This window comes from Acinetobacter sp. EKM10A, from assembly GCF_011075215.1.
Classification (GTDB): domain Bacteria; phylum Pseudomonadota; class Gammaproteobacteria; order Pseudomonadales; family Moraxellaceae; genus Acinetobacter; species Acinetobacter baumannii.
Map to the genome: position 1 here is coordinate 1 of NZ_JAALLK010000009.1, position 57,671 is coordinate 57,671.

Below are 57,671 nucleotides of genomic sequence, written 5' to 3' on the forward strand. Positions count from 1 at the left end.
AAATAAGGTAGCTTAACTAGAGCAGAGTATCACTTATAAATAAGCTTTTAGTTGTTCAAACATGTGGGACCACCTCTGATCATGTTGCATCTTTTGTATAAAGCTACAATCAACTTTTAAGCAATCAATTGGATAGTCTCTTATATGTGTTAATGAAGAGAAACCTGTTCCGAAGTCATCTAAGGCAATGCGTACCCCATACTGTTTTAGTTTATTGAGTGCGCGAATAACATATTCAGAACCACGGTCACCCAGCATATGTTCAGTAACTTCTATTTCAATTAAATGGGTAGGAATTTCAAGTTGATTAATCTTTTTTAATAAACGTTCAGCATAGTTATCTCTTAAGAACTCAACCGGTGCGGCATTTAGAGAAACAGGAAGCGGCTCAAAACCTAATTTTATCCATTTAGCAATATCATGCAAAACTTGTTGTTGCATGATTTCACCAATTTTACTGGCTAAATCGTAGTCTTTAAAAGCTTCAACAATCTGAGAAGGCAAACCTCTTTGGGCCGAAGTCGTATGCCAGCGGAGTAATGCTTCAAAGCCCACTACAGCATGAGTTTTTAGATCGACTTTGGGTTGATAGTAGGGCTGAATGGTATGATGACGAATAAGCTGGCGAGCAATGTTGAGTTGAGAGGCGATTGCCTCGGTTAACTGCATCATACTTGGGTTATACATACGTATGCCGCCACGACCACGGGCTTTTAAGTCATGTAATGCCATATCGGCACAACTTAATAAGCTCGATTGATCAACTGCATCTTGAGGGTAAATGGCGCAGCCGATGCTCATGCCGCCGTTGAGCACATTCCCAGCATATGTAATGGGTTGATTGAGTTGTTGAAGCAATACTTCTGCAAGTTCACGAACATCATTCTCATTTTCTAAATGGCTAACAATAACTGCAAACTCATCACCACCTAATCTGGCAACTGAACATCTTTCAGGATCTACGCACTGATTAAAACGTTTAGAAAGTATTTTTAATAAGTGGTCACCAGCACTATGACCTATAGTGTCATTAATATGCTTGAAATGATCTAGATCAATTAAAAGTAGCCCTACACTAGTTTGGGTTTCTCTTGAGTAGGCTAGGGTGCGTTTTAGTTGTAGCTTAAATGAACGTCTATTAAATAATCCTGTGAGTTCATCTCTCTCGCTAATATCTCTTAGACGGTTTTCAGTAAGATACTGTTGAGTGACATTTCGCGAAACACACAATATCTGAATAATTTCGCCGTTTGTATGTTGAATTGGGGTGAGCATGTTATCCCAATATTCTGGATCATGATTTGGTAAACAACTCATGCCGGCGAATCGGGCTACTTTACCTTGCAGGGCTTTTTTTAAAGCAACTCTTCCACGTTTACGAATATGAGGAGGTAAAAGATCTAACCATCGCATACCGAATTTTTTTTCATCTACAGGTATACCTAATGCAAGGCATCCTGATTTATTCATATGAGATACAGTACCATCTGTATTTAAAACCTTAATACAATCGACACTGATATCGAGCATTTGATTTTGTATATCGATATCTTTTCGTAAGCTTTGCTGCTCTTGTATATCTTGGTCAATATCTAGGAAACTAATAAACCATTCATTTTCTTGAGAAGATTCATGGTATTTCGACAATTGAATAGAAATTTTACACCATCGATAATAATGGGTTTTATGCAAAAGACGGCATTTAAATTCAATTCTTGATCGGAGTCGTATCGCATCTAACCATTTGTTTTTAACTTCTTCTAAATCGGCAGGGTACACGAAATCTAGCCATTGTTGAAACAATGGAGGAGAAGTATCGCGCCAGTACTTTGTACACTCCGTATTGCAGTATAAAATTAAGCCTTTTTCATCACTGACCCAAGTCGGTAAAGGAAACTGCTCAACAATAAAGTGCTTTTGGGTAGTGTTCGACATTGAAGTCATAACATGCCTAAAACTGCTGAAGAGTTAAACTATTTATAAACTGTATTGTAATAGTTGTGTCGTCACCACAAAAGCTATAAAAAATTAATATTTGATTTTTTTTTCGTCTCGAATAAAGGTTTTTTTAAATAAAAATTTTATTAATCATCTATGTATATGTTATTTATTAACTTTTAATTTCCTAAAGATTATGAAATGTAGAATTTTAACTTGAAAAAATTATGCGTATTTTTGTAAAAAACTTGTTAAAACAGTTGTTTATAAAATTCAAATAGAGTTTTTATAAAAAACTCATACATCAAAAACATTTTAACTCGTGAAGAGTTAATTAATTTAAATATGTATGAGAAAAAATTTATAAAGAAAAAGCATTTATGTTATTAGGGGTTAATACAATAAATACTATTAACTTTACAAAAGTAATATAAAATAAGGTCTTATATTATCGTAGAATTCTTTTCATCAAAAAGGATATATATAATTCCTTTTTGTGCATTTTATAGCCTACATTTTCCCCAAGATGTAGGTTTTTTTTATGTCAAAATTTTTATTATTTTACTTTTATTTAACTTATTAAATTATAAATAAAAAAAGCCTTGGAGGCTTTTTATACGGTTTCCGGTTTTTTCAACTGTTGTTGAATGTAGAGGTTCATATAATACTGCTCTATATAATCGTCAGCATAATTGTTAGCTAATGTCTTAGTAGCTACCTGTTCATGCTTGCTGTAACAGTTAGTTTCTAAATCTTTTTCAAGTACCCACCATTGACGGTTAATACGACGTACTTGAAACTTATCACTTTTATATTTTCTTTTAGCCATTTTTTCCTAAAATTACGTTAGAGATATTAAGAGAGAGTTTCTACTGGAGTTGAAGAAACAAGTCAACAAGCATAGTGTTTAATTGATTACTTTATGAAGTCTATATTCCTATAAGCATAAAAGAAAATAATAAAAAAGCTCTCATGAGAGAGCTTGAGAATTAATCGTTTTAAAATGTTAAAAACAACAATTATCGAGAAAGATTTTTTAAAAGCAATTTTAGGCTTTCCATCATTTTTTCTAGTTGAAGAGGGGTGATACCTTCGAATGATTGTTCAAGTACTACACTCGTTAGATCATTAATTTTATTAATCATTTCTGTACCACGTTCGGTAAGATATACACGTGTAATACGACCATCTGATTGACAAGAATAGGTTTCAACTAAGCCTTCATCTTTTAAGCGATAAACAATTTTAGTGGTAGTCGACATTTTTGAAATAATCATATCAGATAGTTCTGATACGCTAGCGTGAGGTTTACTACTTAGCGCAAGCATAATACGTCGACGTGAATTATCTAGGCCATATTTTTTGAGGGCATTATCAATATTTTGAACATATTGAGCATGGACCTGAGTAATCCAATAATATGGAAAATCTTCAAGAGTGAAAGATTCTGTTGTAGGTAAAAAACGCGCATACTTCTTTGTCATTGACTTTTCCCCATACCTTGGTGGATCGCATTTTATGAAACTTATTTTAATAGTGGAAAAATATAGTTTCACTAAGCAAGTTATATCAGGACTTTAAGTCATGAGCAAAATTTATATTGTTTGATTAACAAGGACAAACTATAAATTTTCCTCTTCTGATAAAACTTATTCCTTACCGTTTATTTGAACTTGGCTACTCGCTTGGTCGTAAAATGAACGATATTTGTTAGCATGAGAATCGTAGAAAAAAAAACTCGTTTTGAACGTGACATTTCTATCAAAATTTTTTGTCTACAAAGTCATAACTTAAAAAAATAAATCCATTCAATAGGTAAATATTTAAATTAATCATATGCTTAATTGATTGTTTGGAGATGAAAATTTACCATACATTTAACATGATTGATCAAATATTAGAGAAAATTAACTAATAAATGGATTTATATTATTGAATTTACTAAATTTTTAAATATTAATTTTACTATTCAAAAGAATCATGATTTACGAATGTATTTTAATTAAGGAGTTGTTTAATTGTTAATCTTTTGAATTGTATGTTAATTGTTATTTTTTGTTTATTTTAATATAGTGCGTTTTCAAATAATGATAGATAAATTCTTCTGGATTAATGATGAAAAAATTACTAATTACTTCTATGGTAGCTTTAACGATAGGGTTAAATGGCTGTGCAAGCATCATTACAGGTTCTTCACAAACACTTACTTTTACAAGTGTGCCTGAGTCAGCAACTATTGAGATTAAAAATCGTAATGGGGTAAAAGTCCATACGGGGCAAACACCTGCTACCGTTAGCTTAAAAAAAGGTGCCGGTTATTTTAAACCAGAAAGTTATCAAGTATCTTTCAGTAAACCTGGTTATCAAACTAAAACGGTAGAAGTTACAGGTACTCTTAGTGGCTGGTATTTAGGTAATATTATTTTTGGTGGTTTAATTGGGCTTTTAATTGTGGATCCAGCTACTGGAGCAATGTATAAGTTGGCACCAAAAGATATAAATACAGTATTAGAAGCTCAAAATTTAGTAGGAGAAGCTAAACGAAAGCCCACGCTAACAGTGATGCTGGCTCAAGATATTCCTGAGCAAATGATGGCCCGTGCAGTACAAATTAATAAATAAAAAATAGTAATAAAAAAGGGAGAATTTATATTCTCCCTTTTTAAATTATGAGTTTGTTAATAATTTTTCTTCTTGATTCTTTTTAATGATGGCATAACTTACTCCCGTTACGATACTTCCAGCCGCAATTGCTGCAAGATACAACCACGCATGATTGATTGCATTCGGAATCAGTAGTACAAATACACCGCCGTGTGGAGTCACAAGCTCACAGTGAAATAAAGCAACTAATGCACCAGTTACTGCGCCACCTAGAATACAGGTTGGAATAACACGCATTGGATCTTTTGCTGCAAATGGAATTGCACCTTCTGAAATAAAGCATAAACCAAGTACAAACGCAGCTTTACCTGCATCTTTTTCACCAGTACTAAATTTATTTCTAGCGAGGAAAGTTGCAATTGCCATCCCAATTGCAGGAACCATACCGCCTGCCATCGTGGCTGCCATTGGCATATAGGTATTGGTGGTAAGTAGTCCAACTGTAAAAGCATAAGCAGCTTTATTGATTGGTCCGCCCAAATCAATACACATCATACTTGCCAGAATAATTCCCATTAATACAGCATTTGTTGTGCCCATGTTGTTAAGGAAATCTTTCATTAGCTCAAAAATATGTGCTACAGGTTGACCTACCACATAGAACATAATCAGCCCAACAGATAATGTTCCTAGTAATGGAATAATCAAAATGGGCTTAAGGGACTCTAAGCTAGTTGGGAGCTTAACTTTTTTAGCAATAAATAATGCGATATAACCTGCAAGGAAGCCAGAAACAATACCGCCTAAAAATCCTGCTTGTAACTGTGCTGCCAATAAACCCCCGATTAAACCGGGCGCAAGACCAGGGCGATCTGCAATGGAATATGCAATATAACCCGACAGCATGGGTACCATGAGGGTAAATGCTGCTGCGCCAATCTGTTTTAATATGGCTGGCAGACTACCAGCTTGTTCTGCTGCATTTAGGCCAAAACATAAAGAAAGTGCAATTAGCAAGCCACCCGCAACAACCATAGGCAGCATATAAGAAACACCAGTTAATAAGTGTTTATATACACCAACTTTTTCAGTTTTATCCTTATTTTCCGTTGTTGCTTGCTGTTTACCTTGTTCTAAAACCTGAGCATTAGCAATTGCCTCAGCAAAAGCCTTGTCGGTTTGTTTTAAAGCAAAACCAGTGCTACATCTATAGACACGTTTACCTACAAAGCGGTCAGTGTTGACTTCAATGTCAGTAGCAAGAATAACAATATCGGCATCAGCAATCGCTTGAGGTGATAAAATATTCTTCGCACCTACAGAACCTTGAGTTTCTACATCGATTTGATACCCAAGTCTTTCTGCACCTTGTTGTAACGCTTCAGCTGCCATAAATGTATGGGCAACCCCAGTTGGGCAAGCAGTAATGGCAACAAAATGAGTTGCGGTATTTGAAGCTTGCTTAGGTTTTTGTTCCCACTCATTTGCTGGTTTTGAGTGTTCAAGTGCCGTTAAAAGTGCTTTGTCTGCATCATCTTTAATATCTTCAATAGAAACTAAAGATAAAGCGTTTTGACCAAAAATATTTAGATTTTTAGGTTGCTGTCCAATAATAATGACATGATCAAAATGATCGCTTGATTCAAACTCATCGAGTGAAATGACACTATGTTTATAGCCGTGTTGGGTTGCGACTAAAGCAAGTTTACGAGCCAAGATTAAAGCATTGACTTGCTGTTGCGGACCATTAGTGACAAATAATAAATGTTTAGCAGTTTGCATCAGATTCACTCAATGAATTGATAATAGTTTGTGCTTTTAATTGGTTTAGAACCTCAGAAGTAGGGATTCGAAAACCAATTTGTGTTACAGCATGGCTTGCAATGGCTGTCGCAGTTTTTAAAGTCTCTTCAGGAGGTAGTTGGTTAACAAGTCCATGGATCATGCCGGCTAAGAGTGAATCACCAGCGCCTACTGTACTTTTTACAATAACCTTTGGTGCTTGAGCGTGTAAGGGGTGAGTGGCGTGTAACCAATTTACGCCATCTTCACCCATTGAGATAACCACATGCTCAATATTGGTTAAGCTATCAAAAAGTTTTCTTTGTTCAGCATAGCTTGTTGCTGGACGTTGATAACTTTCAACCAACTCATCGGTATTCGGTTTGATCATCCAAGGTTGACATTCAATTGCAGCAACCAATGCTTTACCACTGGTATCTAGGGCAACTTTCTTATTATTTTTTTTGATCAGTTGAATAAGTTGTTGTAACTCATCAATACTAAAACCTTGCGGGAGGCTACCAGCTATTGCAACAACCTCGACTTGTGGTAACAGAGCTTCAATCTTATTAAATAGCCTTTGTTTGTCTGTTTCAGAAACAAAGAAACCTTTGCCATTTAAATCTGTCATCCGCCCAGAATGCTCAGCAATTTTTATATTTTGACGTGTTTCACCATCAATATAAATAAACTCAGGTTGAAATTGAGCTTGTGCAAAATGTGTATCGAAAATTTGTCGATTATGCTCACCTAAAAAGCCGGTTACGATTACATCATGACCTAAGTCTTTTAATACTTGAGCAACATTCAGACCTTTGCCAGCCGCATGAATTTCTACCGACTCTTGTCGATTCACTTCTCCTACTAGTAACTCATCCAGTTGAATGGTTACATCAATTGCAGGGTTTAAAGTAATTGTTAAAATTTTAGCCATTACTATTCCCAATCTTATAAGTCTTGTTCAGATAGCTGGCGCACAGCAGGGGCGCTATCGCATAGTAAAGCTTGTTGCGCAAGCTTTTGAGCATGGCTATAGCTTAGTGTGCGGATTTGAGCTTTTACTAAAGGAATGCTATTTGGGGACATACTCAGTTCGTCTACGCCTAATCCCATGAGAATAGGGACAGCTTTCGGGTCTGCTGCAAGCTCACCACAGATTCCTACCCATTTGCCATGTTTGTGGGCAGCTTTCACTGTTTGATCAATCAAATTAAGAATACTTGGATGTAATCCGTCTGCTTCCGCTGAGAGTATTGGGTGGCCTCGGTCAATCGCTAACGTATATTGGGTCAGGTCATTTGTGCCGATACTGAAAAAGTCGACTTCTTGTGCAAGAACCGGTGCAAGTAAAGCAGCAGACGGAACCTCAATCATAATGCCAACTTGTAAATTGCCACATGGATGTTGGGCTCTTACTTCGTCAAGAATTGCTTTGGCAGCACGCCATTCTTCAACGCGTCCAATCATAGGGAACATAATTCGTAACGGACGATTATCAGATGCTTTTAGTAGAGCGGTTAATTGCTGTTTTAAAAGTTCAGGGCGTCTTAAAGTTAAACGGATTCCTCTTAAACCTAAGAATGGGTTTTCTTCTTCAGCAATTGGTAAGTAAGGTAAAGGTTTATCACCACCTACGTCTAATGTACGTACCACAAGCGGGCGACCTGCAAGTGCATCTAATACAACTCGGTAATCAGCTTCTTGAACAGCCTCATTAGGTGCACTGCTATGAGACATAAAAACAAGTTCGGTTCTAAGTAGGCCAATTGCTTCAGCACCACATTCTACTGCTTGTGCTGTCGCTTGAACTTTACCCAAATTGGCTGCAATTTCGATTTGGTGTTGATCTAAGGTAATTGCTGGCTCGTGGCTATGACGTTCAGCTTCTTCACGAATTTGACGCTGTTGCTCACGCTCTTGCTTGGCTTGTTCGATTTGTGCAGCATCTGGATCTAAAACAAAAGTTCCCGTATCACCATTAATAAGTAAAGTGCTTTTCGGATCAATTTCTAGGACTTGTTCACCAGCACCAACAATAGCTGGAATGCCTAAAGCACGTGCGACAATTGCACTATGCGCACTTGCACCACCTATAGCAGTTAGAATACCTGCGACACGGTCTTTGTTTAGACGAGCGACATCACTTGGCCCAACGTCATGCATGATTAGAATATAAGGCTCTTTAGGCTCTTCAATAACCACTTCACCACATAATTGGGTTAAAACTCTGTCGCCAATGTCACGTAGGTCTGTTGCGCGTTCAGCGAGTAAACGATCTGGTAGAGCTTCCTGTGCTTTAGCTGCAGCTTCAATATGTTCATGCCACGCAGCTGGTGCTGATAAATTTTGATAAATTTTTTGATATACACCATTAATTAAATCAGGATCATCAAGCATTTCTAGGTGAGCTCGAAAGATTTGTTTAATTTCAGAGGCATCAGCTTTGGCTATGACTTGGTGAATATTGTTTTTTACTGCATGTAGGGCAATATCTAAATTTTCTTTCTCGACTTTTACGCCTGAACCCATACGTTCATATTGATAAACCTTTGGTTTAATCACATGGACAGGTCCAAAAGCTAAGCCACTTGATGCTGCAATGCCCGTATTGTTACCTAATGTCGTAGCATTTGATATTGCCGTTTGAGCAGGGAGCTGGTCAGGAGTTTCACTGGTTACAGGTAGCGCTTCAACTTCTTCACCTAAGCCTTGCTGCACTGCCAAAATAACTTGATCTAAAGCCTCTACGGCATCGGTTTCTGGCTCAGCGATAAAACGTAGAGTTTGGCCACGCTTACAACCTAACGCTAAAAGACGAGTTAAACTTTTGGCAGAAACAAAGCTACCATCGTCTACTGCAACTTGGATGTCGCCTTGAAAGGTTTTTGTAAGATTGACAAGGTGTGTAGCTGGTCGGGCATGTAAGCCGTGTGCATTTGCCAGTACTACTGAACGTTGAGGCCAGTCAGGAACAACGTCAGCTCCAATAATTTTTGCAATTTCGTTTGGTGTTTGAGTTTTATCTAGCTCGGCAACTTGCTCAGGGTTAAATAAAATATCAATTAAACGATTAAATCTTTCATTATCGAGTTGGTCATTGGCTGCTATACAAACGAGGGTGTTCAGCTTTTTACCATTTAGCTCTAATGCCTGTGATGGTTTAGTAATGCTAATAGCTGGTTGCTGAACAAAGTGATCGCTAGAAATGGACCAGATTTGATCTTGCAGTTGAATGGCTTGTTCTGGATCAAGTGAACTTAGAAAACCACATTTTACAAAATTATGTTTTTTGAGTGTTTGAGAAGCTGCCCAAAATAAATCTTCGATATCTTGTGCATCGATTTCGGTTTGAATAAGATTTTCATGAAGCGCTAAAGATAATGGCTGAGCTTGTAGTAATTCGATAATCTGCTCAGGTTTAGAAGCATTTTTTACTTGTTCGCTGACGTCATGCATTAATGCACGAGTAAGAATTTGCAAAACTTGCAAATGTTCATCAGATTTTGCTGCAATCACTACAGCTAAATAAATTTTATTTTCTCCATCCCAGATCACGCCTTCGGGGAAATGGGCTAAGCGGATACCTGTTTTTAAAATATATTCACGTGATTGAGGAGTACCGTGAGGAATGGCAATGCCTTGGCCTAAATAAGTCGCGCTTTGTTGTTCACGATTGATGAGTCCCGTTATATATTCAGGCGTAACTAACCCATCTTTTTCTAATATATCTACTAGACACTTTAATGCATGTGTTTTATCAACAGCATGTTGATTCATATGAATATGTTGAGGCTCTAGTGCTAGCATAATTATCCTTGAACAATTTCTTTGGCTTTAGCTAAAACAGAAAAAAAGAAGCTGTTTGCATTAAACAAGTAAATATACCTGTTTTTTGACAACAGCTTCAGATGAATTACCTTAGCAGAACTTTAACGGTATATCGACGCATTTAAGTAAAAAGCTGCTCGTTTTTAATACAAAAAAACCTCTAAGCCGGATTACTGACTTAGAGGCGAAAATAAAAGCAGTGATTAATGTTTAATTTCTTGTTCTAAAATAGACCAAAGTTTTTGATGTGATTTTTTAAATAACAGCATATGGCCAATTGATTTATAGCCTAAATCTTTTGGGCTAAGTTCAATCATTTTTTTATTCGCATTTGGATATAAACTTAATAATTCTTGTACGTTACGTTTGGTTGCAATCTCATCATCATCAGCCCAAATAGCAGTAATTGGACATTGAATATCTGAATGAAAATCATGAAAAATCGTCTTACCTATGGCATTTTTTACATATCCGGGACGGCTACAAAACTCTCGCCATTGTTGAGCAACTTTTTTAGGTAGGTTTTCTCCCATACCAATGAATTGAGTTGCTCCATAACCTTTAACAATACTAGAAATAGGGAAGATAAGATTAAACATAACTGGCGCTAAAACCTTGGTTTTTCCTTTAAGGCCTTTAATATGTCCAGTTGAACCTGCAACCGTTATCACTTTTGCGACTTTATTATAGTTAGGTACGACTCCTAGTAGTTGTCCGCCAGCACTATGTCCAATAAGAATAACTTGATTTGCTTTCGTTTTTATTAATAAAGCATCAATTGCAGCAGGAATATCAAGTGTTCCCCAGTCGGTAATACTTGCGGTACTTTGTTTTAAGGCTCCATGTAGGGACTCGCCAATACCACGGAAGTCAAAACTCAATACATCATAGCCTTGTTGGCTTAACCATGTTGCGAAAGAGTGATAAAAGTTTTTAGTTATACCTGTTGCTGGGCAAATCAGGATAGGGTACTCAGCTTTCTTTTCTTGAGCAGGATAAAATTGAGCTGCAAGCTGATAACCATCTTTACAGGTTATCCAAAAAGATTCAAAAGTCTTATCCATAGATTTAAAGTTAATTGGCTAATCATTTATCTTAATGTACATGAGTTCTGAAAAGGTACTTGATTAAAATGTGACTATAAAGTCAAGATTTATGTTATATAGCTCATCAAATCTTAATAAAACGAATAATGGAAATTATGGATTTATCAAAAGCTGTACAGCTGGCTATTGTCTTTAGTGGCGTCTTTTTATGGATAGGAATGTTAACTGGAGTATGGAAATATTGGCAAATACGCCGTTCCGAATTAAGCCGTGCACATTATTATGTAGATATTGCACATAGAAGCAGTTTGCTTTATGCAGCAGCCACACTTATTCTGGCTGTATTGAGCTATTTCACGATTTTAAATGAAGATATTGCTTTATGGTGTGTATTGGCAAATATACTGTTTTTTAGTTTCTCAATTTTAGTTTATATCATCCACGGATTTTTGCAGGATACGACCAATCAGTTTAAACAACCTCATAGGTTAGGGCATTTCAGTTTACCTACATGGTTGATGACGTTTATGATGTTCGCTTTAATTATTACTGAGCTATTAGCAACTGCTATTTTAGTGATGGGGACAATTTTATTGTTTTTAAGCAAATAAAAATGGATGATCGCTCATCCATTTTTAGAATTCTTATTTCTGTTGACTAAGTCGTCTTTTAGCTAATTTTCGCATTTTGTGGTCGACAAAGGCCCATACACAAAATACAAAAGAAACAACCATGGCATACATAAAGTATTCGGGTTTCAGATTCCCTTTAATCATACCTTGAAACAGTAAAGTCAGCATAAGAGCAAGCGTCGTTACTCCATAAACAACTGAATCTTTGCTGTTCAGAGTGTTAATGAAGACTTGTTTGTTGAAATGTAATGATAACATCTCCATCCCTCCTTGTGGTTGCGCTAAAACCGAATGTTTTAGTCAAGAATAAGTTTAATGTTGTACTTGTATTTTTAGCTTAATTCAATAGTCAATAGAAAATTTTTTGAACAGTTTTATAAAAACTTCTATGTTTATAAATGGTTAAGGTATTAAAAAAGTAAATATTAAACATTTTTGTATAAAATAATTACTTTTTTAGAAAAGAGAAATTATTTAAATGAAAAGTGTAATAATTTCTCTGTTCTTTAAATTTGCTTTAGCTACATTGTTTTTTTAAAAAAACATCAATAGCGTGTTGAGCAATTTCAGCATCTTCAAAAGATTGAACACCTGAAACACCAATCGCGCCTAAAATCTGGCCTTCATAAATAATCGCTTTTCCGCCTTCTAGCATACCTTTAGCACTTGGCATGCTCAAGAAACCAAGACGACCATTTTGAAGAAGCTCTTCGTAAAATTTTGAAGGACGACCACTCATTGATGAGCATTTAGCTTTTTCTAAGCAAAGATGTGTGGTGAGAGGAGAAGCGCCATCTAGACGTTTCATAAGTAATAAAGAGCTTGTTTCATCAACAATGGCTATACTGACTTTAAAGTTGTGTTCAATTGCATATTTCTGAGCTTCTTCCATTAAAAACTCAGCATCTGCTAATGTTAAATAATATTTACTTTTCATTTATGCTCTTCTTTCCTGAGTAAGCTAAAAATTATTTTAGTGTAATATTACAGTAAAAATTAATTATATCTATAGTTGAATTGTCACTAAATGCTGATGTTAGAAATAAAATGCTGGTTGGGTAAACGCAGCATTTTATTCAATATATAAAATCATGTTTGGGTAAAACTCGATTTCAAAAAAACATCAGATTAAATGCTTTTATGTTTAACTTTGTCGATAATAGTAGTCACTACAAGAACAACTAAAGATGGGATCAACCATGCCAAGTTTTGTTCATTTAACGGTAAGTGTTGAAGGAAATTAGGAAGGTAATCACCAAAGCCCGCAACCTTAAGCCCGTCAATAATTCCGAAAATTAAAGCAATGCTTGTTACTGAACCGACAATAAAAGATGGTTTATGCCAAAATTTCCAGAAGAAACTGAGCATAATAACTACAATTGCAGGTGGATAAATTGCACTCAAGACAGGTACTGATACGGCAATTAGCTTAGTCAATCCAAGGTTGGAAATAATGAAAGAGAAACCAACTAAGATGAAAACTAAAAGCTTATATGGCAATTTGGTGAGTTGAGCGAAATATTCAGCACATGCACAAGTTAAGCCAATTGCAGTAACCATACATGCTAAGAAAATGAGGCCTGTTAAGAAAAGTGAACCCATATTCCCAAAAGCATGTTGAACATATGCATGTAGGATTACAGCACCATTTGCTGCATTAGGAGCGACCTCATGACTACCCAAACCTAATTTAAATAAGCTTAAGTAAACTAAAGTAAGTCCTACACCAGAAATAAGGCTGGCAATAATTGCATACTTGGTCACTAGCTTGTTGTCATTAACACCACGCGAATAGATCGCTTGAATAATGACGATACCAAATACTAAGGCACCTAAAGTATCCATGGTGAGATAACCATTTACGAAACCTTCTGAAACTGGAGAGTTAACGTAATGATTAATTGGAGCAGGAACATAACCCGCAGGAATCATAACCGCTGCAATACCTAAAATTGCTAAAGCGATAATTTTCAGAGGAGCTAGAACATGTCCAACTGTGTCTAAAAGCTTGTTCGGATATAAAGAAACGACAGTTACAAATGCGAAGTAAATTGCACTGTAAATTAAAAGGCTACTGCTAGACGTTCCAAAATAAGATGAGAAACCAATTTCATAAGAAACTGTTGCGGTGCGGGGTGTAGCAAATAAAGGGCCAACTGATAGATAACAAACTACAGTTAAGATCAGACTTGCGATACGACCTAGCGGTGAACTAATAATTTCAATGGAACCCTGCATACGAGAGAGGGCCATAATGGTAATTACAGGTAAGCCGACAGCAGTAATCAAAAAACCTATAGCTGCTAGCCATACATGATCACCAGCTTGTTGAGCGACAATGGGAGGAAAGATAATATTGCCAGCCCCAATAAAGAGGGCAAAGGTCATAAAACCTAAGGCAATAATATCTCCGGTACGAAGCTGTTGCATAAATTAAATTTAACAAAAAAGAAAGAATTTTAGAGCAAAAGAGATCATGATCAAGCGCTATTTTATGTGAAAAAGCTTTTTTTTAGGCCGTATCAATCATCCAGAGATATTAAAAATATCAACTGGTTAAGTTATCTACTTGAAAACTCATTGAAAGAAATAAAGAAAACATTTTTTAGGTCTGACTTTTTAAAGAAATTGTGTAAAAATGAAAATATAAATTTCTATTATGAATGTTGAATATTTGGACATTTAAAGCTTTCCGCCTATCCTATATCCATTCTAAAATATTCTAAATTAACTAACATTTTTGTAGGCGTGGTAAAAGCAGTGCCTACGAGGATAAAATTGAATGAGAGCTTCTACTGTTACAATTAAAACTGAACAAGATCTAGAAAAATTAAGAGTTTCTGGGCGTTTGGCTGCACAAGTTTTAGAAATGATAGGGGAGTATGTCAAGCCAGGTGTAACAACTGAATATTTAGACAATATTTGTAATGATTACATCGTAAATACTTTAAAAGTTATACCGGCTAACGTGGGTTATCATGGATTCACAAAAACAATATGTACTTCAGTCAATGAAGTGGTATGTCATGGTATTCCTTCTCAAAATAAAATTTTAAAAGATGGCGATATTATTAATATTGATGTAGCAATTATTAAAGATGGCTATTTTGGTGATACGAGCCGTATGTACTATGTCGGTAACGTAAATCCACATGCTAAAAAATTAGTTGAAACTACTTATGAAGCAATGGTCGCTGGTATACATGCAGTTAAACCAGGGGCGACTTTAGGGGATATTGGTTACGCTATTCAATCGGTCGCTCATCGCGAAGGATATAGCATTGTTCGTGAATATTGCGGGCATGGTATTGGTAAAGTTTATCATGAACAACCTAATATTCTGCATTATGGACAACGCGGCCAAGGTCTTGTTTTGAAAAAAGGGATGGTCTTTACAATTGAACCTATGGTTAATGCAGGCAAACCTCAGGTAAAAGAGCTAAATGACGGCTGGACCGTAATTACTCAGGATCATTCATTATCTGCTCAATGGGAACACATGGTTGCTGTTACAGATACTGGATTTGAATTATTAACACCGTGGCCCGAAGGTGTGGGAAATTATCCAGAAATTTAATATGCATAAAAAGTTCGATAATCTATCGAACTTTTTTATGCGGCTTTGATTTATGGATGTTCTGAAAGATGTTCTACCAAATAATCAATAAATACACGTACAGCTGGCAGTAAGCCTCTTCGTGACGGATAAACAGCATGGAATATACCGTGGGCTGCTTTCCAGTCTGGCAAGATTTGCACAAGCTGACCTGATTTTACAAAATCCTCAGCTGCTGTGTCAGGTAACAAGGCAATACCACAATTTTGACTTGCAAGTTGGGCAAGCATATAAATATTTGTTCCCATGATGGTTGGACTAACTTTCACTTTCTTCAGTTGGTTGTCTGGGCCATGCAATATAAATTGTTGATCTAAATGCTCTTCAGACAAGCTTAAAATACGATGATCACTTAATTCATCAGGTGACTTAATATTACCAAACTCATTTAAATAAGCTTGGCTTGCAAAGAGACTTTGTTCTATTAGCGCAAACTGTCTTAATACCAAACTAGGGTCATCATCTAGTTTAGATCTGACCCGTAGAGCAATATCAATCCCTTCATTAATTACATCAACGCGTCGATTACTTACAATAAGTTGTAAACGAATTTCAGGATATTTTTTTAAAAATGCTGGCAAAATTTTGGGTAGCTGGTTTTGTGCTATATCTACAGGAACGCTTACTTTGACTACACCTCTTGGTTGAATACTTAAGTGATCAACCAAATCATGAGCTGCTTGTGCGGCATTCATCATGACTTGGGCGTGTCTATAAATATCCATACCAATATCGGTAACTGCAAAATGACGAGAACTGCGCTGAATTAAGCGAACCCCTAAATTTTCCTCTAAGTTATAAACACGACGACTTAATTTTGATTTTGGAATATCCGTAACACGTTCGGCGGCACTAAATCCACCATGCTCAACAACAAGGGCAAAACAATAAAAATCATCAAGATCTGTGAGCATTAAAATATCCTATTTATGCAACACTAAAGATTTTACATTATTACTTTTGCAACGATAAAGTTTGATTTTAATTTTTTGTAAAAAGCTTATAAATAAACCTTAAAAGAGAGTATTAAACAATTTGAAATTTCATTGTAATTACATTGAAATTATTTTGTAATTTATTTTCTTAAATTAATAAGCAAATATGGCGCTTATAGGCTAATTCTCCTAAAATATATTTTTCTCGATTTTTTAAATAATATGTCTTACCAGTTAGTTGAATTAGAGAACGCAACCGCTAATATTATTTGCCCGATTTGTAAGCTTGCTGTTATTGATTGGACACAAGAGCAATATGTTCAACCTTGTGAACATACAGTATTTATTGCAATGGACTTAGGATTTGAATTTGTTGCTGACCGTTTTGAAGAAGTTATGAATCAAAACGTAGATGAGTTACATGAAGATCCAAACATGAATATTTTTGATGCGATAACGACTACACCATATAAAAATTTAACTATTTTAAAAGCAGATCTTGGTGTAGATGGACTATTTCGTTATGTCGGTATAAGTGATTGTTAAATTTATAAGTATAAAAAAGCCAATCTTTCGATTGGCTTTTTTATTATTAAGCTTCTGGAGCTGCGCTGTATTGTTCGATTAATGGTTTTAATTCGCCATTTTGGAACATTTCAAGCATGATATCGCTACCACCAATAAGCTCGCCGTTTACCCATAATTGCGGGAAAGTAGGCCAGTTTGCAATTTTTGGTAAAGTTGCACGAATATCAGGGTTTTCTAAGATGTTCACATATGCAAATGGACGACCAATTTGACTGAGCGCCTCTACTGCACGTGCAGAGAAACCACATTGTGGAAACTGTGGAGTGCCTTTCATGTAAAGTAAAACGGGATGCTTCGCAATTTGATCGCGAATTAACGCTTCAGTATCACGTGCTTGTTCAGTCATAAATAGATCCTCAACTAATCTTGCAGCATTATAGGGGGTGTTCACATCGCTTTGCAAACCGCCTTGTTGCTTAAAGTTGCACAGAATATTCAATATTTTATTGTATAAACCGAAGCGATAGCAAAAAGCAGACGAAATTTTAGATAAATGAATGATGAGACTTTTCATCAGTGCAAGTTTTTGTTTATATAAACCCTTCTTAAAACCTCATACAGACAGAGTTCGTGATGACTGATATTACCCTAGCTCCAGTACAACCTGATCAACCAACACATTTAATGGCTACTTATGGTCGCCAAGCGATCAGTTTTGTTCGAGGCCGAGGGGCGTATCTTTATACACAAGATGGTACAGAATATTTAGATGCACTCACTGGTATTGCTGTATGTGGTTTAGGGCACGCTCATCCAGCTATTGCAGAGGCCATTGCAGAGCAAGCAGCTTCACTCGTGCATACGAGTAATTTGTTTGAAATTCCTTGGCAAACTGCGGCTGCTCAAAAGCTTGCTGAAGTTTCAGGTATGGAAGAAATTTTCTTTTCAAACAGTGGCGCCGAGTCAAATGAAGGGGCAATTAAAATTGCTCGTAAATTTGGTACTCAACAAGGTATAAGCTTGCCAAAGATTATTGTTGCTGAGCAGTCATTTCATGGTCGTACTTTGGCGACACTTTCAGCAACTGGTAACAAGAAAGTACAAGACGGTTTTGCACCTTTAGTGGAAGGCTTTATTCGAGTGCCATTTGGTGATATTGAAGCCATCCAAGAGGCTGCCTTACAACATCCCGATATCGTTGCTATTTTAATTGAACCAATTCAAGGTGAAGGTGGTATTAATACTGCACCACAAGGATTTAGCTATTTAGAAGAAGTTCGCCAAATTTGTAACCAGCATAACTGGTTAATGATGCTAGATGAAATTCAAACTGGTAATGGTCGTACTGGTAAATACTTTGCGTATCAACATACGAATATTATTCCGGATGTTTTGACCACAGCAAAAGGTTTGGGTAATGGTTTTCCGGTGGGTGCTGTAATGACTCAAGGTAAAGCAGTAGGCTTGTTAGGGCCTGGCAGTCATGGTTCTACTTATGGTGGTACAGTATTGGGTTCTCGTGTGGTTTACACGGTAATTGATACGATCCAGAAGGAAAATGCAGTAGAGAATGCAGCAGTAGTGGGTAATTATATTGTTGACCAATTACGTGCTCAATTGTCGGATAAGAATGTGCAAGTACGTGGTTTCGGTATGATGATTGGTATCCAATTACCTAAAGATTGTGCTGAGCTCGTTGCGATTGCTCGTGATGAATACAAACTTATTATTAACGTTACGGCAGGTTCGGTGGTGCGTTTATTACCGCCAATTAACATGACACAAGCTCAAGCTGATATTTTGCTAGAGCGTTTAGTCGCATTAATTACGAATTATCTTTAAGTTTAAGGACAATAAAAATGGGCGTTAATCGCCCATTTTTATTTTTGTATTTAGCCTGAAATATATTGCTTTAATTGTTCAATCAAAACTTTCTGGTCTTCCATAGCGGCTTTAACCAAGTCACCAATTGAAATGAAACCAACCAATTTTCCATTATCTAATACAGGTAAGTGACGTAAATGACGATCAGTCATGAGCTGTAAACATTCTTCAACCGTATTATTTAAACCTACCGTAATCACTTTTGCTGTCATAATTTCAGCAACAGTAGTGCTATAAGATGAGCGCTCCATAAGCGTTACTTTTCGTGTGTAATCGCGTTCAGATAGGATTCCAACAACTTGTTCACCTTCTGCTACGACTAAAGCACCAATACCTTTTTCAGCCATAATCGTAATTGCTTCGAGGACAGTTGCTTCGGGTGAAATTGTAAAAATGGCTTGTTCAGATTTGTTCTTAATTACTTGTGCAACGATAGTCATTTCTTCTGTCCTGTTGTTTTATCATTTTGATTTAAATTAGCTCGATTTTTGAAAAATGCAAAGACTTGCTAGTCATTCAAATATAAGTTTTATGTTCAAGCGTTCAAAAAGCACGCTATATTGGGTAGCTCAAAGAAACTTTAAGCTACCTGCCATTTTGGATGATTAAAAAAGAAATGATGCATTTGCTGTGTAGATAACTTCAACTTGCGATGAGATGAGTTAAATAAAGCAGGAGTGACTTTTAACCGTGTTAAAGTAGGTAATAAAGATTCATGGAAGTCTTTTGGGGTAATTTTTCTTGGCTTGTAATTGGGCCAGTGAGTTTTGGCGTATCGATGTGCTTGTACTCCATTTAGCCAGAACGGAAAAATAAAATCTTCCTGATCAGATTTAATGGCCCAGCCTTCATCAAATAGTCCCCACAGAACCCCGCAGTACATCATGGTTCTTAAAATATAAATCTTGATCATCAAGTCTTTAGAAACCGGTTGTAGATTACTTAAACTGTTCATTTTAAATTTAAAGGTTTTCAACTTGTCCTGCTTATTATAAGAGAACCACATGACATTTCAGTTTAAACAGGTGTCAAATCGTAAACAAATATTGATGAGTAGAAATATCTATACAAATAAATGCTGGATAAGAGGTACTTTCTAAGTTACGACTGAAGTGGCGAAGTAAGGCTTTAGGCAAATAGGTAATTTTGGTTTTGTATAGGTATAAAAAACGCCACCTGAGCAAGACAAAGCGGCTAAAGCTTTGGCGAAGCGCAAGATGAACATAGTTATGGTTAATTTATATTGAACTTTTTACAGGTATAAAAAAACGCCACCTAAGTGACGTTTCTTTATGCTTGCATCGTGGCTAGTTTCTGCCAGTATTGTGCTTTCATGGAATCACGTTCAACACGGAAACCTTGGTAGTATAGTTCTGCTAAGAACAAAGCAGCTTTACCGTGACCAGCACGAGCAACTTCTTCTAACTGTGCAACTGCATCTTGGAAATTCATTTGAGACTGAATTGTGTTAACCGCAGTTGCGTATACATGTTCTAAATCATGATGAGAGATACGTTGAATCATATAAAACTCCTTATTGTAATTATGATTACTTTTTCTAAAGGCCACTGCCTTTGAACTAATTTAACTTAGAATTGTTAAACTAATATTACAAATTAATGGATTTGTCAACTATTGAGAAGCATCAATTAGTTCACTATTAGGATACATGATTAAACATTATTCACAAATAATTTTGAGTAAAATCAATATGAGAATAAAAGACAAGGAGAATAACTATGACAAATACTATTGATGGCTTTGTTTTTGATAATCCTCCTAAAGAGGAGCAAATCATAGAACTTGCCCATTACCATCGTAAATTATTAGACGAAGCAATTTTCCATCAAGAAATACATTTAGGGGATTATTGTTTAGCACAAAGGAAACGGGTTTTCGACTATGCTCGTCAATTAGACCCTAATCAAAAAGCTTGGTTCTATCAAGTTTATGATGGTGAACTTAGAAAAATTGCAGATGAAGATGAATTGCACCCAGCAGATGCAGAAGAAGGTTTAAGTATTTTTGCTATGCTATTAGTATTAGTTATTATTGCTGCAATTTTATACTTCTCTGTAATTCGTTCCTTAATGGGCTAGCAATTGTCATCCAGTAAGGTTAAAGAATAATAGCCTTACTGGATTTTGACCTTGTGCTGAAGTGCATTGAACCCTACACTACATTCATTAGAGGTAGGTCATGCTCACATTCAAAGAAAATTTTCTTAAATTAAAGTCTGAGTTAAAGGCAGATCAATGTTTTAATCTGGTTGTGATTATTATCATTGGCTGTATTTTTATGCTGTCTTATTTGGCATTGCTACGTCCTGTGAATTCAGAACAGTATCGACGAATTGTGCAACTTTCTCGACAGGCTACTTATCCAAGAACTCAAGATATGGCTGAGTTGATTATGGCTCAATCAGAAATTCATAGAGCAGAGTATTTAAAGTTAATGCATGCTTATCAGTTTGAACATAATCATATCAAGCAATATCCTGCATTAGCGCAAGAAGATACTCAATAAGTATTGTCTTTATTTCAAAAAGGTTTTGCACGCTATTGAAGCAGGCAAAAATTTGAATTTATGCTAAACTTTCCGTTTTTTAACACGCTGCTTTTCAAGGAATCGGCATGCAACAACAATCGAATATGCAAAATAAATTCTTGATAGATGCTGAGATCGGGGATGACGATGTCACATTGCCTAATTTACCTGCTATCGATGTTCCTATCGTTGAGTCACCTGTTAAGCAAGAAGTAAAAGCTGAAGAAGTTGTCGAGGCTGCACCGTCTACAGAACCTGAGCAACCAAAATCTGGTTTCTTTGGGCGAATGAAAGAAGGCTTGAGCAAAACTCGTCGTAATTTCACCGATGGGATGGTTAATATCTTAATTGGTGGGAAAGAAATTGATGATGAGTTGCTTGAAGAAGTCGAAGAGCAATTATTAGTTGCAGATATTGGTGTTGATGCAACAAAAACGATTATTACCAACTTAACTGAACGTACTGCTCGTGGTGATTTGATCTATTCACATTCACTTTATAAAGCCTTGCAAGAAGAGTTAGTTGCTTTGCTTGCTCCACGTGTGAAGCCTTTGCATATTGACCCTAATAAATCACCTTATGTGATTTTAATGGTTGGGGTAAATGGTGTTGGAAAAACAACAACAATTGGTAAATTAGCGAAGCGTTTACAAGGTGAAGGCAAAAAAGTGATGTTGGCGGCAGGTGATACATTCCGTGCTGCTGCTACTGAACAATTGCAAATCTGGGGTGAGCGTAACGATATTGCTGTAGTTGCTCAAGGTCATGGTGCCGATAGTGCATCAGTTATTTTTGATGCTTTTGAAAGTGCGCGAGCTAAAGGTATTGATGTACTGATTGCAGATACTGCGGGCCGTTTGCATAACAAAAGTAATTTGATGGAAGAGCTTAAGAAAGTTAAGCGTGTTATGCAAAAAATTGATGCAACAGCGCCTCATGAAATTATGTTGGTTGTAGATGCGGGTACTGGGCAAAATGCAATCAACCAAGTACAAGAATTTGACCAGGCTGTCGGTTTAACAGGTATTACCATTACTAAGTTGGATGGTACAGCAAAAGGTGGAGTATTATTTAATATTGCTAGTCGTACTCATGTGCCAATTCGTTTCATTGGTGTGGGTGAAAAAATTGATGATTTAAGACCATTCTCGGCGAAATCGTTTGTTGCAGCACTATTTGAAACTGAAAAATAATTCTTAGCCAAGACTTAAGAAAAACCTCACAAAATAGTGAGGTTTTTTTATATCCATATCTTTTTTTATTGTTGCGAAAATAAAACGAACTGTCATATTTTTAATGCTGATTATAAGAAATGAGTTCCATAGACTATATTCATTCCCAAACAACGGCCTCTGGTCAATTAAATAGGTAGGAAATAAAAAATGTCTACTTTCTTAGATAAAATTAAAAACCGTCGTACTATTTATGCAATTGGTAAAAATGTTGCATTAGATCGCACAAAAATTGAAGAAACTATTCGTGAAGCGGTTAAACATAGCCCATCAGCGTTCAACTCTCAATCTTCACGTGTTGTTACTCTTTATGGTGAATCACATGCTAAATTTTGGAATTTAGTTCGTGAAGCATTACGTAAAATTGTTCCTGCAGATGCCTTTGCCGGTACAAATGCAAAGATTGATAGCTTCGTTGCTGGTGTTGGTACAGTACTATTTTATGAAGATCAAGCTGTTGTTAAAAGCTTGCAAGAGCAATTTGAATTATATGCAGACAACTTCCCAGTTTGGTCTGAACATTCAAGTGCAATTGCTCAGTTTGCGACTTGGACTGCGCTTTCAGAACTTGGTTTAGGTGCATCGTTACAGCATTATAACCCGATTGTTGATGCTGATGCTGCTGAAGCATTTGATGTTCCAGCAACTTGGAAATTACGTGCTCAACTTGTATTTGGTTCTGTTGAAGCACCAGCTGGTGAAAAAGCATTTATTAGCGATGAAGATCGTTTTAAAACATTCAACTAAATTGAGTGGATGAAAAGAGTACCTAGAGGGTACTCTTTTTTTATGCTTTTAAAGTTAGTTAGAAATTAATGATCAATAAAGTAGATGTTTATTAGAATTCAAAAAAATATTTTAAAAGCTTGAGAGGCAGCTTTGTAAACAGGAGGTTGTCATAAAATCGTCATAATCATATTGCATATTGCTCATGTTTTTACAAACTATTAAATATTACAGAGACGTGAACAGATGACTTTAAGATTAAGTGTCGCTGCGATGGGTTTATTACTCAGCGGTTCAGTATTTTCAGCAGTTACAATTACAGCGCCAGAGGAAATCGTAATCCTTGCGGTGAATGGTCAGGAAGTCAACTCTGGATTATTCCGTTCTTCTAAAAATAATTATAAAGTCGATGCTGGTGAGACAAGCCTAAGTGTACGTTATCAAGAATATTTTGAGCATTTAAGTGGCGAACACGATATTGTTAAGTCAGGAGTGGTTACCATTCAAACTCCAGCGCTCAAAGATGGTCAAACTTATAAGCTTGCAATGGTAGATGCTCCAAAACAATTTGAACAAGCCAAAAAATATGCTGAGCAACCTACAGTGGCTTTATATAATTCAAATAATGAGTTAATTGTTCAACAAACTGGTGCCAATAATGAGGCAAGACCGTGGTTTGCATCGGGATTGCTAGGTAAGGTTACTGATTTCACGACTAAATCATCTAAACAACAACCTGACGCTGTGTATGCTGCTGCAAAACCTACCACGACTCAAGCTAATGCGCCTGTTGCAACAACTATGCCTGCTACTGGTGTAGCACAAACTAATGATCAGCGCTTGGCAGAAATTTGGAAAAAATCTTCTAAAGCAGAGCGTCAAAAGTTTATGGCTTGGTTAGCTGAGCAGTCGAATTAATTATTATCTATTAAACTAATTGAAATGAAAAAGGACCTCAAATGAGGTCCTTTTTGTTTAGGTTAGAAACCAGATGTAATAGCCTAAAAGCATGAGAGGCCAAGCTATCCATGGACTAAACAACCATTTCCATAACCAGAAGTGCGGCACAAAACCCACCCCATAAATGAAGCCCCCGGAAATACCCACCATCACCAGCATAAGCTGGCTATGATTGTAGTGTCCGTTTGCATCTAACATGAGGGAAGGATGCACCAGTAAAATTACAGCAAGCGGCAATGCCAACAGAAATGAAATGGCCATTGCGAATGCTTGAGCTTTTCGTTGACTTGATGCTGTCATTGCGGTTGCCATGATTTATTCCTCATCTAAATTTTGATGATGTTCGATATAAAGAGCGCTCAATACACCCGCGAAACATGCCATCAAAATTCCAAGAATCCATGCGAAATACCACATTTGCTTCTCCTTATTAGTACAGGCTATGCGAGTTTGACTCGATATGTTTGTTAGTAATAACGCCCCACATTTTGTAATACGACCAACTGGTGTAGATCAAAATGATCGGAACGAATATGCATGCAGCAACAGTCATAACCCCTAAAGTACGATGACTTGATACGGCATCCCACATTGTTAAGCTAGAGTTTGGATTAACACTTGATGGCAATAAAAATGGGAAGAGTGCAAAACCGGCAGTTAAAATCGCACCTACAATCATTAAGCTTGTGCCAGCAAAACTTAAACCCGCTTTGGCTTTTGATGCTGTAAAGAAGGCAATAATTGCCCCTAAAATTGCCAGTACAGGAGCTACTTTTGTAATCGGATAGCTGCTGTAGTTATTCATCCAGCCTGGGTTGTTGTTTGTGACTACTTCTTTGGCTAAAGGGTTAAGTGCTGCGTTTGGATCAACTGCAGCAGCATAGCTATAACCTGGGACTTGACCGAAGTACAACCATGCACCAATTACAAGGAAACAAACTAAAAATATGGCTGCCATAATTTGAGTTGCTTTAGCAGAGCGTTGTTTCAAGGCACCGTCTGTGCGTAGCATAAGCCAAGCGCCGCCATGAGCACACAACATAGAAAGGCTGACAATACCGCAAATTAAAGCAAATGGGTTAAGAAGAGCAAAGAAGCTACCTGAATATTCCGAGCGTAATGTACTGTCTAAACTAAACGGAATACCTAAGAATAAATTACCGAAGGCAACACCAAAAACAAGCGCTGGTACGGCACCACCAATACAAAGTCCCCAGTCCCAAGAGTTGCGCCATTGGGTATTTTCAAGTTTAGAACGATAATCAAAACCTACAGGACGTAAGAACAGGGCAAATAGTACAAGTAATAAGGCCCAATACATTCCGGAAAATGCGACCGAGTATACCATTGGCCAAGCTGCAAATAGTGCACCACCAGCAGTGATAAACCAGACCTGATTACCGTCCCAGTGAGGTGCGATCGTATTAATAGCAGCACGGCGTTCGTTATCAGTTTTACCAACAAAAGGCATGAGTGCCATTGAGCCCATATCGAAACCATCGGTTAGGGCAAATCCAATGAGTAGGACTCCAACTAACACCCACCATATGATTTTTAGGAGTTCATATTCAATCATGATAAAGCCTCCCCATTAACAGCTGCTTTTGGCTCTTGTTTTTCAAAATGGTATTTACCAGTGTGAAGTGAGCTTGGACCTAAGCGAGCAAACTTAATCATTAAGTACATTTCAATAATCAAAAGTACGGTATAGAACGCTGCTAGAGCGAGAATTGAGCCCCACACATCGCCCGTACTTAAACTTGAAGCTGATAAGTGTGTAGGTAAAATTTCACCAATAGACCACGGCTGACGGCCGCCCTCTGCTACATACCAACCAGTTTGTGCAGCAATCCACGGAAGTGGTAGGGCAAATAATGCATATTTAAGTAGCCAAGGTTTATTCTCAGCATTTCTTTTCGCTACCGCCCAAGTTGCTAAAATGAAAAGAAGCAGCATTAGGAAGCCAGAAGCAACCATTGCACGGAAAGAGAAAAACAGAGCTGTAACATTCGGAATAGTATCTTTTACCGCTGCTTGAATGTGCTGCTCGCTTGCATCGACTACATTCGGAGCATATTTCTTAAGAAGTAGACCATAGCCTAAGTCTTTTTGATTTTTCTCAAATGAAGCTAATAACTCTGGTGAGCGATCACCAGCACGTAATTTTTCAAGTTCAGCATAAGCAAGCATACCGTTACGAATACGAACTTCGTGCTGCTGCATTAAGTCTTTTAAACCAGTAACTTCTTTGGTAGTTGAACGAGTGGCGATGAGGCCTAATGCGTATGGAATTTTAACTGCATAATCTGTTCGCATTTCTTCATGGTTTGGTACACCAAACAAAGTAAACGGAGCAGGAGCAGGATGAGTATCCCATTCGGCTTCAATTGCAGCGAGTTTAGTTTTTTGAACATCACCTAACTCATAACCCGACTCGTCACCGAGTAAAATTACTGAAAGTGTAGAAGCAAGCCCAAAAATGGCAGCAATTGCAAATGAACGACGTGCGAAAGGAAGGTCACGTTTTTTGAGTAGATAGTAGCTTGAAATGGCGAGTACGAAAATCGCACCTGTTACATATCCGGCAGAAACAGTATGTACAAATTTAACCTGTGCAACCGGGTTGAAAATAAGTGCGCCGAAATCAACAAGCTCCATACGCATAGTTTCGAAGTTAAATGCTGCACCTACAGGGTTTTGCATCCAGCCATTCGCAACTAAAATCCAGAGCGCTGACATGTTAGAACCTAGGGCAACTAACCAAGTTACTCCTAGATGTTGAACTTTACTTAAGCGGTCCCATCCAAAAAAGAATAGACCGATAAATGTAGACTCAAGGAAGAATGCCATTAAGCCTTCAATTGCTAATGGCGCACCGAATATATCACCTACATAATGAGAGTAATATGCCCAGTTTGTTCCGAACTGGAACTCCATGGTTAAGCCTGTAGTTACGCCTAAGGCAAAGTTAATACCAAATAGTTTTCCCCAAAACTTAGTCATATCCTTGTAAATCTCTTTACCAGATATAACGTAAGTGGTTTCCATAATAGCCAGAATAAACGCAAGGCCTAGGGTCAAAGGTACGAAAAGAAAGTGATACATTGCGGTCATGGCAAATTGGAACCGCGAAAGATCAACCACGCTTTCAGAAATCATCAACGTGTCTCCTTAATGTGGGAAGAGTTATCGCCTGCAATATGCTCGGCGACCTGATTGTCAAAATTTTTGGGGATAGTGGGAGCGTCAAACCAAATATGTTTGATTGTTAAGAGAAGCGCGACTTTAATTATTAGAATAATTGCGATTTCTCTAATTAATCGGGAGTTAATATCTAGATTTTTAAGGCTCATAAAATAAACCTCGATACATATTAATTTCATTATTAATCAAAATATATTAAAAATAAACAATAAATATATTTTAAATAAAAACTTAATTATTTTTTTAATAAAAATCATGTGGTTAATAATTTAAATAATTATTGATAAAATATCTGACTAAAATAGTTTGAATTAATTATTAAATCCAACCAAAACACTTGTAAATAAAAATATTAAGTTGATTAAAATAGTTTGATTTATATTTAATTCTGATTAAAAAGGTTGGATATAATAAAGTGTTTTTTATTTCTAACTAAAATGGTTGGTTTAATATTCAATTAAAATAACAGTAAAATAAAGGCAATAATAAAACTTTTTAAAAGCAATAAAAGACGAGAAGAATTATTAATAATTAATCAGGCGCGAAAAGGTCATTCGAAACAGAAATTTTCTTGGCAACATAATGGCTTTTATGCACTTTGATAAGAATGACTTGTGAATATAGTTCTAACTCACCATACTCAGGTTCAACCTGGACATAGTGCAATTGTCCAAACTCATCACGTACACGAGCTTGTGCTGAAAAGCCAGGTCTTGCACTACCACTGGAAATAGTTGCTAGACGCCCTAAAAGGTTATAGTTGGTATGTGTAAGCTTGGGCTTAATGACTTGATCAAGGCAGTGAATCATAAATACGGTAAAGAAAATCGCGATGACCAGTGCAGGAATGATTAAGTAAAACGGCGTGATAAAGTAATGCTGTATAGCAAAGAAAGAAAGCTGTAAAAAATAACCGGCAAAACTGAAATTGATGAGTAAAAAAACAAAAATTAGAGCTTTAGAAAATTTAACATTGAGCAAAGGGGAATTGGTAAGCCAAACTGGCGCAATTTTTTTTAATAGCTGGCTTGGTCGTAAACCAACATACATACCAATAGTTTCTACCACGCTGAGCAATATCAAAGCCACAACACTTAAATGAAATGGCATAAGATAATAATTAAAAAAGAAATCAGCCATGGTAGAAACTCTAATGTTGATGATCTCAGTCTACGATATAAATACCGCCATCTGAATGTACCTTAATCTCAACTTTATTTAGAAACTCACCTAAACAAGGACCTGAAATACATTCACCAGTCTCCACGTTAAATAAAGCACCGTGGGTTGAGCATTGGATATATTCTTGGTCTTGATCTAGAAATTGGTTTTCTAGATATTCAAGTTCGGTTTGCAAATGTGGGCATAAATTCTGATAGGCGTAGAAAGAGCCATCACGCTGTGTAATGAAAATAGTAGTTCCTTGTAAAGTGTCAAAAGCTCTAGCTTCACGCTCAGGAACTTCTTCCGTCATACAGATCCTTTCCATTTCAAGCACATTCCTTCTGAAAATTTTCGAGAAGTTTAGCATAGTCATTAATGGCTAAACGAGGACCAAATTGAGACACGACTTCACTTGAAATTAAGATGGCTAACTGTGCAGCAGCAGTTAAATCTTCATGATGGTTTAATGCGTAGAGGAAGGCACCTGCAAAAGCATCACCCGCACCATTTGTATCTACAGCTTCAACATGACGGCCTGCAACGTGAAAATGGTGAGTTGGATTTGCAACTAGAGCACCTTTTGCACTTTGTGTAATCACAACAGTATGGTTTTTAAAACGTAATTGAGTAAGTGCATCTTCAACAGTAGTGGTATTGGTATACATTAAGGCTTCTTGTTCATTACAGAACAATAAATCCACACCATCATCCATAAGCTCTTCTAGGCCTTCACGAGCGTATTGAACCATTGCAGGATCTGATAAAGATAGGGCAATTTTAACGCCGTGAGCTTTTGCAATTTCTCTAGCTTGTTTTACCGCTTTACGTGCTGTTTCACTTGTAGAAAGATAGCCTTCAATATAAAGCCATTTTGCTGTTTTTAATGGTTCAAAATCGATTTGGTCTTGAGAGAGCTCAGCGGTAATACCTAAATAGGTATGCATAGTACGCTCAGAATCTGGGCTAATCAGGACCATACAGGTACCGGTCACCCCTTCACTGATGGACTTTGGTGTAGTCTGGATGCCTGCATCATTTAACCCTTGCAGGTAAATTCCACCTAATTCATCATGACCAACGCGGCAACCATAAAATGCGCTACCACCTAATGCACTAAACGCTACAGTTGTATTTGCAGCAGAGCCGCCACTTGCTTGACCTTTGTAATCTTGAGTTTGTTTTAATTTTTCATAAAGGGCAGATTGTGTTTCACCATCAGACAACTGCATGGTGCCTTTTTGTAAGCCTTGCTGACTAAGAAAATCATCAGAAACTTTAAATTCTTGGTCGATTAATGCATTACCAATTGCAAAAAGATCTACAGTTGCCATATGTGTTGTCACAGAATAAAAAATCAGATCGATAAGTTTACACCATTGCTCACATTTGCTGTAGTTTGTTGAATAAAATTCAGGTTATTCAGCGGCTAGCAGAGTTTTATTGTTTGCCTAAGCAATTGAAATAATCTTTTTAATAAATATTATCAATTAATAATGATTCTTGCTAATATTTACAAATCTATACTGTTTCATTGAAACTTCGCCTGAAATTTTTCGTAGCGAACTTATATGAAGCGTTCAGTTTTATTTATTTCATCAGTTGGGGTTATGACAAGCCATGTATATGCTCTAGAAGCAGATCAACAGGCGGTAACCAACCTTCCAACAATTTCAGTCAAAGCTGATAAGGAAATCAGTTTAAAACAAGAAGTGGGGCAAGCATCAAGTGCAACTAAAGGACTTATGCAATTAAAAGATGTCCCTCAAATTGTAAACGTTGTACCCAAACAAGTTTTAAGAGAACAGACAGTCACCTCTATGCAAGGTGCCTTGCAAAACGTTGCAGGTTTAAGCTTTAGTGTAGGAGATGGACAACGTGATCAGGTCATGATTCGTGGTTTCTCTGCAATCACCGATAACTATGTAGATGGTATTCGCGATGACGCATTGTATTTTCGCGATATGTCGAATGTAGAGCGGATCGAAGTTTTAAAAGGACCTGCTTCGGTATTATATGGACGTGGTTCAGCAGGTGGTTTAGTTAACAAGATTAATAAAAAACCAATCGATCAATCTTTGCGTGAAGTGAGCCTGATTGGTAGTACAACAGGGCAACGCCGTGCAGAAGTCGATGTAAATGAAAAAGTCGCAGAGAATGTTAAGGTTCGTTTAACTGGTGCAGTTGAAGACTCGGATGGTTACCGTGATCAGGCTTTTTTAAAACGTCAAGCGGTTGCTCCATCTGTACAGTGGGATATTACTGATAAAACCAAACTTTTACTTCAGGTCGACTATTTGCATGATAACCGTTTGGCAGATCAAGGTTTCCCAACAGACCCGATTACAGGTAAACCTGTTAAAACAAATCCTAAAACTTTTTATGGCGCTTTAAATGGTAAAGAGGTTGGGGATGTTGACACTGAAATCTCAAGCCAAACTATCAGCTTAGATCATGAGTTTAATGATAATTTTAAATATCATGGTGCAGTTCGCCACTATAACTACTCACTTGATCGTCAATATAGTGTAGATTCACATCCAGCTGCTGATAAGTCAAAAATTACTTTAACCCAGAATAAACGCTTACGTAATGAAGATGGTGTGTATGTTCAACAAGAGTTGAGCGCTTTATTTAATACAGGTTTTTTAAAGCACAATACCTTAATTGGTGCTGAATATAGCAAGCAGCATAAAGATGAGATACTTTGGCAAGGTGCTAAAACAACCACTGATTTATATAATCCTAAATTAGAGTATTGGGCGCCTATTAATACAGGAACTACAACTGCACGTAATAACAATAGTAATACTTTTGAAAACTATGGTGTATACATCCAAGATTTAATGACTGTTACAGACCAGCTTAAGGTTTTAGTTGGTTTACGTTATGACAATCTATCGCAAGATCGTGATGATAAAACGAGCGCGAATTTAGATTTAAACCGTACTGACAATACTTATTCTCCACGAATTGGAGTGGTCTACCAGCCAGTAAACAACCTTTCACTCTATACTTCTTATAACCGCTCTTTCCAACCTTTGGCTGATTCATTTGTTTTTTATCAAAACAGTGATGACTTAAGGCCAACAAAAACTGAAAACTATGAAATCGGTGCAAAGTGGGATGTAAATGATCAGTTGAATGTAACCTTGGCTTTGTTTGAGATGAGCCAAACTAATATTCAAAACCAAGATCCAGCAAACCCAAATCAAGCATTGTTGGCAGGTGAGCAAAAAACCAAAGGTGTTGAGCTTTCATTAACAGGTCAGTTGACCGATCAATTGTCAGTATTGGCTGGTTATTCGTATATGGATGGTAAGATTGAAAAATCGGCTATTGGTTTTACAGGCAATCATTCTGCGCTCACGCCAAACAACACTGCTAACTTATGGTTAAAATATCAAATTAATGATCATTGGTATGCAGCTGTAGGTGGTCGTGGTGAATCATCACGTTTTAGTGCGCCAGACAACAAAAACGTTTTACCGGGATATGCAGTTGTAAATGCGGCGTTAGGTTATCAAAGTGAACGTTATGATGTGAACTTAAACCTAAATAACTTGTTTGATCGCGATTATTTTGTGTCAGGTCATAGTGGAGCAAATGATTCGAACATGATGGGCGATCCTTTAAATGCTCAAGTTGCACTTCGCTATCGTTTTTAATTAAAAAAACTCTAAAAAGCTCATCATTTCGATGAGCTTTTTTATTTGTCGTGTAGGATATAGATAGTATTAAAAGGTTTTGTTCTGATAGGATACAACGACGTGGGCTATGTGCTTGATATTAAAGCTATGGCTATGAAAACTAATACTTAACAAAAACATAGTGTTTTGCTTGGCTTTTATTCGCCATTCTCAAGCCGACTCAGGCTATAATGAGACTTATTCACTTATCCGATATGTTAGGAGATCACATGACTGTAGATGTCACTGAAACCATTTCTCAAACTGTTCACCCTGCGTTTCAGTTGCTACGTCAGCACCATGTTGAAGCATTAGATATTTTAGTGTCTGAATATAAGCATAAAGTCACAGGTGCGGTGCATTATCACTTGGCAACTGATTATGATGAAAATGTATTTCTTGTTGCGTTCAGAACACAACCTATGGACTCTAAAGGAACTGCACATATTTTAGAGCATACTGCTTTATGTGGCTCTGAAAAGTTTCCTGTTCGTGATCCATTCTTCTTAATGATACGCCGTTCATTAAATACTTTTATGAACGCGTTTACAGCAGCAGATTGGACTGCATATCCATTTGCAACTCAAAATAAGAAAGATTTCCAAAACTTATTATCTGTTTATCTTGATGCTGCTTTCTCGGCAAATTTGAATCCTCTGGATTTTGCTCAGGAAGGTATCCGTATTGAACTTGAAAATGGTCAGCCTGTATACAAAGGCGTAGTCTTCAATGAAATGAAAGGTGCAATGAGTGCGCCTTCTGATCAGCTTTATCATCAGTTGGCTCATCATCTATTCCCTGAAACCACTTATCACTACAACTCAGGCGGTGATCCAAAAGATATTCCTGACTTAACGTATGAACAATTGGTTGAATTTTATAAAACCCATTATCATCCGAGTAATGCGGTATTTATGACTTTTGGTAACCAAACCGCCTATGAATTACAAGAGCAATTTGAAAAATTGGCTCTACATAAGTTCACTGCTGGTACAACTTTATATTCGAAACCAGAAAAACGCTTAACGGTACCTGTTGAAGTCACTGAAACTTATGCTGTTGATGGCGATGAGTTAAAGGACAAAACTTACCATGTATTGTCGTGGTTATTACCTCAGGCGAGTGACATTAAACTTCGTCTGGGTATGCGATTAGTAGAAGGCGTTTTACTCGAAAACTCAGCTTCACCACTTCGTCATTATTTAGAAACTTGTGGCTATGCTCAGTCGACTGGTCCTTTAATGGGGGTAGACGATAGTAACTTTGAAATGACGTTCTACTGTGGTGTTCAAGGTTCAAATCCAGAGCATGCACAGAGCTTTAGAGATGGTGTTTTAAACGTTTTACGTGAAGTAGCTGCAAAACCAATTGACTCATCGTTAGTTGATGCAATTTTGCATCAAATCGAGTTACACCAACGTGAAATTAATGGTGATGGTACACCATATGGCTTAAGCCTAATTTTAAATGGTTTAAGTGGTGCGATTCACCATAACGATCCGATTCAAATTTGGGATGTTGATAGTGCCATTGCTCAGGTCAAAGAAGAACTTCAAGACCCAATGTGGTTATCTAACCTGATTCAAACCCATTTATTAGATAATCCGCACCGCGTGCAAATGACTTTAGTACCGGATGCAACCAAGTCGGCGAAAGAGCAAGAAGCTGAAAAAGCACGTTTAGCTGCGATTGGTGAAAAGCTAACTGAAGAAGATAAAGCAGAGATCATCGCTAAAACCAAGGCATTGCAAGAGCGTCAAGATACACCAGATAATCTTGAACTGTTGCCAAAAGTAGGTCTAGAAGACGTGCCAGCTGACTTGCATATTGTACAAGGTCAATTGCGTGAAATTATCTGTAATCGAATGGATACGCCGTTGAATTTGTATCATGCCGGAACGAATGGCATTTACTATCAACAAGTACTTATTCAAATTCCTGATGATGTGGTTAAGTCACCATATTTCAATTTACTTTCTATTTTAATGGGAGAGGTTGGTGCAGGTGAGTATGACTATCTTGAACTACAAAATTTACAAACAGCTGTAAGTGGCGGTTTAGGAATGGGCGCTTCTTTACGCAGTAAAGTTGATGATAAAGATAAAATTAGCGCTTGGTTAACATTAACGACCAAATCTCTAACTCAAAAGTTTGATGCAATTCATTTATTGAAATTAGCATTTGAACAACTCCGTTTTGATGAAAAAGAGCGAATCATTGAGTTATTGCAGCAACGTAAGACACGCTGGCAGTCTCGTTTATCTGGTGCTGGTCATAGTTATGCAATGCAGATTGCTTCTCGTAATATGAGTGCGTTAGCTCAACGCGACTATCAAAACACTGGCTTAGGTGCGTTGAACTGGTTAGGCGAGCTTGTTACTAAAATTACCCAAGATGATGCTGCTTATGATGCGCTTATTACTGAATTGAAGCATATTCATACAAAATTATTGCAAGCACCTAAACAGTTCCTGCTCGTATGTGAAGAGCATCAGTCAGAGCGTTTAGTTGAAGAAATTCAAAATGTTTGGGATAAATTAAACGTTGATACAGCAGCAACTGAGTTAACCCAAGTTGAGCAAGAAAATGATAATGAACATGAAGCTTGGTTAATTCAAACCAATGTTCAGTTCTGTGCCTCTGCATATCAAGCTGTGGAAGTATCTCATCCAGATGCGGCACCTCTAATGGTATTGGCAGCTTACTTGCGTAATGGTTTCTTGCACAGTGCTATCCGTGAAAAAGGTGGTGCTTATGGTGGGGGGGCTAGTTATGACGGAAATGCATGTTCATTCCGTTTCTTTAGTTACCGTGATCCACGCTTAGCTGAGACTTTTAAAGATTTTGAAGCGAGCGTGCAATGGTTGTTAAACACAGAGCAACAACCTCATCAGCTTGAAGAAGCAATTCTTGGTCTGGTGGCAAGTATGGACAAACCTGGTTCACCAGCAGGTGAAGCAATAACAGCGTGTTATGCATTGTTGCATGCAAGAACTCCGACTTTCCGTCGTACATTACGTGAAAGATTATTGCATGTAACTTTAGAAGATTTACAACGTGTTGCGCGTCAATATTTAATTGAACAAACACCTGTAAAAGCTGTCGTTGCACCTTTTGCAAAACGTGATGAATTGCAACAACTGGGCTTTACGATCAAACAAGTTAATTAAAATAAAAATTGGAGATGAACATGGCGTTCAGACAATTTGAACGCACATCTTTACAGCTAAGTATGGGAACCCTGCTTAGCTGTTTATGTGCGTCGGTGGCATATGCCGACACCTTAGCCCCTGTAAAACCTGCGAGTGTAGATGCATGTGTTGCCCTTGCTTCGAATGCTGATCGCCTAGCTTGTTATGATGCTGTGTTTAAACCATCGGCCTTACCAGTAGTTCAAGCCGCAGTAGTACCAGAGCCTGTTAAAAAAATTGATAAACCTGTTGTTCAACCTGAAACATTTAAAGAAAAGGTTGTAGATAAGGTAAGTAATATCAAAGTAATTGGTAAGGCACCTACACTTGAACCTACTACGTCTTTACTAGATCAACGTTGGGAGTTATCTGAAAAAAGCAAACTGGGTGTTTGGAATATTCGTGCTTATCAACCTGTTTACTTGCTACCAGTTTTCTGGACGAGTGATAAAAATGAGTTTCCAAGCAGTCCAAACCCAAATAATACGGTGACAGAGGCCCAAAACCTTAAATCAACTGAAAGTAAATTCCAGATTTCTTTGAAAACGAAAGCTTGGGAAAATATTTTTGGTAACAATGGTGACTTGTGGGTAGGTTATACTCAATCTTCACGTTGGCAGACCTTTAATGCTGAAGAATCTCGTCCATTCCGTGAAACGAACTATGAGCCAGAAGCAAGTTTAATGTTTAGAACAAACTATGAGTTGCTTGGCTTAGATGGTCGTTTGCTTGGGGTAACTTTAAATCACCAATCAAATGGACGTTCAGATCCTTTATCTCGTAGCTGGAACCGTGTCATCTTTAATGTTGGTTTAGAACGAGGTAACTTTGCTTTAATGCTTCGTCCATGGATACGCATTGAAGAAGACAGCAAAGATGATAATAATCCAGATATGGAAGATTACATCGGTCGTGGTGATTTAACTGCTTTTTATAAGTGGAAGCAAAATGACTTCTCATTAATGCTACGTCACTCTTTAAAAGGTGGTGATGATTCTCATGGTGCTGTTCAGTTTGACTGGGCTTTCCCGATTAGTGGCAAGCTGCGCGGACACTTCCAATTATTTAATGGTTATGGTGAAAGCTTAATTGACTATAACCATCGTGCAACTTATGCCGGCTTGGGTGTTTCACTCATGAACTGGTACTAAGTTTGACCTATAAAAATGCCGCTTTTACAGCGGCTTTTTTATTAACCAATTTGAATATTGGCTTGAGGATGTTTGAGACGGCTTTTTTTAGGAGTAGCAATTAAATAGGCGAGTGTTAAGGGGCCTAAACGACCTGCAAACATAAGTAAGCTTAAAATAAATAAACTACCATTATGTAAATCTGGCGTGATACCGCGCGAAAGCCCTACCGTACAGGCTGCTGAAACGACTTCAAATAATAAGTTCATAAAGTCTGCTTTAGGTTCTAAAAGTAAAAGTATAAAGAACCCGATAAATATGAGAATACTGGTAATTGCAGTGACAGCTAAGGCTTTATAAGTAGTTTCGTGAGAGACAGAGTGATTGAAAACCCTGATTTCATCGGTACGTCTTAAAAAGGAAAGTACACTTAAAACTAATATGACAAAGGTGCCGACTTTTATACCTCCAGCAGTACTGAGTGAACCTCCACCGATGAACATGAGTAGCATCATTAGTAAAGAACTACTGTTGGTCATTGCTCCGGTATCAATAGTATTGAACCCTGAAGAACGTGGAACAGTCGCTTGAAACCATGCATTTAAAGCTTGATCACCTACATTGAGCAGACCTAAGGTATGAGGATTTTGTGCTTCCAAAACCCAAATTAATACAAACGCAACCAAATTAATAATCGCAATAGTTGTTAGGATGAGTTTGCTATTTGGGCTGAGTTTTTTCCATTTTTTATTTTGTTTGATATCCATGAGGACTAAAAAACCCAGTCCACCTAATGTATAGAGCAAACTAATCGTAATACATATAAGGTAGTTGCTTTGGAAGTTAACTAAACTGTTGCTAAATAGTGAAAAACCCGCATTGTTAAATGATGAGATACTATAGAAAACTGCATAATACAGTCCCCGAGCAAAGCCATAAATCGGTGTAAATGCGGTAGTTAAGATCACTGTTCCAATCAGTTCAAAAAGAAGTGTATAAGTAACAACACCTTTTGCCACAAAAGTAACCTTTGAAAGACTAGTCTGCCCAAGGCTATCTTGAGCCATCATTTGCTGTTTAAGGCCAACTTTAGGAGATAAGCTTAATGCTGCCAAAATGGCAAAAGTCATGAAGCCTAAACCACCTGACTGAATCAATAATAAAATAATGACCTGTCCGAAAAGTGTAAAAGATTCATGAATATTTAAAACGGATAGACCTGTAATAGTGACTGCCGAGGTCGCCGTAAATAGAGCATCCATCCAACTAACATGTCCGTTATTGGCAATAGGAAGTTTAAGCAATAATGTGCCAAAGACAATAAAGCCCAGAAAGCCCAGTGCTAACAGAGAAGGTGGGCTTAAATTTAGTGTTTTATGCGGTTTAGGCTTAAGAGACATATTTTCTGGTTCGTTTTCTTATATGAAACAATTTGAGAGTTTTTTTAGCTGCTGTAAATGACCTTCTAAAATAAGAATATCATGCGTTTGTAAAGTAAAAGTCTCTTCGTTTTCAAATAAAATCTGCTGTTGTCTTTTTACAAGAAGCGTTTTTACTTGAGGGGCTTGCTGCATAATTCCGTACAAATTAATGCCGTTTAACTTCTCTGGAATATCAATTTTTACAATATAGTGCTCATCATCTAAAGACATGTAACGGCTCACCATTGGGTAGTTTAGTGCTTGGGCAACACGTACCCCCATGTCTTCTTCAGGATGAATGATTTTATTGATATTTAGATGAGATAAGATCGTATGATGTGCTTTGGTTTTTGCTTTTACCCAAATTTTATCAATGCCCAGATTTTTTAAATTCAGCACACATAAAATACTGGCTTCAATATCTTCACCAATTGCTACAACTACTGCATCACAATTTTGAATGTTTAATTCATCCAATACATGTTCATCTGTAGCATCAGCAATGACAGCATGAGTTAAAACATCGGCAAGATTCTCAACATTCTTTTTGACTGTATCAATACCAATAACATCATGGTTTAATCTCGTAAGCTCCTGAGCAACAGTTGCCCCAAAACTTCCCAAGCCGATGACCGCGAACTGTGCCATAGTTGTCCTTTTATACTTAGTTAGGGCTTTATTTTTAATGATATTTTCTTTGAGATAAAGAGAAGCAATGTAAATATAAAAAATAATAAGCTTAAATGATAAAAAAGCCGACATATTTGCCGGCTTTTTTATCAAAATGAAAGGTTACTTCAAGAAACGTTTATAGCCCACATTGTCAGTAATTTCTGCATATGGATAGCTAATTTGCTCAAGAGTTTCAATTAAACCATCTGGGTTTTGTTTAGCATCTGTTGCTTGTAAGCCAACTAGTACACGACCTTCAGCAGCGCCGTGGTTACGATAATGGAATAGCGTAATATTGTGGGTTGGACCTAAACGAGTTAAGAAGGTGAGTAAGGCACCTGGACGTTCCGGAAACTCAACACGGAACAATCTTTCGTCATCCAGATTGGCATGACCACCAATCAAATAACGAATGTGTAATTTAGCAACTTCATCATCAGATAAATCATCTACAACATAATTTTGCTGTTTAAGTTGTTCTAAAATTTCATGACGTTCAGTGTCACCACCTTTTAAGCTAATACCCACAAAAACCTGTGCTTCTTCTGTGTTATTTGCACGGTAGTTAAACTCGGTAATGTTACGGCCCTGTAGAGCACGGCAGAAGCCTAAGAATGCGCCTTTTTCTTCAGAAAGAGTAACTGCATAAATTGCTTCACGTTGTTCACCCAATTCGGTGCGCTCTGCAATGTAACGTAAGCGGTCAAAGTTCATGTTGGCGCCGCAAACAATCGATACCATGTTTTTGCCGCTAATTTTATGCTCGGCAACATATTTTTTGATACCAGCTAGGGCCATCGCACCTGACGGTTCAACAATGCTGCGGTTTTCATCAAAAGTATCTTTAATTGCAGCACAGATCTCATCTGTATTTACGGTAACAATGTCTGGTTCAACAATTGGACCAGAGTTATCTGATTTGCGTAGACGAACGATATCAAAAGGTAAGGCACCAATTTGAGCAACTGCTGTACCATCAGCAAATAAGCCTACGTGGGGTAGGACTACACGTTCATTGGCTTCTAGCGCTGCTTTTAAACAAGCTGACTCTTCATATTCAACACCGATGACTTTGACATGCGGTGCAACATCACCTAAGTAAGCTGCTACACCAGCAATTAAGCCACCACCACCAACAGCAACAAAAACATATTCTACATCACGCCATTGGCGTAAAATTTCATTCGCAATTGTGCCTTGGCCCGCAATAACCAACTCGTCGTCATAAGGTGGAATAAAAACTAATCCTTCAGCTTCGGCACGTTGCTGAGCGTATTTGTTTGCAATATCAAAACTATCGCCATGCAATACAACTTGGCCACCCAAACGCTTCACTGCCTGAACTTTAATGTCAGGGGTAGTACTTGGCATAACAATAATTGCAGGAATACCTAAACGTTGACCAGACAATGCTACACCTTGCGCATGGTTGCCGGCAGATGCGCAAATGACGCCACGTTCAAGTTGTTCTTTCGGTAACTGGCTAATACGGTTATAGGCACCGCGTAATTTAAAAGAAAAAACCGGTTGTAAATCTTCACGCTTAAAACGAATTGTGTTGTTTAATTTTTGACTAATTCGTGGAGCTGCTTCGAGAGGTGTTTCAATTGCAACATCATAAACCGTTGCTTGTAAAATTTGTCGTACCACACGAGACAGCATGTTCATCTTCCCTATAACAGTTTAAAATAGGAAATTATTGTAGCAAACCCTTGTGCATTTGCGCCGTTTATTGGCGCATAAATGTCAAAAAATAGTTGAGTGATGTAATGAGCCTATATGCAACCCAAGATGAAAAGAAACAAGCTGCTGCGAAAGCTGCTTTAAAACACTTACCCAAAGGTGGCATTTTGGGGGTAGGAACTGGAAGTACTGTAAACTTCCTGATTGATTTATTGCCTGAACTACAATTAGAAGCAGCAGTGGCAAGTTCTCAAGCAACAGCAGACCGTCTTAAAAAATTAGGCATAGAAGTGGTTGATATGAACCATGTGGGTAGCCTTGATGCTTATGTTGATGGTGCAGATGAGATTGATCGTCATATGCATATGATTAAAGGCGGCGGCGCAGCATTAACTCGTGAAAAAATTGTAGCCTCAATTGCTAAAAAGTTTGTATGTATCGTTGATGATTCGAAATGGGTTGATCAACTTGGTCGTGATTTCCCATTACCAGTAGAAGTTATTCCAATGGCGCGTTCTGCTGTAGCTCGTAAATTGGTAAGCTTAGGGGGTGATCCGGTTTATCGTGAAGGTGTGGTAACAGATAACGGAAACGTTATTTTAGATGTATTTAATTTGAACATCTTAAATGCAATTGATTTGGAAAAGACAATTAATAATATTCCGGGCGTTGTGACTAACGGTATTTTTGCGTTAAATCCAGCAACGATTGCAATTGTTGCAACAAATGATGGTATTGAAGAGCGTACTGCACAGTAATGTCTGTGGAAATGCCAGAAATTAAAATTGTTCGTCACGTAAGGGCAAGAAAATTGCGCTTACGTGTTGAGCCTGCGTCTATACGACTTACTGTGCCGTTATTTTGTAGTAAGAAACAAATTCAGCAGTTTTTAGCTCAGTCTGAACAATGGTTAATCGAGACGTGGAATAAACAGCACCACGTTCAATCTACCTCGTTTGAAATTCCTTCAGAAATTTCTTTTTTTAATAGAGAACAGCCTTTTCAAATTGTTGTGCAGAAGCAACATCGCATTTTTCAATTTGATTGGGAAAATAGTTATTTATTTATTAAAGATCAACAACCCTATCAAGCTTTACAAAACGCTGTTATTGCTTATGCAAAACAAGAGTTGCCAGTACTTTTGTCAGAGCTTAGCCAAAAAACTCGGCTGAGTTATGCAGAGTGTGCAATCCGGCGTCCTAAAACTCGTTGGGGAAGTTGCAGTAGTCAACATAATATTATGCTGCATGCAGGTCTGGTTCTTATGCCTGCTCAAATTACCCGTTATGTTTGCATTCATGAATTAGCACACACCAAACACTTCGACCATAGTCCTGCATTTTGGGCCGAAGTTGCAAAGTTCGACCCTAACTATATGCAGCATCGCAGACAATTAAAAGGTAATCCATTGCCTGCATGGTGGTATGTTACAACTTAGCTAAAGCTACACTCTAATTGTGTTGTTTGTAAGACATCTGGTGCTTTGCGGCTATCAAGGCCTGCTTGAGCACTAACAATCTTGTTCGCTTTAATATGTAGCTGTATAAAATTATATTGCTGTGTTGAATTGTTAGGTTCGGATGAACTTGAGTTAAGTAAATAACTATAACTTGCAGCGTCGGTTTGCAGTAAGTTATCTGTACTATCTGCGCTTAAGGCAGAGCGATAGCTTTGAGAGCCTTTAATTAAGTCAATTTGACCATTAGCACGGAAATTAAGTTGGCAGCCTGTTGTACTGTCTTCATAATGGCCGACTAAATAGTCTGTAGCTGGTAGTTTTGGGTCAGAAATATTGATGCTAGTTAAACCTTGTTTACACGGATAAGCCGAACCATTGCAGGTCGCTGTAATGCCACTAAAGCCAACAGCACGTCGGTAATCTCCCGCACCATCTATACGGAAAAATTCAGACGTATTACCAGCAGGTATAATCCCCGAATATTGTTTCTTGTTCAGTAGATCATAACCTATTGGGTCTAGATGGGATTGATCTTGCAAATCTGCTAGTTTAAAGGTGGCTGCTCTTAGATTGGTGGCAAAATAATCACGTATTACCTTTTGATTAGCTGCGATATCTAAAAGTGTATTTTTTGCTGGATCAATATTATCAGGGGCTGAGGTGAAGATAGGGGTAAAAGATGTTTTGTCCCCAATAAGTTTTTTGCCGTCTAAATATCCATCTTTTAAATCTGTAGCGAGACTTTGGGTAAGATCTTGATAAGGTGAATTCGTATTATGGATGCTTGACCAATATTGAAGATAACCAAAGCTTAGATAACTATCCACATAAGTACTTGGCTTTGTGGTTGAGTATTTCAATAAATTTAAAATTGTAAGCGTACTTGCCGGACTTAAACTTGGAATATTGGTATCTTTAAACGCATTAAGAAGAGATCTGTAGACATCTTGAGAGGCTAAGTCAACATGTAATTGTTCAATACGGGTTGGGATAATTGTCTCATTAGGCAACTGACCTGAACGAATCACAGCGCGTTGATAAATTGCTTCTGAACTTGGGCTGATCAATTGTGTTTTATTGCTTATCGAGCTTGGGGTAATAAAAGCGTGATAAACACCAGAAATATTTTGATATTCAGATTTGGTTGGATCAAATACTTGAGATGAGCCTTGGGTCGTGACTTCAACACGATAAAGACGATTTAGTTTTGTGCTTGGAAGTTTAATATCGTAACTCGTTAAACTGGCAACTTGGGTATCAATCAAAATACTATTGTCGGTATTATCATATACCTTGAGTTGAACATTGCGCATTTCGACAGGGGTTTTAAGCGTAATATCCGTCATGACTTCAGGAGAGGGTTCAGATGGTTTAGGCGTGTTAGATGAACCTCCGCTACTGCTACCACCACCACACCCAACAAGGGCTACACTTAAAATTAAAGTCGTGAGGCCGAGATAAGTGCACACTTTTATTTCTTTTGATTGATCAAGCATCCTAGCTCTCCAAAAATAAATTTGGTATTTATTTACTGATATTTGTTTGGTACTGACAGGCCGGCAAGTGCTATGTAATTATCGTTTAAAATAAAAAAATTAAAATTACCAAGCATGAAATGGTTTTGTAAGCCTAGACATCCTGTCATACTACCGCAAGTATAGATTCAAAATTTGAGGTAATGCACGTGATTTCTGTCGGAATTGTTGGTGGAACTGGTTATACAGGCGTTGAACTATTACGTATTTTATTACGACATCCAAAAGCGCAGGTTCGAGTTCTGACTTCACGTACAGAAGCGGGCAAACCAGTTGCTGATATGTTCCCAAACTTACGTGGGCATACAGATCTTCAATTTTCAGATTTAAACATTGATGCATTAAAAGAGTGTGATGTTGTATTTTTTGCAACTCCTCATGGTGTTGCGATGCAACATGCGAAAGATTTGATTGCAGCAGGCACCAAAGTTATTGATTTAGCTGCTGACTTTCGTTTACAGAATCTTGAGCAATTTGAAAAGTGGTATGGTATGGAGCATGCTTGCCCAGATGTACTAAAAGATTCTGTTTATGGTTTAACCGAGTTAAATCGTGAAAAAATTAAGCAAGCTCAAGTCATTGGTAATCCAGGTTGTTACCCAACAACTGTTCAACTGGGCTTGGCTCCACTTTTAAAATCGGCACAAGCATTGATTGAAACAAAGAATATTATTATTGATGCAAAATCCGGTGTTTCTGGTGCTGGTCGTAAAGCAAGTTTGGGCATGATTTACAGTGAAAATGCGGATAACTTTAAAGCTTATGGTGTTGCAGGCCATCGCCACCATCCAGAGATTGTAGAGGCTTTGGAAAATATTGCAGCTAAGAAAGATGTTTTTGAGGGGCTTTTATTTGTTCCGCACCTAGTACCGATGATTCGCGGTATGTTAAGTACAATTTATGTGGACTTGACAGAAGCGGGTAAACAAACAGACTTACAAGCTTTGTATGAAGACTTCTATGCAAATGAAAAATTTGTAGATGTCATGCCTGCAAATAGTTCACCTGAAACTCGCAGCGTGCGTGGAGCAAATGAATTACGTATTGCTTTGTATAAACCACAACCAAATAAACTCATTATTTTGGCGGCTCAAGATAACCTTGTAAAAGGTGCATCTGGCCAGGCTGTACAAAATATGAACCTTATGTTTGGCTTTAATGAAGATGAAGGCTTACAAGGGATTGGTTTATTACCATAAAAAACTCTTTTTTGCTTCACACACATTTAAATTTCGATTTAAATGTGTGTCTTGACTCTGATCTTAAACACTGAGATGACGATGCAAAACTCGGAACAGACGACTTCTGTAGAAAGTTCGTTGCGAAAGAAAAAATTTTTAAACACCAATAAACCATTATTTATTGGTGCCGCTATTTTAATGAGTGGTTGTTTTGCGCTCGGCTATACAATTGGGCACCGTCAAGGTTTAACTGTTGTTGGTTACGATGCAGATGCAGAGCAATTGGTTGAGGTAGTGCAAAAGCAAAAAACAGCATTAGATGCAGTTAACAAAAGTTTGAATGCGGCTGTACAAGAGCGTGATGTTGCTGTTACAAATGCCAATGATTTGTTTGAAGCACTTAATCAAGCCAATGCTGATAAAATGCAGCAAGAAGGTATGAGTAACATCTACCGTGAAATTTTAAGACAACGTGGTGGTTTAAGCTTAACAATTCAGAATTTGGCGATTAAACCGTTACCGGAAAATGCTTATGAATATCAGCTTGATCTGGTGCAAGTTAGCCCGAGTAAACGCCGTGCTGCAGGTTCAGTTGAAATAAGACTGATTAAGGATACAGAAGTTTTAGTGGTACCACTTGAAGATAAGAACTTTAACTTCACTGATTTTGAGCGTTTGACTGGCCGGTGGACGATGCCTAAGGGCTTCACACCTCAATTTATTGAAGTGCGTCTAACAGGCAGTTCTGATACACCGGTTATTAAGCGTTTTAGTTGGCAGCGTGGTAAACCTGTCGAAACACCTTCTGCTTTTGTTGCAGAAATTCCTCAAGCTGAAGCAAATTCACAATAGTAACATCATATGCGAACAAATAAGCGTCAAACAAATTTAAAAGATATTAAGGCTTCTTTTCAGCAGTCTGGCTATGTCGATTGGCACTTCAATCCACGCTTAAGTGATTCGCAAAACGAAGATCATGACGGAGAGGTTGTTGTGCAAACAGCACCTCCCGAACTCAAGCGTCCTCCCTTATATGCAGTGGTATTATTGAATGACGATTACACGCCAATGGACTTTGTAATTGAAATTTTACAACAATACTTTGCAATGAATCTTGACCAAGCAACTCAAGTAATGCTAACAGTACACTATGAAGGTAAAGGTACTGCCGGGGTATATCCAAGAGACATCGCGGAAACCAAGGCAAACCTTGTTAATAATTACGCTCGATCGCAAGGTCATCCATTACTTTGCCAGATTGAGCCTAAAGCATAAGGGGGTCACATGCTCAGTCGTCAATTAGAAGTATCATTACGTTTGGCTGTTAGCATGGCTCGTCAAAAGAGACATGAGTTTCTTACAGTTGAACATTTACTATTAGCCTTACTCGATAACGATTCGGCTGTGAATGCATTAAAAGCATGCGGAGCTGATATTGTTTCTTTACGTAAAGAATTAGAAGAATATGTAGAACAACATACTCCTAAGCTTGGCGAAAATAGCGAGCAAGCTCCACATCCAACAGAAAGTTTCGACCGCATTTTGCAACGTGCAATTTTCCACGTTCAATCGAGTGGTGGTGACCGTACTGTTGAAGGTGCGGATGTTTTAGTCGCAATGTATTCAGAGCGTGATTCTTTTGCTGTTTATCTGCTTAAACGTCATCAAATTAATCGATTGACTTTAACTCAATACTTGTCTCATGGGACACGTAAAGACGAAGTTCAGGTTGAAGAAGAAGTTGAAGACATTGAGGGTGAAAGCAATTCAGGCAATGCCGGACCATTAGAACTTTATACGCTCAATTTGAATGTTGAAGCGCAAAAAGGTAAAACTGATCCACTCATTGGTCGTGAGAAAGAAATTGAGCGTACAGCACAAATTCTTTGCCGTCGTCGTAAAAACAATCCATTGTTAGTAGGCGACCCAGGTGTAGGTAAAACTTCAATTGCAGAAGGCCTTGCTTGGCTCATTGTAAATGGTAAAGCACCAAAACCGCTAAGCCATGCAGAAATTTACAGCCTTGATATTGGTGCATTGGTTGCGGGTACAAAATATCGTGGTGACTTTGAAAAACGTTTAAAACAATTGTTAAATGCTTTGAAGAAAAATCCGAATGCGATTTTATTCATTGATGAAATTCATATGATCATTGGTGCAGGCTCTAGTATGGGCAGCACAATGGATGCATCGAATCTTATTAAACCAGCTTTAGCAAATGGTACTTTACGCTGCATTGGATCAACCACGTTCCAAGAATATCGTCAGGTATTTGAAAAGGATCATGCGTTATCTCGTCGTTTCCAAAAAATTGATGTAAATGAACCGAGCATTTCTGAAACTATTGATATTTTACGTGGCTTGAAAACGAAGTTTGAAGATTTCCACCATGTACAGTATGACGACAAAGCTTTGGTTTCTGCGGTTGAGCTTTCTGCGAAATTTATTAATGATCGTTTCTTGCCAGATAAAGCGATTGATGTCATTGATGAAGCAGGTGCACAGCGCCGTCTAAAAGCAGAAAGTGAAGACAGTTTAATTACTGTAGAGAACATCGAAGATATCGTTTCTAAGATTGCGCGTATTCCGCCTAAAACTGTATCTAAAGATGATAAATCTGTACTTGAAAATCTTGAGCGTGACCTAAAACGTGTTGTATTTGGTCAAGATGAAGCAATTACTGCACTAGCTTCTGCAATCAAGTTGTCACGTGCTGGTTTGAAATCACCGGATAAACCTGTTGGTAGCTTTGTGTTTGCTGGTCCAACGGGTGTAGGTAAAACTGAGGTTACGAAGCAATTAGCAAAACTTTTAGGTGTAGAGCTTGTTCGTTTCGATATGTCTGAGTATATGGAGCGTCATGCTGTTTCTCGCTTAATTGGTGCTCCTCCAGGCTATGTGGGTTATGACCAAGGTGGTTTGCTCACAGATGCGATTCATAAAAATCCGCATTGTGTTTTATTGCTCGATGAAATTGAGAAAGCACATCCTGATGTGTTTAACCTGTTGTTGCAAATCATGGATCATGGTGCATTAACAGACAATAATGGTCGTAAGTCAGACTTTAGAAATGTCATTATTGTGTTGACGACGAACATTGGTGCAGAAAGTATTTCTCGTGCAAGCATTGGATTTACAGAGCAAGACCATAGTTCGGACAACCAAGAAGCCATGAAACGTGCATTCTCACCTGAATTCCGTAACCGTCTAGATGGTGTTATTCAATTCAAAGCTTTACCAACCACAGTGATTGAATCTGTAGTTGATAAGTTCTTGACAGAATTGCAAGCGCAGCTAGATGAAAAACGCGTAGTTTTAGATGTCGATCAAAGTGCACGCGACTGGTTAGCGACAAATGGTTATGATCGTTTAATGGGTGCTCGACCAATGCAACGACTCATTCAAGAACACTTGAAGAAACCATTAGCTGAAATGATACTATTTGGTGAACTTGCAGATCATGGCGGTAATGTGGCGGTATCAGTGAAGAAAGAAGATGGTAAAGCAGTGGGTCTAAAACTTGAAGTGTTTGAAGATCACCATACGGCAGAACCAGCTTAATTTATGTTAATTGATAGTCTTTCTATAACCCGAATATTTAGTGTGTTCGGGTTATTTATTATTACTGCAATCGCTGAGATTTTGGGTTGTTACTTTCCTTATCTTATTTTAAAAGAAGGGAAGTCTGCGTGGCTATGGTTACCTACAGCTCTGAGTTTGGCCGTGTTTGTCTGGTTGCTGACATTACATCCGGCAGCTTCTGGACGGATTTATGCAGCCTATGGCGGTATTTATATTTTTACTGCGCTTATGTGGCTTCGTTTTGTAGATCAAGTCGCTTTAACCAGATGGGATATCTTGGGTGGCATAATCGTGCTTTGCGGAGCAGGTTTAATTATTTTACAGCCACAAGGATTAATCCGTTAATTCTGAGAGTGATTATTTAAATTTTAAGTGAAAAAATAAGCAATTTTTTCGCAAAAAATACTTGTCAAAGTCATCAACAATGCGTATTTTAGATTTAAGGAACATTTTTTAATATTTGAGATAAAGATGTTAAATCAATCTGTGAATTCTAACGCTTACTTTTATTTCTGGCAATTTAGATAGTTGCCTGAGCGTATTCGGGCACGAGAGTTGCCCATCACAGTTAATACCTGATCGGCAACCCCGATCAGGTTTTTTTATGCTTTATCTTTTTCAAATCGAGGACTTCAAAATGAACAACATGACTTATTCATACTTTAGCAACTTTTATTGGTTTTACTTTTGCCTACCTTTGCCAACGAATAGATCCAAAACGCTCAAATAAATGATCGGACTGATTAGGTTTCAGTCCAAAGGAAAAGACCAATGAATGCCTTAAATACTTTACTAACTCAAAGCAATACAAAAGAAACACCAGTTAGTTTACCTGTTCAGTTAAAAGCTAAATACCCGCTTGTGCAGACCTTCGCACGACAAATTGCAGAACATCGTCAAATTATTCAAAATATTCTTGCTGGCAAAGATCAGCGCTTAATGGTTATTACAGGACCATGTTCAATTCATGACCCAATTGCTGTACTTGAATACGCAGATAGATTGCAAAAATTACAAGAAAAAGTAAAAGATCAAATCTTCATTGTGATGCGTGCTTATATTGAAAAGCCGCGTACAACAGTAGGTTGGAAAGGGTTTATGTATGACCCAAACCTTGATGGTTCATCTAATCTACAATTAGGTTTAGAAAAATCGCGTGAGCTATATTTACAAATTATTGAAAAAGGCTTGCCGATTGCGAGCGAAATTTTAAGCCCAATGGCAACAGGCTATTTTGATGATTTATTGGCTTGGGGTGCAATTGGAGCTCGTACTAGTGAGTCCCAGATTCACCGTGAAATCTCAAGTCATATGCCATACAGTATTGGCTTCAAGAATGGTACGGATGGCTCAATTCAAATTGCTTTAGATGCTATTCAGTCTGCACAAAATGAGCATCAATTTTTAGGTATGAATCAGCAAGGTTTGCCTTCAGTGATTCAGAGTTCTGGAAATCCATTGCCACACTTGATTTTACGTGGAGCCAATCACGGCCCTAATTATGATTTGGCTTCAATTCAGGCAATTAGAGAAAAGCACAAAAACCTACCTGCCTTAGTTATTGACTGTAGTCATGGCAACAGTGGTAAAGATCCTTTACGTCAGCCAGAAGTTTTGCAGCAAATCGTTGCTGAACGTCTAAAAACTCAGGTAAAGGGTGTCATGATTGAAAGCCATTTAGTTGATGGTAACCAGAAGATTTCATGTGAAATGACTTATGGTCAATCGGTAACGGATGGTTGTTTAGGGTGGGATAAAACTGAACAGCTTTTGTTAAATGTTGCTAAACAATTAAAAGCCAGTGAATTAGCTCATTCGGCTTAATGATGTAAACATTTAAAAAGGGATCTGTTTTAGCAGATCCTTTTTTTTTAAGAAGCATGTTTAAGTTCGGATAAAAAAGTAGTGATTTCATGCCCGAATTTTTTTGGCTCGGTTAATAATGGCGTGTGGCCTGAACGTTCAAAATAAATTGTTTTTGCATGTTCGACACTATGTGCGATCAGGGTTTGGCCCGTTTCTGGATAGAGTGTCGAATTGCGTCCAATAAAGAAAGTTGTTGGGCACTGTAATTGCTGAAGTGCTTCACGATAATCTTCATTGTGGAAAAGATAATTTTCGACATACCAAAATAAGTAGTCTAAACGCTGAATCGGAAGAAGATATTTTTGTAAAAATGGTTGTTTTAACGCAGTTTTAAAAACAAAAGGGCTAAATGGATTACTACTTTGCAATTCAATAAAATCTACCCACAAACGCACCAACTTTTGACGGTCCGGAAGTGATAATTCATAAAGATATTTAGCATTTTTGTGGGTTGATAATAACTGATAAATATCATTGAGTAATTGTTTAAATTGGGCATGTAATGGCCCAAATAACCCATATTGCCATGTAGCATCTACTGAAATTTTAGGCGTTTGATCGATATGTAAATAGGCCTTTAACTGCTGAGCGAGATGAGCATGTTTCATGCCATGCATTGCAGTGGTGGCTCCCATTGAGTAGCCCATTAAAATAAATTTATCTAACTTTAATTGCTCAATTAAGTGAGCAACATCTTGCCAGTGGCTTGATATGGCATCTTGCTCGGGAATTGCACAATTTTTTGAACCGCCAAAGCCCCGCCAGTCGGGAATAATAAACTCGTATTCTTTACGATTTGCATAGATAAAAGGTAGCCATTGCCAACTTTGCATACCTAAACCGGATAAAACTAATACCGGTTCACCACGACCAACACGGCGTACAAATAAACTTTCCTGATCGGGCATGGTGTAATAAGGCATGATTATTCTCCAGATACATTATCTTGAGCAAAGAGTTTTAATTGCGGGATGACTTGTTCTAACCATTTGATCCACTCAGTTTCCATAGTAATGCCGAGTTCTAAGATCATTTTATGAATATATAACACTCGATTATTCAAATCATCGCTATCTTTAAAATCTTTATCGTAAATAGTTTGGTAAAGCTTAAGCTTTTCTTGATGTAGACCAAGATGTCGTAACAGTTCGGGTAATATTTGATTATTGCCCAATTGCGCCTCAGCGCGCAATCTTACCATTAGGTCATCTCTAAGCTGTGCCGGTTCGCTTTGCTGCGTCATCCATGAAGCGAGTTCAATACGGCCAAGCTGTTCGACTTGATAAGTTTTTTTTCGGCCACTATCCATCTCATTTTCTAAAGTGGAAACCCAGCCTTTTTTAAGCATGTTATTGAGTTCACGATAAATTTGCTGATGTGTGGCATTCCAGAAAAAGCCCATAGATCGGTCAAAACGGCGGGCGAGTTCAAAGCCCGTGCTTGGCCGTTCTAGTAAACTGGTCAATAAAACATGAGGAAGTGACATGGCAATCCGTTTGTAAGCAAAAGTAAAGTGTGACTCATTAGATTATGCAACATGTTGCATAAAAGTCAAAATTTGATTATAAATTTGTGCAACAAGTTGCATTAAGCAAGCAGATTAGCAAGCCAAGGAGTTGTTATGTCGTTATATCCACATTTATTAAAACCATTAGATTTAGGTTTTACGACATTAAAAAATCGCGTATTGATGGGGTCTATGCATGTTGGTCTAGAAGAAGCGCCTGGTGGTTATGAGCGTATGGCAGCTTTTTATGCAGAACGTGCTAAAGGTGATGTTGGGCTCATTGTTACTGGCGGTATTGCACCTAATCAGGCAGGTTTAACCTTTGCTCATGCTTCTAAGTTAGATAGCACAGAAGAAGCCGAAAAGCATAAAGTCATTACCGAAGCTGTACATGCTGCTGGCGGGAAGATTGCATTACAAATATTACATACGGGCCGATATTCTTATCAGCCAGAGATTGTTGCGCCTTCGGCAATTCAGGCACCTATTAATCCCATTAAGCCTAAGGCAATGACTTCTGCTGAGGTTCAACAAACGATTGATGATTTTGCAAACTGTGCGAAGCTTGCTCAATACGCTGGATATGACGGCGTTGAGATTATGGGTTCAGAAGGTTATTTAATTAATGAGTTTATTGCAGCCAGAACAAACCATCGTGATGATGAATGGGGTGGTAGCTATGAAAACCGTATTCGTTTTCCTGTTGAGATTGTAAAACGTACACGTGAAATAGTGGGTGAAAACTTTATTATTATTTACCGATTATCGATGCTTGATCTGGTTGAAGGTGGTTCTACTTTAGAAGAAGTTATTCAACTTGCGAAAGCGATTGAAAAAGCTGGGGCTACGATCATTAATACGGGTATTGGCTGGCATGAAGCTCGTATTCCAACAATTGCCACCAAAGTACCAAGAGCTGCATTTACTTGGGTCACTGAAAAATTAAAAGGCGAAGTTTCAGTTCCATTAATTACCTCAAACCGTATTAATACACCAGAAATGGCTGAACATGTATTAGCTTCGGGTCATGCGGATATGGTTTCAATGGCACGTCCAATGCTTGCAGATCCTGATTTTGTTTTAAAAGCAAGTGAAGGCCGTAGCGATGAAATTAATACGTGTATTGGCTGTAACCAAGCTTGTCTCGACCACATTTTCTCTATGAAAATTGCAACATGTTTGGTTAATCCTCGAGCATGTTATGAAACAGAACTAATCTTTAAAGAAGCACAAAATCAGAAAAATATTGCTGTCATAGGTGCAGGACCAGCAGGTTTAAGTTTTGCTGTATATGCGGCAGATCGTGGACATCAAGTTAAAATCTTTGAAGCAAGTCATCAAATTGGTGGCCAGTTTAATATCGCTAAAACTGTGCCAGGTAAAGAAGAGTTCTACGAAACATTGCGTTATTTCAATCGTCAAATTGAATTACGCCCGAACATTGAACTTGTATTAAACCATCCAGCCACTTATGAAGAGCTAAGCCAATCAGACTTTGATGAAATCGTAGTAGCAACTGGTGTAACACCTCGTCAATTACAATTTGAAGGTATTGATCATCCAAAAGTGTTGAGCTACTTACAAGTGCTTAAAGAGCGTGTACCAGTAGGTCAGCGTGTTGCCATTATTGGTGCTGGTGGTATTGGTTTTGATACGGCTGAGTACCTAACCCATGAAGGTGAAAGTGGCAGTTTAAATCCAGAAAAATTTTATGAAGAGTGGGGTATTGATACTCACTATGAACATGTTGGTGGTTTAAAGCAGCCAAAAGTTGAAGCTTCTGAACGAGAAATCTATTTGTTGCAGCGTAAAGCTTCCTCAGTAGGCGCGGGGCTGGGTAAAACCACTGGTTGGATTCACCGTACCGGGCTTAAGAACAGAAACGTTAAAATGTTAGCAGGTGTGCAATACGACAAAGTAGATGATCAAGGGCTTCATATTACTGTTGATGGCAAACCAACAGTGCTTGAGGTTGATAATGTTGTGATTTGCGCGGGTCAAGAATCATTTACTGCGATGTATGACCAATTAAAAGCAGATGGTAAGAATGTTCATTTGATTGGTGGTGCTAAAGAAGCAGGTGAGTTGGATGCTAAACGTGCTATTCGACAAGGTGCTGAACTAGCAGCGGTTCTTTAATGGCTTAAATGAGCATTGTCTTGGGTAAGAGAATGCTCATCACTAAAACCTATTTGAAGGAAAAATAAAAATGACACTCGAAATAACTAAACAGTCATTAGAAAAATGGCATCACATGATTCAATCAAATGACTTATCGAACTTAAATGATTTGCTTGCAGATGAAGTCGTTTTCCGTTCACCGGTTGCTTATAAACCTTATGAGGGAAGACAGGTTGTTTTCTTTATCCTCACCAATGTAATTCAGGTATTTCAGAATTTTACCTATCATCGAGAATTTTACACGGAAGATGGTGAAAATGTAGTGCTAGAGTTTAGTGCGAATGTAGGAGATAAATCATTAAAAGGTATTGATATGATTCGTTTTAATGAGCAGGGTAAAATTGTTGATTTTGAAGTAATGATTCGTCCAATGAGCGGTTTAGCTGCATTAGCTGAGCAAATGGGCATACGAATAGCTCAATTTAAACCTCAATAATCTCGTTAAATAGCCTAAGATTATTGAGGTATATAAAAATGTGGTTAAAACTTTCAACATTGTTTTTATTACCAGTATTATTCATACAAGGTCATAAAGTTCGAAAGAACACACCACGTTTAGCAGAAGCTAAAGGTGAACGAGAAGGTAGAGCTGGTCAAGGTAAACCTTTATCTCTGCTTATTTTGGGGGATTCTGCCGCAGCAGGTGTTGGTGTAGAAAATCAGAAAGATGCCTTGTCTGGTGCTATTATTCAAGAACTGCAAAATGAATTTTCCCTACAGTGGAAACTTCATGCTAAAACTGGTGATACAACTCAACAAGTTTTTAATGCTTTGCAACATTTAGAAGAGCAGAAGTATGATGTGATTGTGACATCTATTGGTGTAAATGATGTCACAAAGTTGACCTCTGCTAAATCATGGATTAAACAACAGAAGCAATTATTTGAGCATATACAGAAACGTTTTCAGCCAAAGTTGATTATCGTTTCCGGTGTGCCTCCAATGCAACATTTCCCGGCTTTACCGAATCCACTAGCTTGGTTGTTTGGGCAATATGCAGTGCAAATGAATCAAAAATTACAACAATGGTTAGCACCACAAAGCCATTTTAAGTTTCTTGAATATGATATTGAAACTTTTCAAGCCATGAACTTGCCTATGGCAAGCGACGGTTTTCATCCAAGTAAAGAAGTTTACGCAGTTTGGGGACGGCAGGTTGCAGCCTTAGTGCGGCAATCATTTAACTCATAGTCATAGGTAGTTATTGGATATGGGCATATCTGTTTTTAATAAAATTAAAGATTTCGGTTCGGAGCTGTTCGATTTAGTGTTGGGCGCTGAGCATCCAAAAGTCTATTATCATCCTCAAGGAAAAATAAAAGATATTTTGGATAAATTGCCACAACTTAAACAGAAATATCGTCCTACGCCTTGGCTCACAAATAGTCATGTTCACTTACTTTATTTTGACCTTATTAGAAAACAGACCATAAAGTTGGCATATGATCGAATTGATCAACTCACTATGAGTGATGGTGGTATTACCGCAATTGCTTGGTATGGCTATAACTTACCGCCAGATACACCAACAGTTGTAATTATGCATACCATTACAGGTACACCTGAGAGTATGCGTGAATTGGTACGCGATTTAAATCGATACACAGGCTGGCGAATTGCATTATGCCTGCGTCGTGGTCACGCAGGTTTGCCAATGCCTGTGCCGCAAATTTCTCTTTTTGGCTCTACGAGTGATTTAAAAGAACAACTTAACCATATTCAAAGTTTATTTCCGGCATCGGATCTATATGCGGTAGGTTCTTCGGCGGGTACGGGGTTGCTAGTTCGTTATCTGGGTGAACAAGGCGAAGATACACCTTTTAAAGCTGCTTTTGCGATGTGTCCGGGCTATAACACGGAAATTGGTTTTAAAAATGTCCATCCTTTTTACAGTAAAATGATGACTAAGAAGCTCTTCAAGTATTTTATTTATCCGTACCAAAATACATGGAGTCAGATTGCATCTTTAGAGAAAGTTTTATCAGCAACCAATTTAGAAGAATTTGAAAAAGAATACTTCGAGATGGCGGGTTTTGAAGATTATGAAACTTACTGTAAATCTATTAACCCAATTTATGTGTTCGAAAATATTAAAATTCCTTTAATGATTTTGAATGCTGAAGATGACCCTGTGTGTTCTATTAAAAATTTAGAGCCATATAAAGAGCCAATTCAGCAGATGAGCAATGTTGCTGTGGTGACAACGAAAAAAGGAAGTCATTGTGCATTTTATGAGGGATGGCGTAGTACATCGTGGGCAGCACGTCTCATGGCTGATTATTTTTTAATTGAACATAATAAATAGATAATCTTTGAATAAAAATAAAGCCCAGATCTTGGGCTTTATTTTTATACCTTAAGATAAGAGGGGTGATCTATCACTTATTCCAAGTTTTACTTTTGTGGCGGCAACTAAAGCTTTTTCATCTGTCTGGTTGGGGTGAAAATCAAAACGGTAGTATTCAAGAAATTTAGGAATCAACACTTTATATTGTTTGCTCGCAAACTTAAAAAAGTTGCGCCAAGTTTTGAAATTGGTCAGTTGCTTATCTCGTTTCATTAGAACAATATGGTAAATAGTTGAAAAGGCTGTAATCAAAACTAAACTGAATGTAAAAATGCCAACACGTGGAATATATGCATCTAATCCGTTGCCATATAGATGTTGATATAAATCGAATGCAACAGCTTTATGCTCGGTTTCTTCTACACTGTGCCATAACCATAGGTTGCGAATAGTGTTGTCGGTCATAAGCTCATTTACTGATTGCATCATGCTGACTACCAGAACAGCTGTATAGTGTTCTAATCCAACAGTTACCAATAAATTCCATTTTTTACTAAAAACTTTCTCAATAGCTTTAAGAACAATACCTGTAGCTTTCTCTAGTGATTCTGGATTTAAACCATATTGTTGTGCACTGACATGGAAAGCATGATGTTCTTTAGAATGCATTGCTTCTTGACCAATAAATGCACCTATTTCTCTATCTAGAATTTCATTCTCTTTAGCTTTAGCTCGTAAAGCACGGACAGATCTAACAAAGTATGATTCACCTTCAGGAAATAAAGTCGAAAGACCCGTGAAATAGTGGGTGAGAGAAGGCTCATGATTGCACCAATAGCGCGGAGTATCTTCAAAATTGTAGTCCATGCGGCGGACAGGAAAAGAGGCTGGTGTACGGTTTAAAGCTGTTTTCATTTTCTTGCTCCAATCTTCTTTTAGATTAAGTTCCAAAAAGGAACTTGTTAATAAAAATTATAAGCAGACCAGATTGGAGTCAATAAATTTCGAATGATTGAAAATAGATTGTCCTAAAATGATAGACAGGAGAGCTTTAAAGACAAAAAGTAATAAAATTAAATTTATTTATATTATGACTATTTATATAAATGCCCAAATTAAAAAAATAATTTGGGCATTCTTGAACAGAAGCTTAGTTCTTAAGTGCTGGTGTTGCAGCAGCAATAGCAGCAGCAACGGCATCATCTTCTGTGTTCGCAGGCTCAGTTGCCTTAGCAGCTGGTTTTGACTGAGCTTTTTCCGGTTTAGGTTCAGCTTTAGGCTCAGGTTTTTTTTCTGGTTTAGGTTCTACTTTTGGTGTCTCAGATTTAGGTTGTTCAGCAACTTGTGTCTGTGAAGATTCATCAGAACGCGCAGGACGAGTTTCACGGCGAATTTCAGTTGTCGTGTTAGCAGTTTCTTCACGATGAACTTCAACTTGTGGTTGCTCTTGAACTTGAGCTTCTTGAGTATCTACACTCTCTAAAGATTCAAATTTTGCAGGCTTCTGTGGTTGAGGTTCTGAAACAGCAGTTTCAACCTTGTCTTGCTCTTCTTCTTTCGGTGTCTCTTTTTTAACGCATGCGGTTAACAATAGTCCAGCCGCAATTGCAGCACAGATTAAAAGTTTTTTATTTGCCATTGCCCTAAACAACATTTAATTGAGG

56 protein-coding genes are annotated in these 57,671 nt (G+C 37.6%); 25 read left to right on the plus strand and 31 right to left on the minus strand.

Features of this window, described 5'->3' with window-relative positions; translation table 11 throughout:
• Window positions 1-33: 33 nt before the first annotated feature.
• The 3 genes from G9371_RS12275 to G9371_RS12285 form a co-directional block, all read right to left on the minus strand.
• Window positions 34-1,944: a diguanylate cyclase domain-containing protein gene (locus G9371_RS12275; RefSeq protein WP_320077567.1), complete on the minus strand. Its 1,911-nt coding sequence runs from the start codon at window positions 1,942-1,944 to the stop codon at window positions 34-36.
• A gap of 607 nt (window positions 1,945-2,551) precedes the next feature.
• Window positions 2,552-2,767, minus strand: coding sequence for a hypothetical protein (locus G9371_RS12280; RefSeq protein ID WP_001129188.1), 216 nt, complete (start codon window positions 2,765-2,767; stop codon window positions 2,552-2,554).
• A 190-nt stretch (window positions 2,768-2,957) separates the two neighbouring features.
• Window positions 2,958-3,422, minus strand: a complete 465-nt coding sequence (locus G9371_RS12285) for a MarR family winged helix-turn-helix transcriptional regulator (RefSeq protein WP_000163427.1) — start codon at window positions 3,420-3,422, stop codon at window positions 2,958-2,960.
• A gap of 631 nt (window positions 3,423-4,053) precedes the next feature.
• Between G9371_RS12285 and G9371_RS12290 the strand changes: the two genes are divergently transcribed.
• The gene (locus G9371_RS12290) at window positions 4,054-4,560 is read left to right on the plus strand and encodes a PEGA domain-containing protein (protein ID WP_000734808.1); all 507 of its coding nucleotides are present in this window, start codon (window positions 4,054-4,056) and stop codon (window positions 4,558-4,560) included.
• A gap of 45 nt (window positions 4,561-4,605) precedes the next feature.
• Here the strand turns inward: G9371_RS12290 and G9371_RS12295 are convergent, their stop codons facing one another.
• The 4 genes from G9371_RS12295 to G9371_RS12310 form a co-directional block, all read right to left on the minus strand.
• Window positions 4,606-6,324, minus strand: a complete 1,719-nt coding sequence (locus G9371_RS12295; protein WP_001192470.1) for a fructose-specific PTS transporter subunit EIIC — start codon at window positions 6,322-6,324, stop codon at window positions 4,606-4,608.
• Window positions 6,311-7,258, minus strand: a complete 948-nt coding sequence (gene pfkB / locus G9371_RS12300) for a 1-phosphofructokinase (protein WP_001062794.1) — start codon at window positions 7,256-7,258, stop codon at window positions 6,311-6,313. Before pfkB ends, G9371_RS12295 begins: the two co-directional genes overlap by 14 nt.
• A 14-nt stretch (window positions 7,259-7,272) precedes the next feature.
• Window positions 7,273-10,131, minus strand: a complete 2,859-nt coding sequence (gene ptsP / locus G9371_RS12305; protein WP_029424752.1) for a phosphoenolpyruvate--protein phosphotransferase — start codon at window positions 10,129-10,131, stop codon at window positions 7,273-7,275.
• Between the two features lie 224 nt (window positions 10,132-10,355).
• Window positions 10,356-11,216 (minus strand): alpha/beta fold hydrolase, encoded by an 861-nt coding sequence (locus G9371_RS12310; protein WP_000361718.1) that lies wholly within the window; start codon window positions 11,214-11,216, stop codon window positions 10,356-10,358.
• Between the two features lie 137 nt (window positions 11,217-11,353).
• On the opposite strand from G9371_RS12310, the gene G9371_RS12315 reads away from it, so the two are divergent.
• Entirely contained in the window at window positions 11,354-11,809 is a 456-nt protein-coding gene (locus G9371_RS12315; protein ID WP_000365974.1) for a hypothetical protein, read from the plus strand.
• 33 nt (window positions 11,810-11,842) lie between these two features.
• Here G9371_RS12315 and G9371_RS12320 read toward each other — a convergent pair whose 3' ends face one another.
• The 3 genes from G9371_RS12320 to brnQ form a co-directional block, all read right to left on the minus strand.
• Window positions 11,843-12,088, minus strand: coding sequence for a hypothetical protein (locus G9371_RS12320; RefSeq protein ID WP_000949688.1), 246 nt, complete (start codon window positions 12,086-12,088; stop codon window positions 11,843-11,845).
• Window positions 12,089-12,347: 259 nt separating this feature from the next.
• Window positions 12,348-12,767: a GlcG/HbpS family heme-binding protein gene (locus G9371_RS12325; protein WP_000838061.1), complete on the minus strand. Its 420-nt coding sequence runs from the start codon at window positions 12,765-12,767 to the stop codon at window positions 12,348-12,350.
• A 191-nt stretch (window positions 12,768-12,958) separates the two neighbouring features.
• Window positions 12,959-14,260 carry a branched-chain amino acid transport system II carrier protein gene (gene brnQ / locus G9371_RS12330; RefSeq protein ID WP_165471274.1) on the minus strand — a complete coding sequence of 434 codons (1,302 nt, stop codon included), beginning with the start codon at window positions 14,258-14,260 and terminating at the stop codon, window positions 12,959-12,961.
• A 352-nt stretch (window positions 14,261-14,612) separates the two neighbouring features.
• Between brnQ and map the strand changes: the two genes are divergently transcribed.
• Window positions 14,613-15,407, plus strand: a complete 795-nt coding sequence (gene map, locus G9371_RS12335; protein ID WP_001202776.1) for a type I methionyl aminopeptidase — start codon at window positions 14,613-14,615, stop codon at window positions 15,405-15,407.
• Between the two features lie 50 nt (window positions 15,408-15,457).
• Here map and G9371_RS12340 read toward each other — a convergent pair whose 3' ends face one another.
• Entirely contained in the window at window positions 15,458-16,360 is a 903-nt protein-coding gene (locus G9371_RS12340; RefSeq protein WP_000954523.1) for a LysR family transcriptional regulator, read from the minus strand.
• A gap of 243 nt (window positions 16,361-16,603) precedes the next feature.
• Here G9371_RS12340 and G9371_RS12345 point away from each other — a divergent pair, with 243 nt between their 5' ends.
• Window positions 16,604-16,927 carry a hypothetical protein gene (locus G9371_RS12345; protein WP_000121846.1) on the plus strand — a complete coding sequence of 108 codons (324 nt, stop codon included), beginning with the start codon at window positions 16,604-16,606 and terminating at the stop codon, window positions 16,925-16,927.
• Window positions 16,928-16,973: 46 nt separating this feature from the next.
• On the opposite strand, the gene grxD is transcribed toward G9371_RS12345, so the two are convergent.
• The gene (grxD, locus tag G9371_RS12350; protein WP_000138830.1) at window positions 16,974-17,315 is read right to left on the minus strand and encodes a Grx4 family monothiol glutaredoxin; all 342 of its coding nucleotides are present in this window, start codon (window positions 17,313-17,315) and stop codon (window positions 16,974-16,976) included.
• Between the two features lie 227 nt (window positions 17,316-17,542).
• On the opposite strand from grxD, the gene G9371_RS12355 reads away from it, so the two are divergent.
• A complete protein-coding gene (locus tag G9371_RS12355) occupies window positions 17,543-18,751 on the plus strand; it encodes an aspartate aminotransferase family protein (protein WP_000129944.1) in 1,209 nt (402 codons plus the stop codon).
• Window positions 18,752-18,801: 50 nt separating this feature from the next.
• On the opposite strand, the gene G9371_RS12360 is transcribed toward G9371_RS12355, so the two are convergent.
• The 3 genes from G9371_RS12360 to G9371_RS12370 form a co-directional block, all read right to left on the minus strand.
• The gene (locus G9371_RS12360) at window positions 18,802-19,233 is read right to left on the minus strand and encodes a CBS domain-containing protein (protein ID WP_000156920.1); all 432 of its coding nucleotides are present in this window, start codon (window positions 19,231-19,233) and stop codon (window positions 18,802-18,804) included.
• 140 nt (window positions 19,234-19,373) lie between these two features.
• Window positions 19,374-19,748: a DUF2750 domain-containing protein gene (locus G9371_RS12365; RefSeq protein WP_001087274.1), complete on the minus strand. Its 375-nt coding sequence runs from the start codon at window positions 19,746-19,748 to the stop codon at window positions 19,374-19,376.
• A 335-nt stretch (window positions 19,749-20,083) separates the two neighbouring features.
• The gene (locus tag G9371_RS12370; protein WP_000616034.1) at window positions 20,084-20,317 is read right to left on the minus strand and encodes a hypothetical protein; all 234 of its coding nucleotides are present in this window, start codon (window positions 20,315-20,317) and stop codon (window positions 20,084-20,086) included.
• A gap of 215 nt (window positions 20,318-20,532) precedes the next feature.
• Here G9371_RS12370 and G9371_RS12375 point away from each other — a divergent pair, with 215 nt between their 5' ends.
• The 5 genes from G9371_RS12375 (at window position 20,533) to G9371_RS12395 (ending at window position 24,216) form a co-directional block, all read left to right on the plus strand.
• Entirely contained in the window at window positions 20,533-20,892 is a 360-nt protein-coding gene (locus tag G9371_RS12375; RefSeq protein WP_000185571.1) for a hypothetical protein, read from the plus strand.
• 100 nt (window positions 20,893-20,992) lie between these two features.
• Window positions 20,993-21,319, plus strand: coding sequence for a hypothetical protein (locus tag G9371_RS12380; protein ID WP_029424754.1), 327 nt, complete (start codon window positions 20,993-20,995; stop codon window positions 21,317-21,319).
• A 107-nt stretch (window positions 21,320-21,426) separates the two neighbouring features.
• Window positions 21,427-22,533, plus strand: coding sequence for a signal recognition particle-docking protein FtsY (gene ftsY, locus G9371_RS12385; RefSeq protein WP_001187342.1), 1,107 nt, complete (start codon window positions 21,427-21,429; stop codon window positions 22,531-22,533).
• 189 nt (window positions 22,534-22,722) lie between these two features.
• The gene (locus G9371_RS12390; RefSeq protein WP_000102943.1) at window positions 22,723-23,319 is read left to right on the plus strand and encodes a nitroreductase family protein; all 597 of its coding nucleotides are present in this window, start codon (window positions 22,723-22,725) and stop codon (window positions 23,317-23,319) included.
• Between the two features lie 225 nt (window positions 23,320-23,544).
• Entirely contained in the window at window positions 23,545-24,216 is a 672-nt protein-coding gene (locus G9371_RS12395; RefSeq protein ID WP_000175347.1) for a DUF2057 domain-containing protein, read from the plus strand.
• A 57-nt stretch (window positions 24,217-24,273) separates the two neighbouring features.
• Here G9371_RS12395 and G9371_RS12400 read toward each other — a convergent pair whose 3' ends face one another.
• From G9371_RS12400 to G9371_RS12435, 8 genes are all read right to left on the minus strand, one after another.
• Entirely contained in the window at window positions 24,274-24,573 is a 300-nt protein-coding gene (locus G9371_RS12400) for a cyd operon YbgE family protein (RefSeq protein ID WP_086221468.1), read from the minus strand.
• A complete protein-coding gene (gene cydX, locus G9371_RS12405; protein ID WP_000270276.1) occupies window positions 24,574-24,675 on the minus strand; it encodes a cytochrome bd-I oxidase subunit CydX in 102 nt (33 codons plus the stop codon).
• Window positions 24,676-24,688: 13 nt separating this feature from the next.
• Window positions 24,689-25,834: a cytochrome d ubiquinol oxidase subunit II gene (gene cydB / locus G9371_RS12410; RefSeq protein WP_000575152.1), complete on the minus strand. Its 1,146-nt coding sequence runs from the start codon at window positions 25,832-25,834 to the stop codon at window positions 24,689-24,691.
• Window positions 25,831-27,417 carry a cytochrome ubiquinol oxidase subunit I gene (locus tag G9371_RS12415; protein WP_000622647.1) on the minus strand — a complete coding sequence of 529 codons (1,587 nt, stop codon included), beginning with the start codon at window positions 27,415-27,417 and terminating at the stop codon, window positions 25,831-25,833. The genes cydB and G9371_RS12415 overlap by 4 nt, the downstream gene beginning before the upstream one ends.
• Window positions 27,417-27,611 (minus strand): cytochrome oxidase putative small subunit CydP, encoded by a 195-nt coding sequence (cydP, locus tag G9371_RS12420; protein ID WP_000053889.1) that lies wholly within the window; start codon window positions 27,609-27,611, stop codon window positions 27,417-27,419. The genes G9371_RS12415 and cydP overlap by 1 nt, the downstream gene beginning before the upstream one ends.
• Before the next feature lie 382 nt (window positions 27,612-27,993).
• Entirely contained in the window at window positions 27,994-28,602 is a 609-nt protein-coding gene (locus G9371_RS12425; RefSeq protein WP_000753036.1) for an OB-fold-containig protein, read from the minus strand.
• Window positions 28,603-28,627: 25 nt separating this feature from the next.
• Window positions 28,628-28,936, minus strand: coding sequence for a Rieske (2Fe-2S) protein (locus G9371_RS12430; RefSeq protein ID WP_000134203.1), 309 nt, complete (start codon window positions 28,934-28,936; stop codon window positions 28,628-28,630).
• Between the two features lie 16 nt (window positions 28,937-28,952).
• On the minus strand, window positions 28,953-29,957 hold the full coding sequence (locus G9371_RS12435) for an adenosine kinase (RefSeq protein WP_000246666.1): 1,005 nt from the start codon (window positions 29,955-29,957) through the stop codon (window positions 28,953-28,955).
• 237 nt (window positions 29,958-30,194) lie between these two features.
• Here G9371_RS12435 and G9371_RS12440 point away from each other — a divergent pair, with 237 nt between their 5' ends.
• The 3 genes from G9371_RS12440 (at window position 30,195) to G9371_RS12450 (ending at window position 36,654) form a co-directional block, all read left to right on the plus strand.
• Window positions 30,195-32,291: a TonB-dependent receptor gene (locus G9371_RS12440; RefSeq protein WP_000831235.1), complete on the plus strand. Its 2,097-nt coding sequence runs from the start codon at window positions 30,195-30,197 to the stop codon at window positions 32,289-32,291.
• Window positions 32,292-32,542: 251 nt separating this feature from the next.
• Window positions 32,543-35,482: an insulinase family protein gene (locus G9371_RS12445; protein WP_029424755.1), complete on the plus strand. Its 2,940-nt coding sequence runs from the start codon at window positions 32,543-32,545 to the stop codon at window positions 35,480-35,482.
• Window positions 35,483-35,502: 20 nt separating this feature from the next.
• Window positions 35,503-36,654 (plus strand): phospholipase A, encoded by a 1,152-nt coding sequence (locus G9371_RS12450; RefSeq protein ID WP_000885654.1) that lies wholly within the window; start codon window positions 35,503-35,505, stop codon window positions 36,652-36,654.
• A gap of 41 nt (window positions 36,655-36,695) precedes the next feature.
• On the opposite strand, the gene G9371_RS12455 is transcribed toward G9371_RS12450, so the two are convergent.
• From G9371_RS12455 to ilvA, 3 genes are all read right to left on the minus strand, one after another.
• Window positions 36,696-38,033, minus strand: a complete 1,338-nt coding sequence (locus G9371_RS12455; RefSeq protein WP_000053917.1) for a TrkH family potassium uptake protein — start codon at window positions 38,031-38,033, stop codon at window positions 36,696-36,698.
• Between the two features lie 18 nt (window positions 38,034-38,051).
• A complete protein-coding gene (locus G9371_RS12460; protein ID WP_029424756.1) occupies window positions 38,052-38,702 on the minus strand; it encodes a potassium channel family protein in 651 nt (216 codons plus the stop codon).
• A 144-nt stretch (window positions 38,703-38,846) separates the two neighbouring features.
• Window positions 38,847-40,394 carry a threonine ammonia-lyase, biosynthetic gene (gene ilvA / locus G9371_RS12465; RefSeq protein ID WP_001983729.1) on the minus strand — a complete coding sequence of 516 codons (1,548 nt, stop codon included), beginning with the start codon at window positions 40,392-40,394 and terminating at the stop codon, window positions 38,847-38,849.
• Between the two features lie 101 nt (window positions 40,395-40,495).
• On the opposite strand from ilvA, the gene rpiA reads away from it, so the two are divergent.
• Both rpiA and G9371_RS12475 read left to right on the plus strand, forming a co-directional pair.
• The gene (gene rpiA / locus G9371_RS12470; RefSeq protein WP_000061059.1) at window positions 40,496-41,167 is read left to right on the plus strand and encodes a ribose-5-phosphate isomerase RpiA; all 672 of its coding nucleotides are present in this window, start codon (window positions 40,496-40,498) and stop codon (window positions 41,165-41,167) included.
• Window positions 41,167-41,847: a SprT family zinc-dependent metalloprotease gene (locus G9371_RS12475; protein WP_000110126.1), complete on the plus strand. Its 681-nt coding sequence runs from the start codon at window positions 41,167-41,169 to the stop codon at window positions 41,845-41,847. The genes rpiA and G9371_RS12475 overlap by 1 nt, the downstream gene beginning before the upstream one ends.
• Here the strand turns inward: G9371_RS12475 and G9371_RS12480 are convergent.
• Entirely contained in the window at window positions 41,844-43,364 is a 1,521-nt protein-coding gene (locus G9371_RS12480; RefSeq protein ID WP_029424757.1) for a hypothetical protein, read from the minus strand. The genes G9371_RS12475 and G9371_RS12480 overlap by 4 nt on opposite strands.
• Before the next feature lie 182 nt (window positions 43,365-43,546).
• On the opposite strand from G9371_RS12480, the gene argC reads away from it, so the two are divergent.
• From argC to G9371_RS12510, 6 genes are all read left to right on the plus strand, one after another.
• Window positions 43,547-44,602, plus strand: coding sequence for an N-acetyl-gamma-glutamyl-phosphate reductase (gene argC / locus G9371_RS12485; protein WP_000558171.1), 1,056 nt, complete (start codon window positions 43,547-43,549; stop codon window positions 44,600-44,602).
• A gap of 75 nt (window positions 44,603-44,677) precedes the next feature.
• The gene (locus G9371_RS12490) at window positions 44,678-45,436 is read left to right on the plus strand and encodes a DUF6776 family protein (RefSeq protein ID WP_086221465.1); all 759 of its coding nucleotides are present in this window, start codon (window positions 44,678-44,680) and stop codon (window positions 45,434-45,436) included.
• Between the two features lie 9 nt (window positions 45,437-45,445).
• On the plus strand, window positions 45,446-45,859 hold the full coding sequence (gene clpS, locus G9371_RS12495; protein WP_001260033.1) for an ATP-dependent Clp protease adapter ClpS: 414 nt from the start codon (window positions 45,446-45,448) through the stop codon (window positions 45,857-45,859).
• 9 nt (window positions 45,860-45,868) lie between these two features.
• Entirely contained in the window at window positions 45,869-48,145 is a 2,277-nt protein-coding gene (gene clpA / locus G9371_RS12500; RefSeq protein ID WP_000952702.1) for an ATP-dependent Clp protease ATP-binding subunit ClpA, read from the plus strand.
• Between the two features lie 3 nt (window positions 48,146-48,148).
• A complete protein-coding gene (locus tag G9371_RS12505; RefSeq protein ID WP_029424759.1) occupies window positions 48,149-48,511 on the plus strand; it encodes a YnfA family protein in 363 nt (120 codons plus the stop codon).
• A 426-nt stretch (window positions 48,512-48,937) separates the two neighbouring features.
• Window positions 48,938-49,990: a 3-deoxy-7-phosphoheptulonate synthase gene (locus tag G9371_RS12510; RefSeq protein ID WP_029424760.1), complete on the plus strand. Its 1,053-nt coding sequence runs from the start codon at window positions 48,938-48,940 to the stop codon at window positions 49,988-49,990.
• A gap of 47 nt (window positions 49,991-50,037) precedes the next feature.
• Here the strand turns inward: G9371_RS12510 and G9371_RS12515 are convergent, their stop codons facing one another.
• Window positions 50,038-50,955: an alpha/beta fold hydrolase gene (locus G9371_RS12515; RefSeq protein ID WP_001147225.1), complete on the minus strand. Its 918-nt coding sequence runs from the start codon at window positions 50,953-50,955 to the stop codon at window positions 50,038-50,040.
• A 2-nt stretch (window positions 50,956-50,957) separates the two neighbouring features.
• Complete coding sequence (locus G9371_RS12520) at window positions 50,958-51,518, minus strand: PadR family transcriptional regulator (RefSeq protein WP_000056571.1); 561 nt, start codon at window positions 51,516-51,518, stop codon at window positions 50,958-50,960.
• A 135-nt stretch (window positions 51,519-51,653) separates the two neighbouring features.
• On the opposite strand from G9371_RS12520, the gene G9371_RS12525 reads away from it, so the two are divergent.
• From G9371_RS12525 to G9371_RS12540, 4 genes are all read left to right on the plus strand, one after another.
• Entirely contained in the window at window positions 51,654-53,678 is a 2,025-nt protein-coding gene (locus tag G9371_RS12525) for an NADPH-dependent 2,4-dienoyl-CoA reductase (RefSeq protein ID WP_020753201.1), read from the plus strand.
• 70 nt (window positions 53,679-53,748) lie between these two features.
• Window positions 53,749-54,156 carry a nuclear transport factor 2 family protein gene (locus G9371_RS12530; protein WP_000171430.1) on the plus strand — a complete coding sequence of 136 codons (408 nt, stop codon included), beginning with the start codon at window positions 53,749-53,751 and terminating at the stop codon, window positions 54,154-54,156.
• Window positions 54,157-54,194: 38 nt separating this feature from the next.
• A complete protein-coding gene (locus G9371_RS12535; protein WP_000266294.1) occupies window positions 54,195-54,911 on the plus strand; it encodes an SGNH/GDSL hydrolase family protein in 717 nt (238 codons plus the stop codon).
• A gap of 19 nt (window positions 54,912-54,930) precedes the next feature.
• Entirely contained in the window at window positions 54,931-56,025 is a 1,095-nt protein-coding gene (locus G9371_RS12540; RefSeq protein ID WP_000513051.1) for a YheT family hydrolase, read from the plus strand.
• A 51-nt stretch (window positions 56,026-56,076) separates the two neighbouring features.
• Here the strand turns inward: G9371_RS12540 and G9371_RS12545 are convergent, their stop codons facing one another.
• A complete protein-coding gene (locus tag G9371_RS12545; protein WP_000844949.1) occupies window positions 56,077-56,922 on the minus strand; it encodes a metal-dependent hydrolase in 846 nt (281 codons plus the stop codon).
• A gap of 235 nt (window positions 56,923-57,157) precedes the next feature.
• The gene (locus tag G9371_RS12550) at window positions 57,158-57,646 is read right to left on the minus strand and encodes a hypothetical protein (protein WP_001284535.1); all 489 of its coding nucleotides are present in this window, start codon (window positions 57,644-57,646) and stop codon (window positions 57,158-57,160) included.
• Between the last annotated feature and the right edge of the window lie 25 nt (window positions 57,647-57,671).

What these genes read in the sequence shown, in the direction of transcription:
- G9371_RS12275 (WP_320077567.1), bottom strand. Translation starts at nt 1,944, where the DNA reads ATGACTTCAATGTCGAACACTACCCAAAAGCACTTTATTGTTGAGCAG.
- G9371_RS12280 (WP_001129188.1), bottom strand. Translation starts at nt 2,767, where the DNA reads ATGGCTAAAAGAAAATATAAAAGTGATAAGTTTCAAGTACGTCGTATT.
- G9371_RS12285 (WP_000163427.1), bottom strand. Translation starts at nt 3,422, where the DNA reads ATGACAAAGAAGTATGCGCGTTTTTTACCTACAACAGAATCTTTCACT.
- G9371_RS12290 (WP_000734808.1), top strand. Translation starts at nt 4,054, where the DNA reads ATGAAAAAATTACTAATTACTTCTATGGTAGCTTTAACGATAGGGTTA.
- G9371_RS12295 (WP_001192470.1), bottom strand. Translation starts at nt 6,324, where the DNA reads ATGCAAACTGCTAAACATTTATTATTTGTCACTAATGGTCCGCAACAG.
- pfkB (WP_001062794.1), bottom strand. Translation starts at nt 7,258, where the DNA reads ATGGCTAAAATTTTAACAATTACTTTAAACCCTGCAATTGATGTAACC.
- ptsP (WP_029424752.1), bottom strand. Translation starts at nt 10,131, where the DNA reads ATGCTAGCACTAGAGCCTCAACATATTCATATGAATCAACATGCTGTT.
- G9371_RS12310 (WP_000361718.1), bottom strand. Translation starts at nt 11,216, where the DNA reads ATGGATAAGACTTTTGAATCTTTTTGGATAACCTGTAAAGATGGTTAT.
- G9371_RS12315 (WP_000365974.1), top strand. Translation starts at nt 11,354, where the DNA reads ATGGATTTATCAAAAGCTGTACAGCTGGCTATTGTCTTTAGTGGCGTC.
- G9371_RS12320 (WP_000949688.1), bottom strand. Translation starts at nt 12,088, where the DNA reads ATGTTATCATTACATTTCAACAAACAAGTCTTCATTAACACTCTGAAC.
- G9371_RS12325 (WP_000838061.1), bottom strand. Translation starts at nt 12,767, where the DNA reads ATGAAAAGTAAATATTATTTAACATTAGCAGATGCTGAGTTTTTAATG.
- brnQ (WP_165471274.1), bottom strand. Translation starts at nt 14,260, where the DNA reads ATGCAACAGCTTCGTACCGGAGATATTATTGCCTTAGGTTTTATGACC.
- map (WP_001202776.1), top strand. Translation starts at nt 14,613, where the DNA reads ATGAGAGCTTCTACTGTTACAATTAAAACTGAACAAGATCTAGAAAAA.
- G9371_RS12340 (WP_000954523.1), bottom strand. Translation starts at nt 16,360, where the DNA reads ATGCTCACAGATCTTGATGATTTTTATTGTTTTGCCCTTGTTGTTGAG.
- G9371_RS12345 (WP_000121846.1), top strand. Translation starts at nt 16,604, where the DNA reads ATGTCTTACCAGTTAGTTGAATTAGAGAACGCAACCGCTAATATTATT.
- grxD (WP_000138830.1), bottom strand. Translation starts at nt 17,315, where the DNA reads ATGACTGAACAAGCACGTGATACTGAAGCGTTAATTCGCGATCAAATT.
- G9371_RS12355 (WP_000129944.1), top strand. Translation starts at nt 17,543, where the DNA reads ATGACTGATATTACCCTAGCTCCAGTACAACCTGATCAACCAACACAT.
- G9371_RS12360 (WP_000156920.1), bottom strand. Translation starts at nt 19,233, where the DNA reads ATGACTATCGTTGCACAAGTAATTAAGAACAAATCTGAACAAGCCATT.
- G9371_RS12365 (WP_001087274.1), bottom strand. Translation starts at nt 19,748, where the DNA reads ATGAACAGTTTAAGTAATCTACAACCGGTTTCTAAAGACTTGATGATC.
- G9371_RS12370 (WP_000616034.1), bottom strand. Translation starts at nt 20,317, where the DNA reads ATGATTCAACGTATCTCTCATCATGATTTAGAACATGTATACGCAACT.
- G9371_RS12375 (WP_000185571.1), top strand. Translation starts at nt 20,533, where the DNA reads ATGACAAATACTATTGATGGCTTTGTTTTTGATAATCCTCCTAAAGAG.
- G9371_RS12380 (WP_029424754.1), top strand. Translation starts at nt 20,993, where the DNA reads ATGCTCACATTCAAAGAAAATTTTCTTAAATTAAAGTCTGAGTTAAAG.
- ftsY (WP_001187342.1), top strand. Translation starts at nt 21,427, where the DNA reads ATGCAACAACAATCGAATATGCAAAATAAATTCTTGATAGATGCTGAG.
- G9371_RS12390 (WP_000102943.1), top strand. Translation starts at nt 22,723, where the DNA reads ATGTCTACTTTCTTAGATAAAATTAAAAACCGTCGTACTATTTATGCA.
- G9371_RS12395 (WP_000175347.1), top strand. Translation starts at nt 23,545, where the DNA reads ATGACTTTAAGATTAAGTGTCGCTGCGATGGGTTTATTACTCAGCGGT.
- cydX (WP_000270276.1), bottom strand. Translation starts at nt 24,675, where the DNA reads ATGTGGTATTTCGCATGGATTCTTGGAATTTTGATGGCATGTTTCGCG.
- cydB (WP_000575152.1), bottom strand. Translation starts at nt 25,834, where the DNA reads ATGATTGAATATGAACTCCTAAAAATCATATGGTGGGTGTTAGTTGGA.
- G9371_RS12415 (WP_000622647.1), bottom strand. Translation starts at nt 27,417, where the DNA reads ATGATTTCTGAAAGCGTGGTTGATCTTTCGCGGTTCCAATTTGCCATG.
- cydP (WP_000053889.1), bottom strand. Translation starts at nt 27,611, where the DNA reads ATGAGCCTTAAAAATCTAGATATTAACTCCCGATTAATTAGAGAAATC.
- G9371_RS12425 (WP_000753036.1), bottom strand. Translation starts at nt 28,602, where the DNA reads ATGGCTGATTTCTTTTTTAATTATTATCTTATGCCATTTCATTTAAGT.
- G9371_RS12430 (WP_000134203.1), bottom strand. Translation starts at nt 28,936, where the DNA reads ATGACGGAAGAAGTTCCTGAGCGTGAAGCTAGAGCTTTTGACACTTTA.
- G9371_RS12435 (WP_000246666.1), bottom strand. Translation starts at nt 29,957, where the DNA reads ATGGCAACTGTAGATCTTTTTGCAATTGGTAATGCATTAATCGACCAA.
- G9371_RS12440 (WP_000831235.1), top strand. Translation starts at nt 30,195, where the DNA reads ATGAAGCGTTCAGTTTTATTTATTTCATCAGTTGGGGTTATGACAAGC.
- G9371_RS12445 (WP_029424755.1), top strand. Translation starts at nt 32,543, where the DNA reads ATGACTGTAGATGTCACTGAAACCATTTCTCAAACTGTTCACCCTGCG.
- G9371_RS12450 (WP_000885654.1), top strand. Translation starts at nt 35,503, where the DNA reads ATGGCGTTCAGACAATTTGAACGCACATCTTTACAGCTAAGTATGGGA.
- G9371_RS12455 (WP_000053917.1), bottom strand. Translation starts at nt 38,033, where the DNA reads ATGTCTCTTAAGCCTAAACCGCATAAAACACTAAATTTAAGCCCACCT.
- G9371_RS12460 (WP_029424756.1), bottom strand. Translation starts at nt 38,702, where the DNA reads ATGGCACAGTTCGCGGTCATCGGCTTGGGAAGTTTTGGGGCAACTGTT.
- ilvA (WP_001983729.1), bottom strand. Translation starts at nt 40,394, where the DNA reads ATGAACATGCTGTCTCGTGTGGTACGACAAATTTTACAAGCAACGGTT.
- rpiA (WP_000061059.1), top strand. Translation starts at nt 40,496, where the DNA reads ATGAGCCTATATGCAACCCAAGATGAAAAGAAACAAGCTGCTGCGAAA.
- G9371_RS12475 (WP_000110126.1), top strand. Translation starts at nt 41,167, where the DNA reads ATGTCTGTGGAAATGCCAGAAATTAAAATTGTTCGTCACGTAAGGGCA.
- G9371_RS12480 (WP_029424757.1), bottom strand. Translation starts at nt 43,364, where the DNA reads ATGCTTGATCAATCAAAAGAAATAAAAGTGTGCACTTATCTCGGCCTC.
- argC (WP_000558171.1), top strand. Translation starts at nt 43,547, where the DNA reads ATGCACGTGATTTCTGTCGGAATTGTTGGTGGAACTGGTTATACAGGC.
- G9371_RS12490 (WP_086221465.1), top strand. Translation starts at nt 44,678, where the DNA reads ATGACGATGCAAAACTCGGAACAGACGACTTCTGTAGAAAGTTCGTTG.
- clpS (WP_001260033.1), top strand. Translation starts at nt 45,446, where the DNA reads ATGCGAACAAATAAGCGTCAAACAAATTTAAAAGATATTAAGGCTTCT.
- clpA (WP_000952702.1), top strand. Translation starts at nt 45,869, where the DNA reads ATGCTCAGTCGTCAATTAGAAGTATCATTACGTTTGGCTGTTAGCATG.
- G9371_RS12505 (WP_029424759.1), top strand. Translation starts at nt 48,149, where the DNA reads ATGTTAATTGATAGTCTTTCTATAACCCGAATATTTAGTGTGTTCGGG.
- G9371_RS12510 (WP_029424760.1), top strand. Translation starts at nt 48,938, where the DNA reads ATGAATGCCTTAAATACTTTACTAACTCAAAGCAATACAAAAGAAACA.
- G9371_RS12515 (WP_001147225.1), bottom strand. Translation starts at nt 50,955, where the DNA reads ATGCCTTATTACACCATGCCCGATCAGGAAAGTTTATTTGTACGCCGT.
- G9371_RS12520 (WP_000056571.1), bottom strand. Translation starts at nt 51,518, where the DNA reads ATGTCACTTCCTCATGTTTTATTGACCAGTTTACTAGAACGGCCAAGC.
- G9371_RS12525 (WP_020753201.1), top strand. Translation starts at nt 51,654, where the DNA reads ATGTCGTTATATCCACATTTATTAAAACCATTAGATTTAGGTTTTACG.
- G9371_RS12530 (WP_000171430.1), top strand. Translation starts at nt 53,749, where the DNA reads ATGACACTCGAAATAACTAAACAGTCATTAGAAAAATGGCATCACATG.
- G9371_RS12535 (WP_000266294.1), top strand. Translation starts at nt 54,195, where the DNA reads ATGTGGTTAAAACTTTCAACATTGTTTTTATTACCAGTATTATTCATA.
- G9371_RS12540 (WP_000513051.1), top strand. Translation starts at nt 54,931, where the DNA reads ATGGGCATATCTGTTTTTAATAAAATTAAAGATTTCGGTTCGGAGCTG.
- G9371_RS12545 (WP_000844949.1), bottom strand. Translation starts at nt 56,922, where the DNA reads ATGAAAACAGCTTTAAACCGTACACCAGCCTCTTTTCCTGTCCGCCGC.
- G9371_RS12550 (WP_001284535.1), bottom strand. Translation starts at nt 57,646, where the DNA reads ATGGCAAATAAAAAACTTTTAATCTGTGCTGCAATTGCGGCTGGACTA.